The 56,315-nt window shown below is 65.2% G+C and carries 51 protein-coding genes, 1 tRNA gene and 1 pseudogene (1 of these 53 running past the window's edge); 26 read left to right on the top strand and 27 right to left on the bottom strand.

Going from position 1 to position 56,315, the window contains the following annotated elements:
• Positions 1–1,402, bottom strand: the 5' portion of a protein-coding gene (dnaE, locus tag RM190_RS04440; RefSeq protein ID WP_311758199.1) for a DNA polymerase III subunit alpha. Its footprint begins 2,069 nt before the window's first position; only the first 1,402 of its 3,471 coding nucleotides appear in the window; the start codon lies at positions 1,400–1,402; its stop codon lies off the left edge, out of view.
• Positions 1,403–1,496: 94 nt separating this feature from the next.
• Here dnaE and RM190_RS04435 point away from each other — a divergent pair, with 94 nt between their 5' ends.
• From RM190_RS04435 to RM190_RS04420, 4 genes are read left to right on the top strand one after another with little or no spacing between them, the layout of a single operon-like run.
• Positions 1,497–3,014: an ABC transporter ATP-binding protein gene (locus tag RM190_RS04435; protein WP_311758198.1), complete on the top strand. Its 1,518-nt coding sequence runs from the start codon at positions 1,497–1,499 to the stop codon at positions 3,012–3,014.
• The gene (locus RM190_RS04430) at positions 3,001–4,071 is read left to right on the top strand and encodes an ABC transporter permease (RefSeq protein ID WP_311758197.1); all 1,071 of its coding nucleotides are present in this window, start codon (positions 3,001–3,003) and stop codon (positions 4,069–4,071) included. The genes RM190_RS04435 and RM190_RS04430 overlap by 14 nt, the downstream gene beginning before the upstream one ends.
• Positions 4,068–4,955 carry an ABC transporter permease gene (locus RM190_RS04425; protein ID WP_311758196.1) on the top strand — a complete coding sequence of 296 codons (888 nt, stop codon included), beginning with the start codon at positions 4,068–4,070 and terminating at the stop codon, positions 4,953–4,955. The genes RM190_RS04430 and RM190_RS04425 overlap by 4 nt, the downstream gene beginning before the upstream one ends.
• Positions 4,956–4,983: 28 nt before the next feature.
• Positions 4,984–6,060, top strand: a complete 1,077-nt coding sequence (locus tag RM190_RS04420) for a BMP family ABC transporter substrate-binding protein (RefSeq protein ID WP_311758195.1) — start codon at positions 4,984–4,986, stop codon at positions 6,058–6,060.
• A gap of 60 nt (positions 6,061–6,120) precedes the next feature.
• Here the strand turns inward: RM190_RS04420 and dps are convergent, their stop codons facing one another.
• The 5 genes from dps to RM190_RS04395 form a co-directional block, all read right to left on the bottom strand.
• On the bottom strand, positions 6,121–6,594 hold the full coding sequence (gene dps, locus RM190_RS04415) for a DNA starvation/stationary phase protection protein Dps (protein ID WP_311758194.1): 474 nt from the start codon (positions 6,592–6,594) through the stop codon (positions 6,121–6,123).
• Positions 6,595–6,744: 150 nt separating this feature from the next.
• Complete coding sequence (locus tag RM190_RS04410; protein ID WP_028720942.1) at positions 6,745–6,978, bottom strand: acyl carrier protein; 234 nt, start codon at positions 6,976–6,978, stop codon at positions 6,745–6,747.
• A 136-nt stretch (positions 6,979–7,114) separates the two neighbouring features.
• The gene (fabG, locus tag RM190_RS04405) at positions 7,115–7,852 is read right to left on the bottom strand and encodes a 3-oxoacyl-ACP reductase FabG (RefSeq protein WP_311758193.1); all 738 of its coding nucleotides are present in this window, start codon (positions 7,850–7,852) and stop codon (positions 7,115–7,117) included.
• Between the two features lie 75 nt (positions 7,853–7,927).
• Complete coding sequence (gene fabD, locus RM190_RS04400; RefSeq protein WP_311758192.1) at positions 7,928–8,854, bottom strand: ACP S-malonyltransferase; 927 nt, start codon at positions 8,852–8,854, stop codon at positions 7,928–7,930.
• Between the two features lie 70 nt (positions 8,855–8,924).
• Entirely contained in the window at positions 8,925–10,265 is a 1,341-nt protein-coding gene (locus tag RM190_RS04395; RefSeq protein ID WP_311758191.1) for an ATP-binding protein, read from the bottom strand.
• A 69-nt stretch (positions 10,266–10,334) separates the two neighbouring features.
• Between RM190_RS04395 and RM190_RS04390 the strand changes: the two genes are divergently transcribed.
• The gene (locus RM190_RS04390; RefSeq protein ID WP_311758190.1) at positions 10,335–11,201 is read left to right on the top strand and encodes an MBL fold metallo-hydrolase; all 867 of its coding nucleotides are present in this window, start codon (positions 10,335–10,337) and stop codon (positions 11,199–11,201) included.
• Between the two features lie 103 nt (positions 11,202–11,304).
• Positions 11,305–11,379 (top strand) — tRNA-Asn (locus RM190_RS04385).
• A gap of 104 nt (positions 11,380–11,483) precedes the next feature.
• On the opposite strand, the gene RM190_RS04380 is transcribed toward RM190_RS04385, so the two are convergent.
• Both RM190_RS04380 and hpbA read right to left on the bottom strand, forming a co-directional pair.
• On the bottom strand, positions 11,484–12,068 hold the full coding sequence (locus tag RM190_RS04380; RefSeq protein ID WP_311758189.1) for a dimethylsulfonioproprionate lyase family protein: 585 nt from the start codon (positions 12,066–12,068) through the stop codon (positions 11,484–11,486).
• Between the two features lie 57 nt (positions 12,069–12,125).
• Complete coding sequence (gene hpbA / locus RM190_RS04375; RefSeq protein ID WP_311758188.1) at positions 12,126–14,162, bottom strand: N-methyl-L-proline N-demethylase HpbA; 2,037 nt, start codon at positions 14,160–14,162, stop codon at positions 12,126–12,128.
• 146 nt (positions 14,163–14,308) lie between these two features.
• Between hpbA and RM190_RS04370 the strand changes: the two genes are divergently transcribed.
• From RM190_RS04370 to RM190_RS04345, 6 genes are all read left to right on the top strand, one after another.
• A complete protein-coding gene (locus tag RM190_RS04370) occupies positions 14,309–14,941 on the top strand; it encodes a TetR/AcrR family transcriptional regulator (RefSeq protein WP_311758187.1) in 633 nt (210 codons plus the stop codon).
• Between the two features lie 270 nt (positions 14,942–15,211).
• Positions 15,212–16,000, top strand: a complete 789-nt coding sequence (locus tag RM190_RS04365; RefSeq protein WP_311758186.1) for a pyrroline-5-carboxylate reductase family protein — start codon at positions 15,212–15,214, stop codon at positions 15,998–16,000.
• 76 nt (positions 16,001–16,076) lie between these two features.
• Positions 16,077–17,075 (top strand): ABC transporter substrate-binding protein, encoded by a 999-nt coding sequence (locus tag RM190_RS04360; RefSeq protein ID WP_311758185.1) that lies wholly within the window; start codon positions 16,077–16,079, stop codon positions 17,073–17,075.
• A 74-nt stretch (positions 17,076–17,149) separates the two neighbouring features.
• Complete coding sequence (locus RM190_RS04355; protein WP_311758184.1) at positions 17,150–18,037, top strand: ABC transporter permease; 888 nt, start codon at positions 17,150–17,152, stop codon at positions 18,035–18,037.
• Complete coding sequence (locus RM190_RS04350) at positions 18,030–19,055, top strand: quaternary amine ABC transporter ATP-binding protein (RefSeq protein ID WP_311758183.1); 1,026 nt, start codon at positions 18,030–18,032, stop codon at positions 19,053–19,055. Before RM190_RS04355 ends, RM190_RS04350 begins: the two co-directional genes overlap by 8 nt.
• Before the next feature lies 1 nt (position 19,056).
• Positions 19,057–20,583, top strand: a complete 1,527-nt coding sequence (locus RM190_RS04345; RefSeq protein ID WP_311758182.1) for an FAD-dependent oxidoreductase — start codon at positions 19,057–19,059, stop codon at positions 20,581–20,583.
• Between the two features lie 78 nt (positions 20,584–20,661).
• Here the strand turns inward: RM190_RS04345 and putA are convergent, their stop codons facing one another.
• The gene (gene putA / locus RM190_RS04340) at positions 20,662–24,060 is read right to left on the bottom strand and encodes a bifunctional proline dehydrogenase/L-glutamate gamma-semialdehyde dehydrogenase PutA (protein ID WP_311758181.1); all 3,399 of its coding nucleotides are present in this window, start codon (positions 24,058–24,060) and stop codon (positions 20,662–20,664) included.
• Positions 24,061–24,168: 108 nt separating this feature from the next.
• On the opposite strand from putA, the gene RM190_RS04335 reads away from it, so the two are divergent.
• Positions 24,169–24,633, top strand: coding sequence for an Lrp/AsnC family transcriptional regulator (locus RM190_RS04335; RefSeq protein WP_311758180.1), 465 nt, complete (start codon positions 24,169–24,171; stop codon positions 24,631–24,633).
• Positions 24,634–24,638: 5 nt separating this feature from the next.
• Here the strand turns inward: RM190_RS04335 and RM190_RS04330 are convergent, their stop codons facing one another.
• Complete coding sequence (locus RM190_RS04330; RefSeq protein WP_311758179.1) at positions 24,639–25,589, bottom strand: ornithine cyclodeaminase family protein; 951 nt, start codon at positions 25,587–25,589, stop codon at positions 24,639–24,641.
• Positions 25,590–25,840: 251 nt separating this feature from the next.
• Between RM190_RS04330 and aspT (RM190_RS04325) the strand changes: the two genes are divergently transcribed.
• The 3 genes from aspT (RM190_RS04325) to aspT (RM190_RS04315) are packed head-to-tail and all read left to right on the top strand — an operon-like array spanning position 25,841 to position 30,828.
• Positions 25,841–27,520 (top strand): aspartate-alanine antiporter, encoded by a 1,680-nt coding sequence (gene aspT / locus RM190_RS04325; RefSeq protein WP_311758178.1) that lies wholly within the window; start codon positions 25,841–25,843, stop codon positions 27,518–27,520.
• Positions 27,521–27,541: 21 nt separating this feature from the next.
• Complete coding sequence (locus RM190_RS04320; RefSeq protein ID WP_311758177.1) at positions 27,542–29,128, top strand: bifunctional aspartate transaminase/aspartate 4-decarboxylase; 1,587 nt, start codon at positions 27,542–27,544, stop codon at positions 29,126–29,128.
• 41 nt (positions 29,129–29,169) lie between these two features.
• Complete coding sequence (gene aspT / locus RM190_RS04315) at positions 29,170–30,828, top strand: aspartate-alanine antiporter (RefSeq protein WP_311758176.1); 1,659 nt, start codon at positions 29,170–29,172, stop codon at positions 30,826–30,828.
• Positions 30,829–30,883: 55 nt separating this feature from the next.
• Here aspT (RM190_RS04315) and RM190_RS04310 read toward each other — a convergent pair whose 3' ends face one another.
• Together RM190_RS04310 and RM190_RS04305 are read right to left on the bottom strand one after the other, a co-directional pair.
• Entirely contained in the window at positions 30,884–32,104 is a 1,221-nt protein-coding gene (locus tag RM190_RS04310; protein WP_311758175.1) for an acyl-CoA dehydrogenase, read from the bottom strand.
• Between the two features lie 43 nt (positions 32,105–32,147).
• Positions 32,148–33,296 (bottom strand): CaiB/BaiF CoA transferase family protein, encoded by a 1,149-nt coding sequence (locus RM190_RS04305; protein ID WP_311758174.1) that lies wholly within the window; start codon positions 33,294–33,296, stop codon positions 32,148–32,150.
• A gap of 93 nt (positions 33,297–33,389) precedes the next feature.
• Between RM190_RS04305 and RM190_RS04300 the strand changes: the two genes are divergently transcribed.
• From RM190_RS04300 to minE, 4 genes are all read left to right on the top strand, one after another.
• Complete coding sequence (locus RM190_RS04300) at positions 33,390–34,304, top strand: LysR family transcriptional regulator (protein WP_311758173.1); 915 nt, start codon at positions 33,390–33,392, stop codon at positions 34,302–34,304.
• A 255-nt stretch (positions 34,305–34,559) separates the two neighbouring features.
• Positions 34,560–35,315: a septum site-determining protein MinC gene (gene minC / locus RM190_RS04295; RefSeq protein ID WP_311758172.1), complete on the top strand. Its 756-nt coding sequence runs from the start codon at positions 34,560–34,562 to the stop codon at positions 35,313–35,315.
• 24 nt (positions 35,316–35,339) lie between these two features.
• A complete protein-coding gene (gene minD / locus RM190_RS04290) occupies positions 35,340–36,158 on the top strand; it encodes a septum site-determining protein MinD (RefSeq protein ID WP_311758171.1) in 819 nt (272 codons plus the stop codon).
• 2 nt (positions 36,159–36,160) lie between these two features.
• Positions 36,161–36,436 (top strand): cell division topological specificity factor MinE, encoded by a 276-nt coding sequence (gene minE / locus RM190_RS04285; RefSeq protein ID WP_311758170.1) that lies wholly within the window; start codon positions 36,161–36,163, stop codon positions 36,434–36,436.
• 235 nt (positions 36,437–36,671) lie between these two features.
• On the opposite strand, the gene RM190_RS04280 is transcribed toward minE, so the two are convergent.
• Positions 36,672–37,967: an MFS transporter gene (locus tag RM190_RS04280; protein WP_311758169.1), complete on the bottom strand. Its 1,296-nt coding sequence runs from the start codon at positions 37,965–37,967 to the stop codon at positions 36,672–36,674.
• Between the two features lie 300 nt (positions 37,968–38,267).
• Between RM190_RS04280 and RM190_RS04275 the strand changes: the two genes are divergently transcribed.
• Positions 38,268–39,536: an Hsp70 family protein gene (locus tag RM190_RS04275; RefSeq protein ID WP_311758168.1), complete on the top strand. Its 1,269-nt coding sequence runs from the start codon at positions 38,268–38,270 to the stop codon at positions 39,534–39,536.
• A gap of 149 nt (positions 39,537–39,685) precedes the next feature.
• Complete coding sequence (locus tag RM190_RS04270; protein WP_311758167.1) at positions 39,686–40,876, top strand: AI-2E family transporter; 1,191 nt, start codon at positions 39,686–39,688, stop codon at positions 40,874–40,876.
• 96 nt (positions 40,877–40,972) lie between these two features.
• On the opposite strand, the gene hflC is transcribed toward RM190_RS04270, so the two are convergent.
• The 4 genes from hflC to rpiA all read right to left on the bottom strand — a co-directional run bounded on the left by hflC (position 40,973) and on the right by rpiA (position 45,499).
• Positions 40,973–42,076, bottom strand: coding sequence for a protease modulator HflC (hflC, locus tag RM190_RS04265; RefSeq protein ID WP_311758166.1), 1,104 nt, complete (start codon positions 42,074–42,076; stop codon positions 40,973–40,975).
• Positions 42,076–43,308 (bottom strand): FtsH protease activity modulator HflK, encoded by a 1,233-nt coding sequence (gene hflK / locus RM190_RS04260; RefSeq protein ID WP_311758165.1) that lies wholly within the window; start codon positions 43,306–43,308, stop codon positions 42,076–42,078. Before hflK ends, hflC begins: the two co-directional genes overlap by 1 nt.
• A gap of 68 nt (positions 43,309–43,376) precedes the next feature.
• Complete coding sequence (gene gorA, locus RM190_RS04255; RefSeq protein WP_311758164.1) at positions 43,377–44,777, bottom strand: glutathione-disulfide reductase; 1,401 nt, start codon at positions 44,775–44,777, stop codon at positions 43,377–43,379.
• Entirely contained in the window at positions 44,774–45,499 is a 726-nt protein-coding gene (rpiA, locus tag RM190_RS04250) for a ribose-5-phosphate isomerase RpiA (protein WP_311758163.1), read from the bottom strand. Before rpiA ends, gorA begins: the two co-directional genes overlap by 4 nt.
• 183 nt (positions 45,500–45,682) lie before the next feature.
• Here rpiA and RM190_RS04245 point away from each other — a divergent pair, with 183 nt between their 5' ends.
• Genes RM190_RS04245 through RM190_RS04235 form a run of 3 tightly spaced genes read left to right on the top strand, consistent with a single transcriptional unit; the run spans position 45,683 to position 47,789 of the window.
• Entirely contained in the window at positions 45,683–46,825 is a 1,143-nt protein-coding gene (locus tag RM190_RS04245; RefSeq protein ID WP_311758162.1) for a bifunctional 2-C-methyl-D-erythritol 4-phosphate cytidylyltransferase/2-C-methyl-D-erythritol 2,4-cyclodiphosphate synthase, read from the top strand.
• 2 nt (positions 46,826–46,827) lie between these two features.
• The gene (locus RM190_RS04240) at positions 46,828–47,325 is read left to right on the top strand and encodes a phosphatidylglycerophosphatase A family protein (protein WP_311758161.1); all 498 of its coding nucleotides are present in this window, start codon (positions 46,828–46,830) and stop codon (positions 47,323–47,325) included.
• Complete coding sequence (locus tag RM190_RS04235; RefSeq protein WP_311758160.1) at positions 47,322–47,789, top strand: CinA family protein; 468 nt, start codon at positions 47,322–47,324, stop codon at positions 47,787–47,789. Before RM190_RS04240 ends, RM190_RS04235 begins: the two co-directional genes overlap by 4 nt.
• On the opposite strand, the gene RM190_RS04230 is transcribed toward RM190_RS04235, so the two are convergent.
• The 10 genes from RM190_RS04230 to RM190_RS04185 form a co-directional block, all read right to left on the bottom strand.
• Positions 47,786–48,829 carry a threonine aldolase family protein gene (locus RM190_RS04230; protein ID WP_311758159.1) on the bottom strand — a complete coding sequence of 348 codons (1,044 nt, stop codon included), beginning with the start codon at positions 48,827–48,829 and terminating at the stop codon, positions 47,786–47,788. The two genes, RM190_RS04235 and RM190_RS04230, sit on opposite strands and share 4 nt — an antisense overlap.
• Positions 48,826–49,266: a YcgN family cysteine cluster protein gene (locus RM190_RS04225; protein WP_311758158.1), complete on the bottom strand. Its 441-nt coding sequence runs from the start codon at positions 49,264–49,266 to the stop codon at positions 48,826–48,828. The genes RM190_RS04230 and RM190_RS04225 overlap by 4 nt, the downstream gene beginning before the upstream one ends.
• A complete protein-coding gene (locus RM190_RS04220) occupies positions 49,266–50,195 on the bottom strand; it encodes a bifunctional riboflavin kinase/FAD synthetase (protein WP_311758157.1) in 930 nt (309 codons plus the stop codon). The genes RM190_RS04225 and RM190_RS04220 overlap by 1 nt, the downstream gene beginning before the upstream one ends.
• 32 nt (positions 50,196–50,227) lie before the next feature.
• On the bottom strand, positions 50,228–50,671 hold the full coding sequence (locus RM190_RS04215) for a MaoC family dehydratase (protein ID WP_311758156.1): 444 nt from the start codon (positions 50,669–50,671) through the stop codon (positions 50,228–50,230).
• Positions 50,672–50,775: 104 nt separating this feature from the next.
• Positions 50,776–51,645, bottom strand: coding sequence for a TIGR01459 family HAD-type hydrolase (locus tag RM190_RS04210; RefSeq protein WP_311758155.1), 870 nt, complete (start codon positions 51,643–51,645; stop codon positions 50,776–50,778).
• 14 nt (positions 51,646–51,659) lie between these two features.
• The gene (locus tag RM190_RS04205; RefSeq protein WP_311758154.1) at positions 51,660–52,580 is read right to left on the bottom strand and encodes a manganese-dependent inorganic pyrophosphatase; all 921 of its coding nucleotides are present in this window, start codon (positions 52,578–52,580) and stop codon (positions 51,660–51,662) included.
• Between the two features lie 63 nt (positions 52,581–52,643).
• Positions 52,644–53,288: a DUF1345 domain-containing protein gene (locus tag RM190_RS04200; protein WP_311758153.1), complete on the bottom strand. Its 645-nt coding sequence runs from the start codon at positions 53,286–53,288 to the stop codon at positions 52,644–52,646.
• Entirely contained in the window at positions 53,288–53,623 is a 336-nt protein-coding gene (locus RM190_RS04195) for a nuclear transport factor 2 family protein (RefSeq protein ID WP_311758152.1), read from the bottom strand. Before RM190_RS04195 ends, RM190_RS04200 begins: the two co-directional genes overlap by 1 nt.
• Positions 53,613–54,656, bottom strand: a complete 1,044-nt coding sequence (locus RM190_RS04190) for a TraB/GumN family protein (protein ID WP_311758151.1) — start codon at positions 54,654–54,656, stop codon at positions 53,613–53,615. The genes RM190_RS04195 and RM190_RS04190 overlap by 11 nt, the downstream gene beginning before the upstream one ends.
• Before the next feature lie 87 nt (positions 54,657–54,743).
• On the bottom strand, positions 54,744–56,045 hold the full coding sequence (locus RM190_RS04185) for a glycosyltransferase family 4 protein (RefSeq protein ID WP_311758150.1): 1,302 nt from the start codon (positions 56,043–56,045) through the stop codon (positions 54,744–54,746).
• 189 nt (positions 56,046–56,234) lie between these two features.
• Here RM190_RS04185 and RM190_RS04180 point away from each other — a divergent pair.
• Positions 56,235–56,315 (top strand): annotated as a pseudogene (locus RM190_RS04180) (co-chaperone GroES); the annotation flags it as partial.

Genomic DNA, 56,315 nt, shown 5'->3' with positions numbered 1-56,315 from the left:
CGGAAACCGGCTTAACCCCCTCGACCGGGATCATCTTCGACAGGCGGTCCACCTGGCCGAAGGGCAGTTGCAGCACGCGCCCGACATCGCGGACAGCCGCCTTGGACAGCAGTGCGCCGAAGGTGATGATCTGGCCGACCTTGTCGCGGCCGTATTTTTCCTGGACGTAGCGGATGACCTCTTCCCGCCGGTCCATGCAGAAGTCGATGTCGAAGTCCGGCATCGACACCCGCTCGGGGTTCAGGAAGCGTTCGAAAAGCAGGCTGTAACGCAGGGGATCAAGGTCGGTGATGGTCAGCGCATAGGCCACCAGAGAACCCGCACCCGAACCCCGCCCCGGCCCGACCGGAATGCCCCGATCCTTGGCCCATTTGATGAAGTCCGCAACGATCAGGAAATAGCCGGGAAAGCCCATCTGCTCGATGATGCCCAGCTCAAAGCGCAGCCGCTCTTCATATTCCTCGACGGGGACCGCATGGGGAATGATCGCAAGGCGCGCGCGCAGACCGTCCCAGGCCTGACGGCGCAATTCCTCGACCTCGTCCTCGGCGAAGCGGGGCAGGATGGGCTTGTGCTTCTTGACGGCAAAGGCGCAGCGGCGGGCAATCTCGACCGTGTTCTCGATCGCCTCGGGCAGATCGGCGAACAGGGTCGCCATCTCGGCCGGGGACTTGAAGTAATGGTCCGGCGTCAAGCGGCGGCGCGGCGCAGTCTGATCGACATAGGCCCGGTCGGAAATGCAGATCAGCGCATCATGCGCGGCGAACAGGTCGGGTTTCGGGAAATAGACGTCATTCGTCGCGACCAGCGGCAGGTCGAGATCATAGGCAAGATCGATCATGCCCCCTTCCGAGGCCAGTTCCTCGGGCATGGGGGCGCCGTTGCCGTCCTTGTGGCGCTGAAGTTCGACATAAAGCCGGGTCGGAAATGCAGTCCCGAGCTGCTGCAGCAGGGCGCGCGCCTCTGGCATACGCCCCTGTCCCACCAATTGCCCCAGCGGCCCGTTCGCGCCGCCGGTCAGGCAGATCAGCCCCTCGGCATGGGCCGCCAGCTCTTCGGGCAGAATATGGGGCAGAGAACTGCCCTCACGCAGGTAAAGACAGCTGGAAAGCGCCATCAGGTTGAGCCAGCCTGCCTCATTTTGCGCCAGTAGCACGATGGGACCGGTCGTTTCGGCCTGCAGCGTCATCTGGCAACCGACAATCGGCTGAATCCCGGCGTCCTGCGCCTTGATCGAGAACTCCAGCCCGGCGAACAGCGCGTTCGTATCGGTCAGGGCGACCGCGGGCATTCCGTTTTGTGCTGCAAGATCAGCAAGTTTCTTGACCGGCACGGCTCCTTCCAGCAACGAATGTTCGGAATGCGTGCGCAGGTGGATGAATCGGGGCGAATTTTCCGGCATGGCGCCAATCTAGGCCCGACCTGTCCATCTGTGCAATTGCCCGATGGCGGAAAACCGCTAATGCTTGCCTGAAAAGTGAGAAGAGGCGCGGGACGTGACGAATATTTTCCAGGCTGAGGGCCTGGGCAAGACCTATCCGGGCGTCCGCGCCAATGACGACGTCTCGTTCACCGTCGACGCCGGTGAAATTCACGCCCTGCTGGGCGAGAACGGCGCGGGCAAGTCGACGCTGGTCAAGATGATCTATGGCCTTGTCCGCCCGGACGATGGGCAGATGACGTTCATGGGTACGCCCCACATGCCCGCCGATCCCCGCGCCGCGCGGGCGGCGGGGGTCGCGATGGTGTTCCAGCACTTCTCGCTTTTCGATGCACTGACCGTGGCCGAGAATATCGCGCTGGGGATGGAGAACCCGCCCCCTCGGCCCGAACTCGCGCGCCGCATCCTCGACCTGTCGCAAAGCTATGGCCTGCCGCTGGATCCGGCGCGGCGCATCGCATCGCTTTCGGCAGGGGAACGCCAGCGGGTCGAGATCCTGCGCTGCCTGCTGCAAAACCCGCGCCTGCTGATCATGGACGAACCGACCAGCGTCCTTACGCCGCAAGAGGCCGAGATCCTGTTTGCCACGCTGCGCCAGCTTGCGCGGGCCGGGACCGCGATCCTGTATATCAGCCACAAGCTGGACGAGATCCGCACCCATTGCGACCGGGCGACCATCCTCCGCCAGGGCAAGGTCGTCGGCACCGTCGATCCCCGCGCCCATTCGGCCCGCCAGCTTGCCGCAATGATGGTCGGTGCCGAGATGCGGGTCATCGACCGGACGGGCCGTAAACCCGGCGCGCGAATTCTGACGGTTAACGCGCTTGCGACCCATCCGGCGGGTGAAGGTGTCACCTTGAAAAATCTGGCCCTTGCGCTGCATTCCGGCGAAATCCTGGGCATCGGCGGCGTCGCCGGAAATGGACAGGAGGAGCTGCTTTTGGCCCTGTCCGGCGAAATCCCAAGCGCGCCCGGCACCGTGCTGCTGGAGGGCACCGACCTGTCCGCCGCGGGTCCCGAAACGCGACGCCGCGCCGGACTTCTGGCCGCGCCCGAGGATCGCCTTGGCCACGCCGCCGTGCCCGAGTTCAGCCTGATCGAGAACACGCTGCTGACCTCGGCCTCGCGGCAGGGCCTTGCCCGGCATGGGATCATCGATCACACGGCCGCGCGCGCCTTTGCCGAGCGTGTGATCTCGGCCTTCGACGTCCGCACGCCCGGCCCGGGAACTGCGGCAGGCGCGCTGTCGGGCGGCAACCTGCAGAAGTTCGTGATCGGCCGCGAAGTCCTGGGAAGGCCGCGTGTGCTGGTCGTGAACCAGCCCACCTGGGGGGTCGACGCAGGGGCCGCCGCCGCGATCCGGCAGGCGCTTCTGGACCTTGCCGCCAGTGGCGCGGGGATCATCGTCATAAGTCAGGATCTTGATGAATTGCTGGAATTGTCCGACCGCTTCTGCGCGCTGAACCAGGGGCGGCTTTCCGCGCCCCGCCCGACCGAGGGCCTGACGATCGACGAGATCGGCCTGATGCTGGGCGGCGCCCACGGGATGGAGGTCGGCCATGTTCCGGCTTGAACCCCGCGCCAGCGTCTCGACCGGCTGGCAGGTCGCGACGCCCGTCCTTGCCGTGATCGCGACGATGCTGGTGGGCGGCTTGTTGTTCGCAGCACTGGGGTTCGATCCCGTCGCCGCGATCCGCACCATCTTCTGGGACCCGCTTTTCGGCCCGGCCGCAGGCTATTCCCGGCCACAGCTTCTGATCAAGGCCGGTCCGCTGATCCTGATCGCGGCAGGGCTGGCGCTGGGATTCCGCGCGGGCATCTGGAACATCGGGGCCGAGGGGCAGTACATCATCGGCGGCATCTGCGGGGCGTCGGTGGCGCTAGCCGCCTATCCTCTGGACGCTGTCTGGATCTTTCCCGCGATGATTTTGGCCGGTGCACTTGGCGGCTGGGCCTGGGGGATGATCCCCGCGATGCTGCGCAACTGGTTCGGCGCGTCCGAGATCCTCGTCTCGCTGATGCTGGTCTATGTCGCGCAAAAGGTCGCGGCCTGGGCGGCTTTTGGCCCGTTGAAGAACCCCGAGGGGTTCAACTTTCCCGGTTCGCGCAACCTGCAGCAATATCCCCCCGCCTCGAACCCCGAACTGATCGCGAATACCGGTCTGCATTGGGGCGTCATTGCCGCGGTGCTGGCCCTGCTGGTCATCTGGCTGGTCATGTCGCGCCACATGCTGGGCTTTCACATCCGCACCGCGGGGGCCGCCCCGCGCGCCGCCCGCTTCGCCGGGGTCCGCCCCGAGCGGCTGGTCGCGCTGTGTCTTGGTCTTTCGGGGGCGATGGCAGGTCTTGCCGGCCTGTTCGAGGCCGCGGGCCCCGCCGGCCAGATCACCGAGAACTTCGGCTCTGGCTACGGCTTCACCGCGATCATCGTCGCGTTCCTGGGACGGCTGCACCCGCTGGGTATTCTGCTGGCGGGCCTGTTGCTGGCGCTGACCTATATCGGGGGCGAGCTGGCGCAGATGATGCTGCAACTGCCCGCCGCGACCGTGCAGGTGTTCCAGGGAATGCTGCTGTTCTTCCTGCTCGGCTTCGACCTGCTGACCCGCTACCGCATCCGGAGGAGCACATGATCGATCCGGTCACGGTATTCGTCCTGCTTCTTGGCGCCGCCACTCCCATCCTGTTCGCCGCCCTGGGGGAACTGGTGGTCGAACGCGCCGGCGTCCTGAACCTGGGGGTCGAGGGCATGATGATCGGCGGTGCGCTGGCGGGCTTTGCCATCGCCCATGCGACGGGCAGCCCCGCGCTTGGCTTTGCCGCGGCGGCAGTGGCGGGAATGGCCCTGTCGATGATCTTCGCGCTGCTGACCCAGTTCCTGTTGTCGAACCAGGTCGCGACCGGGCTTGCCCTGACCCTGTTCGGCCTTGGCCTGACGGCAATGTTCGGCAAGCCCTATGAAGGGGTCAAGGCACCCGCGATGATGGCGGGACCACTGGGCCTGAACCTGATGATCTGGCTGGGGATCGCGCTTGTCCCCGCGATCTGGTGGTTCCTTGCGCGGTCGCGCGCGGGCCTGATCCTGCGCGCCGTGGGGGAAAATCACGACGCCGCCCACGGGCTTGGCTATCCCGTCCGTAAGGTCCGCATCGCCGCCCTTGCCTTCGGCGGCGCGATGGCGGGGCTGGGCGGGGCCTACATCTCGATCGCGACCGTCCTGCAATGGACCGAGGGCATGACCGCAGGCGCAGGCTGGATCGCACTGGCGATCGTCGTCTTCGCGCAATGGAACCCATGGGGCGCGTTGGCGGGGGCCTGGCTGTTCGGCGGCGTCACCGTCCTGCAGTTGCGCCTTCAGGCGGCGGGGGTGGCGGTGCCGGTCCAGTTGCTCAGCATGGCGCCCTATCTCGCCACGATCATCGTGCTGGTGCTGATCTCGGCCCGGCAGAAATTCGGCCGCTCGGCCGGCGGTGCCGCGCCCGGCTCATTGGGCAGGCCCTTCCACACGCTGCGCTAGGGCGGCGGTTTCCAACAGGAGAGAGTACATGAAACGCAGAACCCTTCTTGGCAGCGCCGCCGCGTTGATGGCGGCATCGGCCCTGCCCGCCTTTGCACAGGACGAAAAGCTGAAGATCGGCTTCATCTATGTCGGCCCGGTCGGCGATGGCGGCTGGACCTTCCAGCACGATCTGGCCCGGCAGGCGGTGGAAAAGGAATATGGCGACAAGGTGGAAACCACCTTCATCGAAAGCGTGCCCGAAGGCGCGGATGCCGAACGCGCGCTGACCCAGCTGGCACTGGCGGGCAACAAGCTGATCTTCGCAACCAGCTTCGGCTTCATGGATGCGACCGTGAACGTCGCCAAGAAATTCCCCGACATCAAGTTCGAGCACGCGACCGGCTACAAACGCGCCGACAACCTGTCGACCTATGACGCGCGCTTCTATGAAGGGCGCGCGGTTATCGGCACCATCGCGGGCCGCATGACCAAGTCGAACAAGATCGGCTATATCGGCTCCTTCCCGATCCCCGAGGTCGTGCAGGGCATCAACTCGGCCTTCATCCACGCCCGCAAGGTGAACCCCGATGTCGAGATGAAGGTGGTCTGGGTCTATAGCTGGTTCGACCCCGCGAAAGAGGCCGATGCCGCCGCTGCCCTGATCGCCGAGGGAGTGGATGTGTTCATGCAGCACACCGACTCGACCGCGCCACTTGCCAAGGCACAAGAAGCGGGCGCGCTCGGCTTTGGCCAGGCCTCCGACATGTCGGCCTTTGCGCCGAAGCCGCGGATTTCGTCGATCGTGGACAACTGGGCACCCTATTACATCAAGCGCGTGGGTCAGGTGCTGGACGGCAGCTGGCAGTCGCAGGGCGTGTGGCTGGGCATCGGCGACGGCGAGGTCGTGATCGGCGAGATCACCGACGCCGTCCCCGCCGAGGTCAAGGCCGAGGCCGAAGCCTTGAAGGCCAGCATCGCCTCGGGCGAGCATCACCCCTTCACCGGCCCCCTGAAAAAGCAGGATGGCAGCGACTGGCTGGCCGACGGACAGAAGGCCACGGACGAAGAGCTTTCGGGCATGAACTTCTACGTCGAGGGCATCACCGCCCCGATGCCGAAGTAAGCCATCGCCGAAACGAAAAACCGGGGCCACAGGCCCCGGTTCACGCAGCGCGAAGGCCGCCTATTCCAGGTGGCTTTCCATGAACCACAGATCCTTGTCGGCCGTGCGCGACGCGCCGGTGAACAGGTCTGCCGTATCGGCATCGCCCGCCTCGTCGGTCGTATCGATGGCGGCACGGACCTTGGCGCCATAGTCCCGCATACGTTCACAGACCGCCTTGATGTGATCCTCGGCCTTCGTCAGATCGGTCGGGTATTCCTTCAGCGAACTGGCCTTGGCCACCTTCTCGACCGTGCCCACGGCCACGCCGTCCAACTGCTGCACGCGTTCGGCCATCTCGTCGACATGGACCTGGAGGTTGGAAAAGACGGTGTCGAAAAGTTCGTGCACCGCGATGAAGTTGCGGCCCTTCACGTTCCAATGCGCCTGCTTGATCGCCGCCGAAAGGGCGACGGCATCGGCAAGCCGGGCATTCAGCTCGGCGATCGCGGTCTTGCGGGCATTGTCGGTAAGGCCTTGAAGATTGACGGCCATGACGGTTCCTCTTGCTATCGGGTCCGCCCTGTCAACACGGCGCGCGCGCGCCCGGTTCCATCTCGCAAGCCTGATTGAAACAAAACGAAAAAGGCGGTGCTTTCCCCGTGGAAAGCACCGCCTTCGATCCGCCAGAAAGCGATGGTCTGATCAGACCGCGCCCTGGATGAATTTCACGGCATCGCCGAAGGTCTGGATGGTCTCGGCGGCGTCGTCCGGAATCTCGATCCCGAATTCTTCCTCGAAGGCCATGACCAGTTCGACGGTATCCAGAGAATCGGCGCCCAGATCGTCGATGAAGGAGGCGCTCTCGGTCACCTTGTCCTCGTCAACGCCAAGATGCTCGACGACAATTTTCTTCACGCGATCAGCAATATCGCTCATGTCTCTTCCTCATTTTCGCGGGCATCCGCCCAAAATGTGACGGCTTGCGCCGACGACAGCCCAGGGCGGTTCCCCTGCGGCCTTATTCGCGGGATATAGCACGCGAACGTGATCTTGCAACCGGATAAACCGTAGATCACAGCATCGCCATCCCCCCGTTAACATGCAGGGTGGCTCCGGTGACATAGCCTGCCTCGCCGCTGGCAAGATACAGGACCGCTGCGGCGATTTCCTGTGCATTCCCCATGCGCCCGGCCGGGATCTGCCCAAGGATACGCCCCTTCTGCTCGTCGTTCAGCTTGTCGGTCATCGCGGTTTCGATAAAGCCCGGTGCCACGCAATTCACCGTGATCCCGCGGGACGCGACCTCATAGGCAAGGCTTTTCGACATGCCGACCAGCCCGGCCTTGGCGGCAGCATAGTTGCCCTGCCCCGGATTGCCTGTGGCCCCGACGACCGAGGTGATGTTCACGATCCGGCCCCAGCGCGCCTTCATCATGCCGCGCAGCACGCCCCGGCACAGCCGGAAGCTCGAGGTCAGGTTCACGTCCAGCACCTGCGCCCATTCCTCGTCGGACATGCGCATGAACAGGTTGTCGCGGGTGATCCCGGCATTGTTCACCAGGATATCGACGCTGCCCATTGCGGCGGCGGCGGATTTCGGCAGCGCCTCGACCGCCTCGGCATCGCCAAGATTGGCGGTGACCACATGGGCGCGCTCACCCAGCTTCGCAGCCAACTCCTGCAGCGGCGCTTCGCGCGTGCCCGACAGCGCAACGGTCGCGCCCGCCTTGTGCAATGCCTCGGCGATCGCACCGCCGATCCCACCCGATGCGCCCGTGATCAGGGCATTCTTGCCGGTCAGATCAAACATCCCAAGCCTCTTCACTGTTTTCGAAATACCCCGGGGGAATCCCGCAGGGATGGGGGCAGAGCCCCCGTTCTGGCTTCAGCCCTTCAGCGCGGCAATATCGGCAGGCGTGCCGATGTTGCGCGTCACCGCATCCTTCGCGATCCGCTTGATCATGCCCGACAGCGCCTTGCCCGAGCCGATCTCCCAGAACTCGGTGACGCTGGCCCCGGCCATGAAGGCAACGGACTCGCGCCAGCGGACCGATCCGGTGACCTGCTCGACCAGCAACTGACGGATCATCGCCGGGTCGGTGACTGGCGCGGCGCGCACGTTGGCGACGACCGGCACGGCGGGGGCCGTAATCTCGACGCGGGCCAAAGCCTCGGCCATCACGGCGGCCGCGGGTTCCATCAGCGCCGAATGGAAGGGGGCCGAGACCGGCAGCATAAGCGCTCGCTTCGCGCCCCGCTCCTTCGCAATCGCCGCCGCGCGTTCGACGGCGGCCTTGTTCCCGGAAATGACCACCTGGGCCGGATCGTTGTCATTGGCGGCCTGGCACACCTCGTCCCCGGCGGCTTCGCGCGCGATCTGATCGACGGCCGAGAAATCCAGCCCCAGGATCGCGGCCATCGCGCCCTGCCCGACCGGCACCGCATCCTGCATCGCGCGGCCCCGCAGGCGCAGCAGCCGGGCGGTATCGGCAAGTGACAGCGCCCCGGCCGCGCAAAGCGCCGAATACTCGCCCAGCGAATGGCCCGCGACAAAGGCCGCATCCTGGATCCCGTAGCCCTCGGCCTCAAGCGCGCGGAAAGCCGCGACCGAGGTTGCCATCAGCGCGGGCTGGGCATTCTGCGTCAGCGTCAGCGTCTCGATATCGCCGTTCCAGACCAGATCGGACAGTTTCTCGCCCAGCGCCTCGTCGACCTCGGCAAACACCTCGCGCGCGGCGGGATAGGCCTCGGCCAGCTCGCGCCCCATGCCGACGACCTGGGCGCCCTGGCCGGGAAATACGAATGCCCGCATCCTGCAGTCCTTCCGTTGTTATTTCCGAACAGCCTTAACGGCTGGCGGACCCGACGGCAACTGCGCTGCATCAGCGTGGAATGACGATTTCGGCCCGCAAACCGCCCAGCCTGGTGCCGTTGACCAAACGCAATTGCCCGCCATGCGCGCGCGCAATATCGGCCGCGATCGACAGGCCCAGCCCGACGCCCTGCCCCTGGTTCTGGTTGCGCGCGGGGTCCAGGCGCGTGAAGGGTTTCAGCGCCTCCTCACGTCGCTCGGCAGGGATGCCCGGCCCGTCATCCTCGACCGAGACGCGGAAATAGCTTGGTCCCAACGCCGCCTCGACCTCGACCTGGTCGCCATAGCGGACGGCGTTCCCGATCAGGTTCTCGACCGCACGGCGCAGGCTGTCCTGCCGAAAGGTCGCCTGCCCGGCCTGATCGCCCTGCATTTCGCCCAGCTGCACCTCCTGCCCGCCGCGCTGTGCATCCGCGACGATGTTTCGCACGAATTCCAGGGCCGGAACCGGGGCCGGTGGCGCATCCTGTGCCGCGTCGCGCGCATGGACCAGAAAGGTATCGATCATCCGGCCCATCGCGGTCACGTCGCCCTCCAGGGCGGCAATCTCCTCGGGTTCGGGCGGCAGGTCCGGCGACAGCATCGAGATGCCCAGCCGCAGCCGCGTCAATGGCGTGCGCAGGTCATGGCTGACCCCGGACAGCATCAGCTTGCGCTGTTCGTTCTGCCGTTCGATCCGCGAGCGCATTTCCAGGAATGCGGTGCCGGCGCTCCGGATCTCGGTCGCGCCGACCGGACGATAAGGGATGATCCGTCCCTTGCCATATTCCTCGGCCGCGCGCGCCAGACGACGGATCGGGCGCAACTGGTTGCGCAGGAAGATCGTGGCGATGGCCGTCATCAGAAGCGAAGTTCCGACCATCAGCACCAGCAACTGGTGCGGGTTCGAGGCGCTGACACGCTCTCGCGGGAAGACGAGTTGATAGGGACCAAACTTGCTGTCCAGCGTCACCCGCACCTCGCGCCGGTTGCTCAGGTCGACGCCGCGGACCTGCGCCACGCGGGAATTCAGTTCGCTGATGACAACGCGGCCGGACAGATCATAGAAGACCCGCCAGTCCCGCGCCGGTTCGGTCGCGGGCAGGATCAGCTGCAGTTCCAGCGGCCCCGCCTCGCGCTGCGCCGACTGGCGCGCGGCGTCGATATCGGGCGCCTCGTCGATCCGGCGTGCGATCAGGGCAAGCTCGCGCGTCATCCCGACGGTCATCTGCCGCGTGACGTCCTCGAAGTGTCGCTGCAGGAACATCACCGTGACGACGACGGTCACTGCCACCACCGGCAGGAACAGGATCAGCGCGGCGCGGCCGTAAAGCCCGCGCGGCATCACCTTCTTCAGCCATTCGAATTCCATTCCGCCACCTTCCGACAGGATCTGCGCCGGACCTTTGCCTGCCGCCCGGACGCGGGCTAGGTTAGCGCCATGACACATGCCTCGAAAGCCCTGCGGGTCATCACCGCTGCAAATCCCTCGCCCCTGACGGGACCGGGAACCAATACTTTCCTGCTGGGCCGCGACCGGATCGCGGTGATCGACCCCGGCCCCGACCTGCCCGAACATCGCGCGGCGATTCGGGAGGCGGCGGCAGGTGGCAGGATCACCCATATCTTCGTCACCCATGCCCATCTGGATCATTCCGGCGGTGCCGCGGCGCTGGCGCACGACACCGGCGCCCCAATCCTGGGCTTCGGCCCGCCCGAGGCCGGGCGCTCGCCCCTGATGCAGCGCCTGGCGCTGGAAGGCGGGCTGAACGGGGGCGAGGGGCTGGACCGCAGCTTCCAGCCCGACATCCTGCTGCGCGACGGCGACTCGGTCGAGGAGCGGGAATGGACGCTGACCGCGCTGCACACCCCCGGCCATTTCGCGGGCCATCTCAGTTTCCGCTGGGACGACGTGATCTTTTGCGGGGATGTCGTGATGGGCTGGTCCTCGACCTTGATCTCACCGCCGGACGGCGATCTTGGCGACTACTTCCGTTCGCTGTCGCGCCTGGGTGCCGAAAGCCCGGCTCGGCTTCTGCCTGCGCATGGCGACCCGATCGAGGCGCCTGCAACGCGACTGGCGGAACTTGCCACCCATCGGCGCGAGCGCACGGCCCAGATTCTTGCGGCGCTGCGGGACGCACCGGCGGATGCGGCAGCGCTTGCGGCGCGAATCTATGACATTCCCCCGCAACTGCTGCCTGCCGCGACCCGCAACGTGCTGGCACACCTGATCGCGATGGCCGAACTTGGCGTCGTCACACCCGCCGCCGCGCTGTCCGCGACCACCGTATTCAGCACCTCCTGACAGGTATTTGCCATTTATTTTCATCAACTTGTAAAGTTTTCAGAAAAAAGTGCGACACCCCTCTGGACGACCCCGAAAGCCGCGGCTATACACCGCCCCGTGTTCCGGCGTAGCTCAGCGGTAGAGCAGTTGACTGTTAATCAATTGGTCGTAGGTTCGATCCCTACCGCCGGAGCCAAAATCAAAGAAAGCCTTTGATGATGGCAAGAAAATGGCACCCACTCGGGTGCCATTTCTCGTTTCCGGGAACGGCTCCCGCCCGCCCCTGCAACATCTCCGCCTTCAGACTCTCAGCGCCCACAGGGCGAACAGCGGCTCATCCTCGGACCTCATCGCGTGGACGGCGTTCGGCGGCACGAAGAAGCTGCCGCCAAGACCGGGCTGGAACCAGTCGCGACCCGGCTTGCGGAAACTGCCCGGCGACAGGACCAGATAGGTCTCCTCGGGCGCGTGCTGGTGGTCGGGATAGCGGGTCTGCGGGGCCAGCAGGCTCAGCCCGATCCACATGTCCCGGCGCTCCTCGATCCCGCCCGGACCCAGCAGCATGGCATTGGCGTGACTGGACTGGAAATTGGCGCTGGCTGTCGCGTCCCCGGTCCTTTTCCGCCAGCAAAGCAGCGGCGAAAGCGCGCGGATCGCCTGCAGCAGATCCGCCAGATCCTCGTATTCCGGCCGTCGATCCAGCGCCGAATCCAGCCATTCGCCCACGACTGGCAGGGTGGCCGGGGCCGCACCGCTGTCGCCGGGGGCGGTCACAGCTTCGGCGATGCGTTGAAGCGAGGCCGGCGAACCGCCGTCATGTGCCCGCGCCTGCATCGCGGGCAAGGCGATATCGATAAACTCCTGCAAGGCCTGCGGTCGCGTCATGTCTTTCCCCTCCCTTGGAATCGATGGGTGCGCGACCATGCCGCGCGCCCGTTTCGGTTACAGATCCTTGACCAGTCGCAATGCGTCATAGATCGCCGCATGGGTATTCCGCGCCGCGACCGCATCGCCGATACGGAACAGGCGGAACCTGCCCTCGGGGTTCTTGCGGACCTCCTGCATCCCGCCGGTGCTCAGCGCTTCGTAATCAACCTCGCCCAGGTTCGAGGACAGCGGCTTCAGGTCGAAATACAGATCGTCCAGCGGACGCGTACCATGGTTGACGATGACCTGATCGACCAGCCGTTCGCGGGTCATGTCGCCGTAGTCGCTGCCCAGCACGGCGCGCAGCTGATTGCCATCGCGCGTCACCGATTTCAGCCGCCAGGTCACGGTAAAGGTGACGTCGCGCCGCTGCAGGCTGCGCATATAGGGCACCAGGTTCATCGCCATTACTTCGGGCGAGAAGCTGCGATCCGGCGTCACGATCTCGACCTTGGCGCCGGTCGCCGCGATTGCATCAGCCGCCTGCAGCGCGGCGTGATCGCCCGCGTCGTCGAAGATCAGGACGTTCTGTCCCGGCTTCACATCCCCCGCGAGGATGTCCCAGGCGGACGAGACAAGCTCGTCCCCCGCCTCCAGCACTTCGGTATGGGGCAGGCCCCCGGTTGCGATGATGACCTCGTCCGGGTTCGTCGCAAGGACGTCCGCCTCATCCGCGAAGGTGTTGAAGTTGAAGGTCACGCCATGCTTTTCGCACATCGCCTGCCGCCACGCGATGATCGAGATCATCTCGCGCCGACGCTCCTGCAGGGCGGTCAGGCGGATCTGGCCGCCGGGTCGGTCGGCGGCCTCGAAAACGGTGACGGCATGGCCGCGCTCGGCGGCGACGCGGGCCGCCTCCATGCCGCCGGGACCTGCGCCGACGATCGTGATGCGCTTTTTCGCCCCGGCCGCCGGAATGGTCTGGGGCATCGTCTGTTCTCGGCCCGTGGCGGCATTGTGCAGGCAGAAGGCCATGCCGCCCTGATAGATGCGGTCAAGGCAATAGTTCGCACCGACACAGGGGCGGATGTCATCCTCGCGCCCGTCGACGATCTTGCGGACCAGATGCGGGTCGGCCATGTGGGCGCGGGTCATCCCCACCATGTCCAGCAGCCCCGCCGCGATGGCATGGCGCGCGGTCGGTACATCGGGGATCTTGGCGGCGTGGAAGGTCGGGAAATTCGTGGCCTTGCGGATCGCCCCCGCGAATTCCAGGTGCGGTGCGTTCCGCATCCCCTGCACCGGGATCAGGTCGGTCAGCCCGGCATCGGTGTCGATATGGCCTTTCACCACGTTCAGGAAATCGACCATGCCGCTGTCGCGCAACCGGCGAGATATCTCGATCCCGTCCTGCGGGGTGATTCCGCCCGGCAGATCCTCGTCCCCGGTATAGCGGACGCCGACGATGAAATCGTCGCCGCAGCGCTTGCGGATCTCGCGCAGGATATCGAAGGTGAAGCGCAGGCGATTGTCCAGGTTGCCGCCATAGGGGCCGTCCAGATCGTTGGTCAGCGGCGACCAGAACTGGTCCATGAGGTGGCCATAGGCCTGAAGCTCGATCCCGTCGAGGCCCGCAGCCTTCATCCGCTCGGCGGCGTCGGCGTAATCCTCGATGATGCGGGCAATGTCCCAGTCTTCCATCTTTTTCGGAAAGGACCGGTGCGCAGCTTCGCGTTCATGCCCCGGCGAGACGACAGGCAGCCAGTCGGCCTTGTCCCAGCGGGTCCGGCGGCCCAGATGGGTCAGCTGGATCATTACCGCGGCCCCGTGATCGTGGCATTCGTCGGCCAACTTCTTCATCCAGCCGACGACCTCGTCCTTCCAGGCCAGGATGTTGTTGAAGACCGGCGGACTGTCCCGCGCGACCGAGGCCGAACCCGCCGTCATCGTCAGCGCCACCCCCGCCTTTGCGCGTTCGACGTGATAGGCGCGGTAGCGATCCTTCGGCATCCCGTCCTCGGGATAGGCCGGTTCATGGCTGGTGATCATGATCCGGTTGCGAAGCGTCAGGTGCTTCAACTGAAACGGCTGAAGAAGGGGATCGTTCGACATGGCTTTGCCTGCGGATGAGGTTGTTGCTGTCCCGAAAATCCGAAAACTGTTCACTCATGTCAATTCAAAAATCATCAATGAACACCCTGCGCCCAAAATTGAACATTTGGCTTGCCGCACCCTGTCCGACAGCCTATCAACGGCCTATGGAACGCACGGGCGCATCAGAAACGGGTTGGCGCGGGTCGCGCGAAGGCTGGCTGGAAGCGGGCTATCAGGCCCTGATCGAAAACGGCATCGACGCGGTGAAGATCCTGCCGCTGGCCAAGGGGCTCAACCTGTCGCGTACCAGCTTCTACTGGTTCTTCGAAGATCGCGAGGCGCTGCTTTCGGCACTGCTGGAGGGGTGGGAGCAGAAGACCACGAAGCCGCTGGTCGATGCGACGACGCATTACGCCGAAAGTCGGGCCGAGGCGATGTTGAACCTGATGACCTGCTTCCTGTCGCCGGATGCCTTTGATTCCCGTCTTGAATTTGCGGTCCGCAGTTGGGCCTTGCAGGACGAAAAAGTCGCTGCCCGCGTGAAAGAGGCGGATGAACTGCGGCTGGCGGCGCTGACTCGCCTGATGGAAAGCTGGGACGTTCCCCCGATGGAGGCGGATATCCGCGCCCGCACCATCTATCTGGTGCAGATCGGCTATATCTCGACCCAGACCAACGAGGACACCGAGACGCGGCTTGCCCGCATCCCGATGTATGTCCGCATCTATGCCGACCAGGAACCCGAGCCACGGGAAATCGCGCGATTCAACGCCCGTTTTCGTCGGCCGAACGCCTGATCCTGCCCCACCGGGCACCCGCAGGCGCCGGGTCACATGCATATTTTGTCTACGCATTGGCGCGCCCATTATTACGGCGCCCCCGCCTTGCGGAGCCCTAAGCGCTTGAAATTCGATCTGTTCAGTCAAGTCCGCTGCAAGTTCCACAGTGCATGTGAAATGCGCGCACATGAACCATAGTATGACAGTCATGAACATTTTGTTGCCAGCTGCGGGATGAGTCTGCTAGCCAAGTTGCAATGACGCCGGTTACGGACGAGGATCGACGACATGCGAGTGGGGATCATTGGCGCTACGGGGTGGCTGGGATCGGCCTTGGGGGGACACCTGCTGACGCGGGGTGTTGTCCCTGCCAGCGATCTTGTCCTTCTGAACCGCAGCGGTCCGCGCGCCGATTATCACGGCCACCGCGTCGAATGGGCCTCCAACGCGGACGCACTTTCGGCGGCGGCCGATGTGATCGTCGTATCTGTCCGCCCCGAAGACTGGGCGAGCCTGAAACTTCAAGCCGAAGGCAAGCTTGTCATCTCGTTCATGGCGGGGGTCGGCTCGGGCGTGCTGTCGAAATGCGGTGGCCGGATCGTGCGGGCCATGCCCAATGCAGCGGCCGAGATCGGGGCCTCCTATTCCCCCTTCTGGGCCGATGTCGGCACAACCCCGCAGGACCGTGCGACCGCCGCGCGACTGCTTTCGGCCATTGGCACCACCGATGAGCTGCCGGACGAAGCGCAGATCGACCTGATGACGGCCCTGCCCGGATCTGGCGCAGCCTATCCCGCGCTGATGGCCATGGCGATGGCGCGCTTCATGCAGGAGCGCGGTGTGCCCGCGGAAATCGCATGGCGCGCGACCGAGGCCGCGGTCTGCGGCGGCGCGGCCATGCTATCAGGGCGCATAGATCAGGCGGAAACGCTTGTAGAAGCCTATCGCGACTATCGCGGCACCACCGCCGCCGGAATTGATGCAGCCGAGGCGGAGGGCTTTTCGCTGGCCATCTCGCGCGCTCTCGAAGCAGCCACCGAAAAGGCGCGCCAGATGGGCGCGGCTTTCCAGACCTAGCCATACCGGGAATGCAGCGAGCTTCGCGGCGGTTCGCATGCATCGACATCAAATAGCCGCAACAGGGAAAACCATAATGAACAAACTTGCACTCGCCCTTGCAGCCGGTCTTCCCGCTGCGGCCTTCGCAGGCGCCGCCAGCGCCGATTGCGGTTCCTTCACCATCGCAAGCATGAACTGGCAAAGCGCCGAGGTGCTGGCCAACCTGGACCAGTTCATCCTGAACGAAGGCTATGGTTGCGATGCCGAGATTACGACCAGCGACACCGTCCCCGCGATCACTTCGCTGGTGGAAAAGGGCCAGCCCGAGGTGGTGCCGGAATCCTGGGTCGACCTGATGCCCGAAGTCGTGGCCGGGGGCCTGAAGGACGGCAAGATCGTCGAACTGTCGCGCTCGCTGTCCGATGGCGGCCAGCAGGGCTGGTTCATCCCCCGCTACATGCTGGACGAGCACCCGAACCTGAACAAGATCGAGGAAATCCTCGCCCATCCCGAACTTTTCCCCGCCCCCGAGGATGCCTCCAAGGGCGCGGTCTATAACGGTCCGCAGGGCTGGGGCGGCACCGTCGTCACCACCCAGCTTGCGAAAGCCTTCGATATCGAGGGCAAGGGCTTCACGCTGGTCGATACCGGCTCGGCCGCAGGCCTCGACGGCTCGATGGCGAAGGCCTACGAGCAGAAGGCGCCGTGGCTGGGCTTCTACTGGTCGCCCACTTCGATGCTGGGCAAGTACGATATGGTGCCGGTCGATTTCGGAATGCCGAACGACATGGCAGAGTGGAAGCGCTGCACCTCGGTCTCGGAATGCGCCGATCCCAAGCAGAACGCCTTCCCGCGTGACAACGTCTTCACGCTGGTGTCGAAAAGCTTCGCCGAAAAGACCGATCCGGCTGTCATCGACTATCTCTCGAAGCGCAGCTGGACCAACGACACCGTCAACACGCTGATGGCGTGGATGACCGACAATCAGGCCACTGGCGAGGATGGCGCGCGCGAGTTCCTGAAGACCCACGAGGACCTTTGGACCGCATGGGTCACGCCGGAAGCGGCCGAAAAGATCAAGTCCGCCCTCTGAAGCCGAAGAGGGGCGGCGTTCTGCCGCCCTGCCCTTCGCCCTGTCGGTAGCTACTGCCCAATGACGAGGTCGCGATGACTTGGTTCAACAAGTTTCCACAGCTGGATGACGGTTTTCTCCGTGATCTGAAGAAAGTCATCGACGATGGCTTCCGGTCCTTCACCCGCGCCTATGGCGATGCCATCGAAGGCCTGTTCGAACCGCTGCGCCATTTCCTGGTCTGGTCCGAGAACCTTCTGACCAATACGCCCTGGCCCATCATCCTGCTGGCCGTCGCGGCTCTTGCCTGGGGTGCCAGCCGCAGCATCCGCATCGTCATCGCCAGCATCGTGACCCTGTGCCTGATCGGCGCGTTCGGGATGTGGGACGATACGATGAAGACGATCTCGATGATCCTGACCTCGACCCTGCTGGCCATCGCGGTCGGGTTGCCAATCGGCATCCTGATGTCGCGGTCGGACCGGGTGCAGTCGGTGGTCAACCCGGTTCTGGACATCATGCAGACGATGCCGTCCTTCGTCTATCTGATCCCGGTCGTGATGCTGCTTGGGATCGGCAAGGTGCCCGGCCTGATCGCGGTGGTGATCTATGCCATCCCCCCAATGATCCGCCTGACCAACCTTGGCATCCGGCAGGTCGACCGCGAGGTGCTGGAGGCGGCGGATGCCTTTGGTTCCTCTCGCTGGCAAAGGCTGGTCAAGGCGGAACTGCCTCTGGCCCTGCCGACCATCATGGCGGGGATCAACCAGACGATCATGATGGCGCTGGCCATGGTCGTCATCGCATCGATGATCGGGGTGCAGGGTTTGGGCCAGCCGGTGCTGAAGGCGATCTCGAACCAGTATTTCACGCTTGGCCTGTTCAACGGTCTGGCCATCGTCGGCATCGCGATCCTGTTCGATCGCATCAGCCAGGCCTGGGGCCACCGGCTGCAGAAACATCGCGGAGGCGGCCATGTCTGAACCCATCGGGATCGAGATCAGAAACCTCTACAAGATCTTCGGGGCGCGTGGCGCCGAGTTCATCGACGCCATCAATGGCGGCATGACCAAGCAGGAACTGAACGACAACCATCGCCACGTCCTGGGCCTGCGCGACATCAACATCACAATTCCCGCGGGCGCGATCCAGGTCGTGATGGGCCTGTCCGGCTCGGGCAAGTCGACGCTGATCCGCCATATCAACCGGCTGATCGATCCCACCGCCGGACAGATCCTGGTCGAAGGGCAAGATGTCGTGCAGATGTCCCCCGAGGCGCTGCGCAGCTTCCGACGTCACAGGACCGCGATGGTGTTCCAGAAGTTCGGATTGCTGCCGCACCGCACCGTGATCGAGAACGTGGGCTATGGGCTTGAGGTGCAGGGCGTCGATTCCGCCCAACGCAACAAGACCTCGATGCGCTGGATCGAACGTGTCGGCCTGTCCGGATACGAGGCGAAATATCCCAGCCAGCTTTCGGGCGGCATGCAGCAGCGCGTCGGACTGGCCCGCGCGCTGGCGAATGACGCGCCGATCCTGCTGATGGACGAGGCCTACTCCGCGCTGGATCCGCTGATCCGCTATGACATGCAGACCGTTTTGCTGGACCTGCAGAAAGAGGTGCGCAAGACCATCGTCTTCATCACCCATGACCTTGACGAGGCGCTGCGCATCGGCGACCGGATCGCGCTTCTGCGCGACGGCTCGGTCATCCAGCAGGGCACGGGGCAGGACATCGTGCTGAACCCCGCCGACGACTATGTCGCGAATTTCGTCCAGCATGTCGATCGCGGCAAGGTCGTGCAGGTCGCCTCGGTAATGGAGCCCTTGGCCCCGGACGCGGGCGGGGTGCCGATGATCCGTTCGGACATCACCCTGACCGAGGCGCTGCGCGACATGATGGGCCGGGGCGTTCAGTGCCTTGGGGTCGAGGATGGCAGCGGACGGCCCGTGGGGCAATTGTCCCTGCAACGCGCGATCTCGGTCTCGGCAGGGGCCTGAGATGGCGCGGCCGCCCCTTGCGGATCTGGATGGCAGCCATTTCGAGGTCGTCATCATCGGCGCCGGCGCCGTCGGCTGTGCCACCGCCCGCGAACTGGCCGAGCGCGGCTATCGCACGCTGCTGGTCGATCGCGGGGACATCGGCGCGGGCACCTCGGCCCGTTCCAGCCGGATGCTTTATTCGGGCGTCGGCTATCTCGCCCCGCGTTATCCGCTGTGGCAGATGGTGCTGCACCCGCGCGACATGCTGGAACGCCTGCGCTATACGCGGCAGGTGATGCGGTGCCGGGCCGAACTGGTCCGGCTGATGCCGGGGCACCTGACGCGGCATTCCTTCCATTATCCGTTCCGGCGCGGAGATCGCTATCCGGCATGGCTGGTCGGCATCGGCTTCCGCTTGGCCGACGCCTTGGGCGAATGGGAATTCCCGCTCTCCTACCGCCGCAAGAACCGGGCCGATGCCGCCGGCCTCAGCCCGCTTGCAGCCGAACTTGGCGGTTCCCTGACCGGGGTCGGCCATTTCGAAGAATACATGTATGCCTGGCCCGAGCGGATCTGCGTCGATACCGCGCTGGATGCGGAACGTCGGGGCGCGATCATCCGCACCTATACCGCGGTGACCGGGCTTCAACGGACCGCCGACCGGTGGCAGGTGACACTGGAGGAACGCGAACCCCATGCGACGGGGATTGCAAACCTTACCGCCGATCTGGTCGTGAATGCGGCCGGTCCCTGGATCGACATGGTTCCGGGTGCAGGCCGCGGCCCCCGCGTCCTTGGCGTCAAGGGCGTCAACGTCATGGTCCGCCTGCCCGAAGGGTTCCGCGGGCTGGGGCTTGAGGCTTTTTCCAGCAAGGGTGAGCCCTTCTATGTCTTTCCCTGGCGCGACCTTCACTTCATGGGTCCCACAGAGACCGTCGTCTCGGCAGATCCGGACGAGATCAGGGTCGAGGATGCCGAGATCGACTATATCCTGGCCGAGGCGAACCAGCTGTTCCCGCGCCTGCGCCTGGACCGTTGCGATGTGCTGCACGCGTGGTGCGGGGTGCGCCCGACCTCGACCCTGGACGGCAGATCGCCTGTTCTGCCGGTCCGCGTCGTCGCAGATCCGGCTACGCCACAGCTGCTTGCCGTGACGGGTTCCACGATCATGCTTCACCGCCACGCCGCTCGCATGGTGGCCCGCGCGGTCGAAGAACGGCTTGGCATACGCGCCGACGGCCCCCACGGCCCCATCGTGAAGCCAGAGCCGCCGCAGACGGCCGAAGGGCTGACGGCGCTGGTGCACCGGGAACATGTCATCCGGCTGGGCGACCTGATCCGGCGACGGCTGCCCGACGGGCTTGGTCCCGACCTTGGGCTGGACCGGGCCGAGGAATTGTCCCATGCCCTTGCCGCGGCCAAAGACTGGACCGAGGACCGCCGGCACGCGGAGTTGCGCGACTTCCACGATGAGGTGGCAAGGATCAACCCCGCCCCCACAGGGGGTGGCTTCAGGCACGCGGCGGAGTCCGGTCAACCGGGCTGACCCTTACCGGCGAACCGGCCACCTGTCCAAGCCCGCCCTTCGGCATTTAAGGAGACCCTTGCGGATCTCCTTTCGTTTTCAGCCCGCCAGCAGCGCGGCGTTTCCGCCAGCCGCCGTCGTATCGACGCAAAGGTGGCGTTCATGCGCGACATGGGCCAGATCGGGCATGGCCGTGACCAGCTGGACGATCTCGCCCTCGCGTTCGGCCAGCGCCGCGGCATAGGCCCGGCCCTGCATCTCGTCCCCCCACCACAGCACGGCCGAAAGCTGCGGCAAGCGGCCCAGCGCCTCGGGCGAAAGATCGCCATCCGCGGCGACCGCCAGCCCGCCCAGCCGCTGGACCGCCGTGACTTGCGCCGCGACCGCGGCCCGGCCCGGACCAAGGCACAGAACCGGCGCACGAGTATGCGAGGACAGGCGGTTCAATTCCCCTGTCGGACCGGGCATCAGGCGCTCCTCGATCTTCTTCGGGGTCGCGCTCGACAGAGCGGCGCGCAACCGCGCCTCGTCGGCCGGGCCCTTCCATTCCATCCCGATGGCCGAAGGCTCGCCCGGCGCGAAGAAACGCGGGACATAGCGCGGGCCGCCCGCCTTCGGCCCGGTGCCCGACAACCCCTCGCCCCCAAAGGGCTGGCTGCCGACAACCGCGCCGATCTGGTTGCGGTTGACATAGATGTTGCCGACATGGATCGCGTCGGTAACCTCCTGCACGCGGCTGTCGATGCGGGTGTGAAGTCCAAAGGTCAGCCCGAAGCCGCGCGCATTGATGTCGGAGATCACTTTGCCCAATTCGTCGCCCTTGAAGGTCGCGACATGCAGGACCGGGCCAAAGATCTCGCGTTCCAGATCGGCGATGCCGCGGACCTTCAGCAGGGTCGGCGGGATGAACCAGCCCTGCGCCGGCGCGTCAAGCTTGTGGATCACGCGCTTGCCGTTGGCGGCAATGTAATCGGCAATGTCCTTCTGTGCCTTCGGATCGATCACCGGGCCGACATCCGTCTGCAAAGCCCACGGATCGCCCAAGACCAGCTCGTCCATCGCGCCCTTGATCATCTCGATCAGGTGCGGGGCGATATCCTCCTGCACGTAAAGGCAGCGCAGCGCCGAACAGCGCTGACCGGCCGACCGGAACGAGGATGCCACGACATCGCGGACCGCCTGTTCCGGCAACGCGGTGGAATCGACGATCATGGCGTTCAGCCCGCCGGTCTCGGCGATCAGCGGAGTTCCGGGGTGCAGATGCTCGGCCATGGTGCGCGAGATCGTCTGCGCCGTCGCGGTCGAGCCGGTAAAGACCACACCCGCGATCCGCGGGTCCGAGGTCAGCGCGGTCCCGACCACGCTGCCACGACCGGGCAGCAGTTGCAGCGCGGTGTTCGGAACGCCCGCCTGATGCAGCAGCTGGACGCCCAGCATCGCGATGACGGGCGTCGCCTCGGCCGGTTTCGCGATGACGGCGTTCCCCGCCATCAGCGCCGCGGCGATCTGGCCGGTGAAGATCGCCAGCGGAAAGTTCCACGGGCTGATCGCGCCGACAACGCCGCGCGGGGCCTGCGGGCTCGCCTCGCCCTCGGCGGCGTAATAGCGCAGGAAATCCACCGCCTCGCGCAGTTCGGCCACGGCATCGCCCAGCGACTTGCCCGCCTCGCGTCCAAGCACAGCGAAGATGCGACCGAAATCCGCCTCGTAAAGATCGGCGGCGCGGCGCAGGATGCGGGCACGTTCGGCGGCCGGAACATCCCAGGTGCGGGCGTCATCGATGGCGCGCGCGGCGGTCTCTGCGTCGACCATCATCACCTGCGCAATCGCCGCGCCCGTCGCCGGGTTCAGGACATCCTGCATCGCCCCGGTCGGCGGCGAGACGGTCTGCGGCATCGCATCGGGAATCGGCAAGTCGCGCGCGGCGCGGATCCGGGCCAGCGTCTCTTCATCGTTCAGGTCGAACCCGACCGAGTTCCGCCGCTCGTCTCCGTAAAGCGCGGCGGGGGCCAGCAGGGAACGCGGGGCATGCGCCGTCGCCAGCGCCTCGAACGGGTCGCGCGCGACCTCTTCGGGGGATACGCTTTCGTTGACGATCTGGTGGACGAAGGACGAGTTCGCCCCGTTCTCCAGCAGGCGGCGGACCAGATAGGCCAACAGGTCCCGATGCGCCCCGACCGGGGCATAGATCCGGCAGCGGCCCTTGGTTTCGTTCAGCACGATGTCATGCAGCCGCTCGCCCATGCCATGCAGGCGCTGGAATTCGAAGCGGATGCCGCCGACCATCTCAAGGACGGCAGCCACGGTCTGGGCGTTATGCGTCGCGAATTGCGGATAGATGCGGTCGGCATAGCCGATCAGCTTCTTCGCGTTGGAAATATAGCTGACATCGGTGGCGACCTTGCTGGTGAACAGCGGGAAGCCCTCGAACCCCTCGACCTGCGCGCGCTTGATCTCGGTATCCCAATAGGCGCCCTTGACCAGTCGAACCATGATCCTGCGGTCAAGCCGCGTCGCGGTCTGGTAAAGCCAGTCGATCACCTGCCCGGCGCGCTTGCCATAGGCCTGCACGACAACGCCGAAGCCATCCCACCCGGCCAGCGAGGGATCGGACAGCACAGCCTCAATCACCTTCAGCGACAGGACCAGCCGGTCCTGTTCCTCGGCGTCGATGTTCATGCCCATGCCACCGGCCTTGGCTTGCTGCGCCAGCTTCAGCACCACCGGCACCAGTTCGGCCATGACGCGCTCTTCCTGCGCGACCTCATAGCGCGGATGCAGCGCCGACAGCTTGATCGAGATGCCTGGATTGGCCTCGACCGAGCCCTTGTCGCAGGCCTTGGCAATGGCCGCGATCGCGTCGGAATAGGCGCGGTCATAGCGCACCGCGTCTGCGCCGGTCATCGCCGCCTCGCCCAGCATGTCATAGCTGTAGGTAAAACCCTGCGACTCGCGCTTGCGGGCGCGGTCCAGCGCACCTTCGATGGTCTGGCCCAGAACGAACTGGCGGCCCATCTCTTTCATGGCGCGGCCGACGGCAGAGCGGATCACCGGCTCGCCCAGGCGGCGCACCATGCGGCGCAGCGTCCCGGCCTGATCGTCGTCTAGCACCTTGCCGGTCAGCATGAGCGCCCAGGTCGAGGCGTTGACCAGCGACGAGCTGGCCTCGCCCAGATGCTTGCCCCAGTCCGAGGGCGCGATCTTGTCCTCGATCAGCGCGTCGATGGTCTGGCGGTCGGGCACGCGCAGCATCGCTTCGGCTAGGCACATCAGCGCCACGCCTTCGCGCGTGGACAGCCCGTATTCCGCCAGGAAATGCTCCATCATCGTCGGCTTGGCCTCGACCCGGATGCGGCGGACAAGATCGGCGGCGCGCGTGGTGATCGCGGCGCGCGTGTCGGCATCCAGCCCGGCCTGCTGCACAAGCCCGGTCAGAAGCGCCGCTTCATCCGCGAATTTCGCGTCGGTTGAAAACACTGTGGGGCTGACATGCGCCATGCCGATCTCCTTATTCGATGCGGGAGAGATAGCAGAAAGGTTCTGGTCCATGTGTCTGAATGCATGTTAATCCATAGTCCGAAGGAACAAAATCGGGGCGGAAAACGGATGGAAGAGAAACTTGATGCCATCGACCGCAAGATCTTGGCCGAACTGACCGAGAACGCCCGCATTCCGGTTGCCGAACTGGCGCGCAAGGTGGGGTTGTCCAAGACCCCCGTGGCGCTGCGCATCCGCCATCTTGAGGAGATCGGCTTGATCACCGGCTATCGCGCGATCCTGTCGCCGATGAAGCTGGGCCTGACCAACGTGACCTATCTTGAGGTCAGCATGAACGACACGCGCGAACACGCGCTTCAGCAGTTCAACGCCGCCGTCCGCGCCATTCCCGAAGTCGAGGAATGCTACATGATCGCGGGCGGTTGCGATTACCTGCTGAAGGTCCGTTCGCGCGACATGAACCATTTCCGCCAGATCCTTGCCGACAAGATCTCGTCCCTGCCCCATATCAGCAATACCTCCAGCCACGTCTCGATGGAGGCGGTGGTGGAACAGAACTTCAATCTGGGCTGAAGGGTTCAGCCCGCCATCATCCGGGCGATGTAAACGGCGATCATCAGGTCCAGATGCGCGCCGCCGCCGTTCTTGAAGACCGTGATCTCGTCATCCGTGACGCGCTTGCGGGCGTCCGGGCGCACGAGGTCGTAAAGATCGCCCAGCACGTCCCCCGGTGTGATCGCACCCGAGGCGATCGGCAGCATCAACTCTCCGATATGGCCAATGGTGGTGGCGCGGCTGTCGACGAACAGCGCCGCGCGGGCCATCAGCGCATCATCGGCCTCGCGCATGTCGGCCTTGAACGCGCCGATCAGGTCGACATGGGTACCGGGTCGCAGCCAGTCGCCAAGAATGACCGGCTCGCGCGCCATCGTCGCGGTCGAGACGATATCCGCCCGACCGACCGCATCGGGCAGGTCGGTGACGACGGCAAGTTCGGCCCCGATCCCGGCCAGACCCGCGACCAGCGCCTGCGCCTGTTCGGGACGCCGCGCCCAGACCGACACGCGCTCGATCCCCGCCAGAACCGTGGTATAGGCCCGGATCAGGCTGGCCGCGACCGTGCCCGCACCGACGACCAGCAGATGGCGGCTGTCCGGGCGGGCCAACAGGCTGGCGCCCAGCACCGAATCCGCCGCCGTCTTGACGCCTGTCACCAGCGCACTGTCGATGACTGCGGCAAGCGCGCCGTCGTCGGGATCAAAGACCAGCATCGCCCCCTGCACCGTCGGAAGGCCACGCGCGGCATTGGCGTCAAAGACGGTGAACGACTTCGCGCCATAGCCCAGCCCCTCGATATAGGCCGAGCGGCTCATCATCGTGCCATGCGCGGGCCCAAGGAACACGTCGCGGATCTGCGCAGGAGGCAGGAGATGACCCGCCCGCAATGCCTCGACCGCGCCACCCCAGTCGATGCGGCCCACTGCATCCGAGGACGAGATTACCACCGGGCGTCGGATCGCATCGGTCATCGCAGCTGTCTTTCGTGTTGGGTGGCCGGAATATCTGTGACGTCCCGAACTTGGTTCGGCCAGCGAAATTCGCATGGGCCTTGTCATCAATTCGCCACGAAGATGGGGCCATTTCGAATTGACCGCCCAAAGCAAGGGCAAATTCCAATTATGGATCAAAAACGGATATTTGCGCCTCGGGTTTCAAATCCCGTTGACTGAAATTGTCAATCGGGCAAAGCTCGCCCCATCCGATACATCCCGAGGTTGTCATGACGTGGATTTCGTCCATCCTCTCGCAGTCGCCGGAAATCGCATTGTTCCTTTCGCTGGCCGGGGGCTATTGGATCGGCTCGTTCCGGTTCGGTAAATTCCAGCTTGGCGGCGTCGCGGGTTCGCTTCTTGTCGCCGTTCTGATCAGTCTTTTCGGCGTCCATATCGACAACGGCGTCAAATCGCTTCTGTTCGCGCTGTTCATCTATGCGGTCGGCTATGAAAGCGGGCCGCAATTCTTTCGCTCGCTGGGCCGGCAAAGCCTGCGGGAAATCGCCCTGGCCGCTTTCCTTGCGATCAGCGGGCTTCTGACCGTCATCGTGCTGGCGCGCATGTTCGGGCTGGACAAGGGCCTTGCGGCGGGGGTCGCCGCTGGCGGCCTGACGCAATCCGCGATCATCGGCACGGCAAGCTCGGCCATCTCGAAGCTCGGCCTTGCCGCGGAAGAGGTGCAGCGCCTGCAGGGCAATGTCGCTGTGGGCTATGCCGTGACCTATATCTTCGGCTCGTTCGGGGCGATCATCGTCTGTGTCAACATCCTGCCCTGGCTGATGAAGCGCGGCATCCGCGATGACGCCATGAAGGCCGAAGCTGCGCTGCTGGCGGGTGCGCAGGTCTATGGACCGGGCGAATCGCCCGCCCTGCCGGAACTGGTCGGCCGCGTCTATCGGCTGGGCAGCGGCGCGCTGGGATCGGTCCTTGATCTGGAAAACAGCGCCGGACATCGCCTGACGGTCGAACGCGTCAAGCGCAATGGCGCGTTGATCGGGGTTGAGCCCTCGCTGGTCCTGCAACCGGGCGATGTCGTGCTGATCGTCGGCCGCCGGGAGGAGGTCGTGGGACGCAGCTTTGGCGAAGAAGTCCTGCCCGACGCCGACATGGAACTGGTGATGATCACGCGCGAAGTCGCAGTCACCAATCCCGATTTCATCGGCAAGACGATGGGCGTCATCCGCTCCAGCGTGGGCGATGCGCTGCGCCACGGGATCTATGTCCTGTCGGTCAGCCGCGCGGGCGTGCCGGTCAAGATGACCGACGCGACGGTTGTCCAGGCGGGCGATCTGGTCACCGTGCGCGGCACGTCCGAGGATGTGCAGCGGATCGCACGCGCCACCGGCACCTCGATCCTGCCCAGCGACAAGACGGACTGGATATTCCACGGCATCGGCATCTCGGTCGGCCTGCTGATCGGGCTGGCCGTGCTGCGGATCGGGTCCATCCCGCTGACGCTGGGCAGCGGGGGCGGCGCGCTGCTGTCAGGCCTGGTCTTCGGCTGGCTCAGGACGCGAAATTATGCTCATGGCAACATGCCCATCGCGGCCTCGACATTGCTGCGCGACCTTGGTCTTGCGGGCTTCGTCGCGGTCGTCGGACTGCAATCGGGCCTGCAGGCGATCACCACGATCCGCGACAGCGGCATCCAGCTGTTCATGATCGGCGTCGTCGTCACCCTGCTGCCGATGATCCTGACCATGCTGTTCGGTCGCTACGTCCTGAAATACGACAATACCGCGGTCTTTGCCGGCGCCCTTTCCGGATCGCGCAGCGCCAACCCCGCCTTTGGCGAGGTGCTGGACAAGGCCGGCAACTCGGTTCCGACCACGCCCTTCGCAATCACCTATGCATTGGCAAACGTTTTCCTGACGCTTCTTGGGCCACTTGTCGTGGCCTTCACCTGACATTGAAGACTGGAGGTCGCGATGGCGACGGACTACAGCAAATATGCCAAGTTGAGCCCATTTGAACTCAAGGACGAATTGATCAAGCTGGCCTCGGGCAAGGCGAACCGGACCATGCTGAACGCCGGCCGGGGAAACCCGAATTTCCTGGCCACCCTCCCGCGCCGGGCCTTTTTCCAGCTTGGGCTGTTCGCCACGACCGAGGCGGAACTGTCTTATTCCTACATGAGCGTGGCGGTCGGCGGGATGCCCAAGATCGATGGGATCGAAGGCCGGTTCGAACGCTTCACCGCCGACAATCGCGACAAACCGGGCGTCGTTTTCCTGGCCCGCGCCCTTTCCTATGTCCGCGATCAGCTTGGGCTTCCGGCCTCGGAATTCCTGCATGAAATGGTCGAGGGCGTGCTTGGGATCAATTATCCCGTCCCGCCGCGCATGCTGAGCATCAGCGAAGAAATCGTTCGCCACTATATCCTCAAGGAAATGGTGGGCGGCCCGATTTCGTCGGATGCGGTCCGCCTTTTCGCGGTCGAAGGGGGAACGGCCGCGATGGCCTATCTTTTCCATTCGCTGCAGATGAACGGTTTGGTGAAAAAGGGCGACAAATGCGCCATCGGCACGCCGGTATTCACCCCCTATCTGGAAATTCCCGAGCTTGCGGAATTCGGGCTGGAGCAGGTGGCCATTCACGCCGACCCCGAAAACGACTGGCAATATCCCGCGTCCGAGCTTGAGAAGCTGAAGGATCCGGCGATCAAGATCTTCTTCGTCGTCAATCCCAGCAATCCGCCCTCGGTCAAGATCAACGACGCCGGGCTGGAGCAGATCGCCAGCATCGTCAAGGATCACCGCCCCGACCTGATGATCCTGACCGACGATGTCTATGGCACCTTTGCCGACGACTTCCGTTCGCTGTTCTCGGTCTGCCCGCAGAACACGATCCTTGTCTATTCCTTCTCGAAATATTTCGGCGCAACCGGCTGGCGGCTGGGCGTGATCGCCACCCATGACGACAACGTCATGGACCGCGCGCTGGCGGACCTGCCCGAGAAGACCAAGGTCGAACTGGATGCGCGCTATGCCTCGCTGACGCCGGACATTCGCGGCCTGTCCTTCATCGACCGCGTCGTGGCCGACAGCCGCGTCGTCGCGCTGAACCACACGGCCGGGCTTTCGACGCCCCAGCAGGTGCAGATGGTCCTGTTCTCGCTTTTCGCGCTGATGGACGAAGCGGACAGCTACAAGGCCGAGTTGAAGAAGCTGATCCGCCGGCGCGAGGCGACCCTTTACCGCGAACTGGGCCTGCCGGTCGAGCACGAGGCGAACTCGGTCGACTATTACACGCTGCTCGATCTGCAGGGGATTTCGCGCAAGCTTTACGGCGACGACTTCGCCGAATGGATGTCGGAAAGGGCCAGCGCGGGCGACATGCTGTTCCGCATCGCAGACGAAACCGGAATCGTGATGCTGCCCGGCAAAGGCTTCGGGTCCGACCGTGCGTCGGGACGCATCTCGCTCGCGAACCTGAACGAGTACGAATATGCGGCGATCGGGCGGCTGCTGCGCAAGATGGCCGATGAACTACATGACGAGTACAAGAAACGCTGAAACCAAATGGTTCCTGAACCCCTTGCTTCGATAGGTCCGGCATGTCCCTTTTGACCGACCCCGTCGTTGCGCTCTTTGTCTCGCTGGCCGTGGGTCACCTGATCGGCCGCCTGCGTATCGGTCCCGTGGCGCTTGGCGGCGTCTGCGGGACCCTTTTCGTCGCGCTGGCACTTGGCCAGCTTGGCGTGCGCGTCCCTGACGAGCTGAAGAACGCAGCCTTTGCGCTGTTCATCTATGCGCTCGGCTTTACGGCCGGGCCGCAATTCTTCGCCAATATCCGGGGGGGCGCGCGCTTTGCCGTGTTTCCCGTCATCGAGGTGTCGGTATCGCTGACGCTGACCCTGCTGGCGGTCATGTGGCTCAAGCTGGATGCGGGGACCGCAGCCGGGCTTTTCGCAGGTTCTGCCACGGAATCCGCCGTCCTTGGTACCGCGTCCGAGGCGATCGCGAAACTTGGCCTTGCGCCCGAGATCAACACCCAGCTTCAGGCCAACATCGCCACCGCCTACAGCCTGACCTATCTGTTCGGGTTGATCTCGATCGTGCTGTTCGTGACCCAGATCGCCCCCGTCATCGCCCGCAAGAACCTGCGCAAAGAGGCCGAGTTGCTGGCCGACAAGCTGGGCGCGGGGGAAGAAGGGGTCTATGAGCTGCCGGTCGTCGTCCAGCGCGCCTTCGAGGTCGGGCAACTGGCCGGTCATTCCGTCCGAGAATTCGAAGAGACGCGCCACTGGACCGTTGTGATCGAAGGGGTGCTGCGCAATGGCGGCATCATCCCCGTCGATCTGGATTCTGTCCTGGTCGAGGGGGACATCCTGCTGCTGCGCGGTCGCCGGAATACGATTCTTGCAGCCGGCAAGGTGCTGGGCAAGGAGGTTCCGGTCCCGCAGAATTCAGGGCTCGCGCTGATCTCGCATGACATCGTCCTGACCCGCGACGAAGCGGTCGGGCACGAGGCGCGCGACCTTCGCCAACTGGTCTCGGCCGAGCAGCAGCGCGGCATCTTCATCACCCAGATCCGCCGCATGGGCCATGCCGTGCCGCCCCTGCCAAAGACGATCCTGCAAGAAGGCGACGTGATCACCCTTTACGGCCCCGAGGAAGACGTGATGCGTGCCGCCGACGAACTCGGCTCTCCGCTTCCACCCGAGGACAGCACCGACTTCGCAGTCCTTGGCCTTGGCATCGTCATCGGGCTCATCATCGGGCATCTCAGCCTGCGGGTCGGGGCGGTGGACCTGACGCTGGGGCTGGGCGGGGGCGCGCTGCTTTCCGGGCTGGTCTTCGGCTGGCTGAACATGCGCTTTCCCCGGCACGGCGCCCTGCCCGGCGCGGCGGCGCATTTCGCCAAGGATTTCGGCCTTGCCACCTTCATCGCGGCCATCGGCCTTAGCGCCGGGCCGGATGCGATCGCGCTTATCAAGGAATACGGGCTGCTGTTCCCGGTCCTGGGCATCGTGCTGTCACTGGCACCGGCCTTCATCTCGCTGATGGTTGGCCTGTGGCTGATGAAGCTGCCCCTGCCGATCCTGCTGGGCGCGATTGCCGGGCAGCATTGCAGCACGCCCGCGGTCAGCTCGCTTGTCAGCCAGGCGGGGAACGGGACGCCGGTCATCGGCTATACCGTGACCTATGCCATCGCGAACGTGCTGCTGCCGTTGATGGGGCCGATCGTGGTGGCGCTGGCGCGGATGGTCTGACGGGAAGCCATCGACAGACAGCGGCGGGCGCAGTCAATGCGCCCGCCGCCTGCATTCAGAAGAACGCCTGCAGGCCGGTGATCGCGCGGCCCAGGATCAGCGCGTGAACGTCATGCGTCCCTTCATAGGTGTTCACCGTCTCCAGGTTCGCGGCATGGCGCATCACCTGGTATTCTTCCTGGATGCCGTTCCCGCCATGCATGTCCCGGGCGATGCGCGCGATTTCCAGCGCCTTGCCGCAATTGTTGCGCTTGACGATCGAGATCATCTCGGGCGCAGCCTGCGCCTCGTCCAGAAGCCGCCCGACCCGCAGGCTGGCCTGCAACCCCAGCGCGATATCGGTCATCATATTGGCAAGCTTCAGCTGGAAAAGCTGCGTATTGGCAAGGGGCCGCCCGAACTGCTGGCGGTCAAGGCCATATTGCCGCGCCGCATGCATGCAGAATTCGGCCGCGCCAAGCGCGCCCCAGCTGATGCCATAGCGCGCGCGGTTCAGACAGCCGAACGGACCTTTCAGCCCCTCGACTCCGGGCAGAAGCGCATCCTCGGGGACTTCCACCCCCTCCATCACGATTTCGCCGGTGATCGAGGCGCGCAGGGACAGCTTGCCTCCGATCTTGGGCGCACTCAGCCCCTTCATGCCCTTTTCCAGCACAAAGCCACGGATCTTGCCGCCATGCGCCTCGGATTTCGCCCAGACGACGAAGACATCGGCGATGGGCGCGTTCGAGATCCACATCTTCGATCCCGACAGCACGTAGCCCCCGGTGGTCTTCTTCGCGACGGTCTTCATTCCCGCGGGGTCCGACCCGGCATCAGGCTCGGTCAGGCCGAAGCAGCCGATCCATTCGCCCGAGGCAAGCTTCGGCAGGTATTTCCGGCGCTGCTCATCCGAGCCGTAGGCGTGGATCGGATACATCACCAACGATGACTGCACTGACATCATGCTGCGATAGCCGCTGTCGACGCGCTCGACCTCGCGCGCGACAAGGCCATAGGCGACATACGAGCCGCCCAGCCCGCCGAATTCCTCGGGGACAGTGACACCCAGCAGGCCCATCTGGCCCATCTCGCGAAAGATCTCGGGGTCGGTGATCTCGTCGCGATAGGCGGAGATGACGCGAGGTTGCAGACGATCCTGCGCATAGGCACGGGCGGCGTCCCGCAGCATCCGCTCTTCCTCGGTCAGTTGCAGTTCCATGCGGAACGGATCTTCCCAGTCGAAGCGGCCCAGATCCGGGGCATCCTTCGGTTTCTGCCTGCTCGGTTCGGACATGGCATTAGGCTCCTTGGCTGCAAATGTGGTTATCGGTCCGGGGTCAGTCCGCGTCAAAGGACCATTTTCCCGAACCCAGCGCCGGGGCGGCCTTGTCGGTGACCATCCGGCTGCGGGAAAAGACGATGGGGGTGCGCAAGCCGGCAATCCCCTCGGGCGCGATACGCAGCCCGCGATGCTGGATCTGCGGTTCGGCCAAAGCCTGCGAGACGCTGTTGATCGGTCCGGCCGGGACCCCCACCCGCTCAAGCGCGGCCAGAAGCTCGTCCCGCGCGCGCCGCCCGGTTGCCTCGGCCAGCATCGGGGTCAGGCTGTCCCGGTGCGCGACGCGTTCAGGGTTGGTCGCATATTCGGGCCGCGTCGCCAGCTCTGCCATCCCCAGCACCTCGCTGAGCGCGGCGAACTGGCGGTCGTTGCCGCAAGCGATGATCAGATGACCATCCCGCGCGGGAAAGACCTGATAGGGCACGATATTCGGATGCGCATTTCCCAACCGCCGCGGTTCGGTCCCGCCCAGAAGATGGTTCGTCGCCTGATTGGCAAGGACCGCGACACCGCTGTCCAGCAACGACAGGTCCAGATGCTGGCCCAGCCCCGTGCGGGCGCGTTCGGCCAGCGCTGCCTGCACCGCGATCACGCCGTAAAGCCCGGTGAAGATGTCGATCCAGGCGACCCCGATCTTCTGCGGCTCCCCCTCGGGGTCTCCGGTCAGGTCCATGATGCCGCTCATTCCCTGGATCAGGAAGTCATAGCCCGGCTGCGCCGCCCGCGGCCCGGTTTGCCCGAAGCCGGTGATCGAGGCATAGACCAGCCCCGGATTGCGGGCCGCGAGGCTGTCATAATCCAGCCCGAAACGTTTCAGCCCGCCCAGCTTGAAGTTCTCGATCACGACATCGGCCTGATCGATCAGGTCTTTCAACCGGTCAAGATCATCGGCATTCCCAAAGTCGCAGATGACCGAGGTCTTGCCCCGGTTCGCGGCGTGAAAATAGGCGGCGACCGTCTCGGTCCCGCCATCCGGGCGCGGGCGCTGGATGAAGGGCGGTCCCCAGCGGCGGGTGTCATCCCCCTCGGGTGCCTCGACCTTGATGACCGTCGCCCCCAGATCGGCCAGCGTCTGGCCGATCCATGGACCGGCCAGAATGCGCGCCAGCTCGACCACCTTCAGATCTTTCAGCGGTGCGTCCGTCATGTCCTGCCTGTTCCATCGCCCTGAGGTCATGCACTAGATCATTGTCCGAGGAACCGGAAACTCATATTTTCTGCAAGATCATGCATTGGATGAATGAACTTGCGACCACGCCGCTATCTTCCGTCGATACAGCAACTCCTTGCCTTCGAGGCCGTGATGCGCAGCGGCTCCAGCACTGCCGCCGCCGAAGAGCTGGGCCTGACCCAAAGCACCGTCAGCAGGCTGGTGCAAAGCCTTGAGGAACAGTTGGGCAGCCCGCTGTTTCACCGGCGCCGCAAGCGGCTCTGGCCCTCGGAACTGGCCACCGGCTATGTGGCCGAAGTCACGCGGGCGCTGAACATCATCCAGCATGCCAGCATGCAGATCGCGGTCAACCCTGCCGGTGGCACGCTGTCGCTGGCGATCCTGCCGACCTTCGGTACGCGTTGGCTGGCACCCCGGCTCAAGGACTTTCTGTCCTGCCATCCCGGCATCTCTCTGAACGTGTCGACGCGCGTGCCCCGGTTCAGCTTCGGGACCGAGCCGTTCGACGCCGTCATCTACTATGGCCACGCGGACTGGCCCGATGCCCATCACCAGAAACTGTTCGACGAAAGCCATATCGCCTGCGTGGCGTCCCGCTTTTTGCAGGGACGCAGGATTTCGGGACTGGACGAGGTCGCAGCGCTGACCCTGCTGCATCTGGAAAACCGCCCGACTGCGTGGGAGGACTGGTTCAGCGCGCAGGGCCACGCCCCCCGGCTGGGCAGCGGCGGCATGATGATGGACCAGTTTTCGATGATCATTCAGGCGGCGATCCAGGGCCTGGGCGTCGCGCTTCTTCCCGAATATCTGGCCGAGGACGAATTGCGCGAAGGCCGCCTGGTTGCCCTGCCCTTTCCCGCGGTGCGTGCGGGTGGCGCCTATATGCTGGCCTGGCCCGACACCCGGCAGATGGGTCGCCCGCTGGCCGCCTTTCGCGAATGGCTTGCGGGACAATGCGATCACGATCGGCCGAACGGGCCGTGATCGGCGGCTTTCGGCTTTCAGCCACAACCAAGGCGCGATTTCGACGGCAGAATGCTCGCTTTTGGAGGCGAAAGCCCACGATTTGCCGCCGACAGGGCGGCATCTCTCCGCCGAATGATGCTGGAACCTGCATGGCCGATGGACGCTGGGGTTTCTGCGTATTATGAATGATTCAAAACATCCGCGCGCAGGAATCAACCTGTGCGTGTAAGAATCCGGGCAGAGTTGAGCGTGCAAATACAGGATTCCAAACACATGCCGACCCAAAAGGTCGCGACGGTGAAGCCGGTGCAGATTCGCGGCCGCTTCTTCACGGCGGTCGCGCTGCATCTTTCGGGTCCGGCGGACCGAGACTTCCTTGCGGCGCTGGATGCCAAGTTGCACCAGACCCCGCTGTTCTTCGAGAATGCGCCCCTGGTCATCGACCTTGAACATGCGCAGGGCCTGGACGGAGAGCGCGAGATGGTGGCCCTGGCCTCCGAGATGCGGTCGCGCCGCCTGTCGGTCTTCGGCATCCAGAACGGCAGCCCCGCGCAGGTGGCAGCCGCTGCCAAGGCCGGGCTGATCGCCCTGCCCGGCGGGCGCAATGTCCCCCTGGACCGCGTGACCCGGACCGAACGTCCCTCGGCGAATGCCGCCGCGGCCGCCACGACCCCCGAGGTCGAGAAAGAGGCGGCGCAGCCGATCACCCGCACGATCACCCAGCCCATCCGGTCGGGCCAGACGGTCTTTGCCGACCGCGGCGACCTGATCGTCCTGGGTCCGGTCAGTTCGGGGGCCGAGATCATCGCGGCGGGCAATATCCATGTCTATGGCCGTCTGCGCGGCAGGGCACTTGCGGGTGTGAACGGCGATACCTCGGCCCGGATCTTCTGCCACAGCCTTGACGCCGAATTGCTGGCCATCGCGGGTCTTTACCGGACCAGCGAGAATCTGGGGGCCGACATCCCCAGGGAACACGTGCAGGTCTGCCTGGAAGGCGAGAAACTGCGCGTCCTGTCCCTCAAGTAACACCTGATCGAAAGGAAGCCTGTCGTGAGCAAGGTCATCGTAGTCACCTCGGGGAAAGGCGGCGTCGGCAAGACCACCTCCTCGGCCGCCATCAGCGCAGGGCTTGCCATGCGCGGCCACAAGACGGTCGTGATCGACTTTGACGTGGGCCTGCGCAACCTCGACATGATCATGGGCTGCGAACGCCGCGTGGTTTTCGACTTCATCAACGTGATCCAGGGCGACGCCAAGCTGAAGCAGGCGCTGATCAAGGATCGCCGGCTTGAGAACCTGTTCGTGCTGCCGACCTCGCAGACCCGCGACAAGGACGCGCTGACCAAGGAAGGCGTCAAGGCCGTCCTGGACGAGCTGCGCGAGGAATTCGAATACATCATCTGCGACAGCCCCGCCGGGATCGAGCGCGGCGCCCATCTGGCGATGTATTACGCCGACGAGGCCGTGGTCGTGACGAACCCGGAAGTGTCCTCGGTCCGTGACAGCGACCGGGTGCTGGGCCTGCTGAACAGCAAGACCTATCACGCGGAAAAGGGCGGTGAGCGGTCGGTCAAGGCACAGCTTCTGCTGACGCGCTTCGACCCGCAGCGTTCGGCCAATGGCGAGATGATGAGCGTCGAGGACGTTCTGGAAATCCTGGCGATCCCGCTGATCGGCATCATCCCGGAAAGCACCACCGTGCTCAAGGCATCGAACCTTGGCATGCCGGTCGTGATGGACGACAAGTCCCCAGCCGCCAAGGCTTATGAGGACGCGGTCGGCCGGCTTGTGGGCGAACAGATCGAACTGCGCGTGAACCCGGCCGAGCGCCGCGGCTTCCTTCAGCGCCTTCTTGGACGGACGGCCTGACCATGTTCGGCTTCTCCTTCCGCCCGCGAAAGAACGGCTCCGCCCAGACCGCCAAGGAACGGCTCCAGATCCTCCTCGCGCATGAACGCGCCGGAGGAACCAGCCCGGACTTCCTACCCACGCTGCAGCGCGAGATCCTTGAGGTCGTGCGCCGGCACATGGAGATCGACGGCGATGCCGTCGACGTCAAGCTGGAGCGCGGCAACGAACTTTCGAGCCTCGAAATCAACATCGAGCTGCCCGGCCCCGAAAAGCTGGCCGACAAGAAGAAGAACTGAAGCCCAAGCGTCAAAGGGCCCCGGTAGCAAGCCGGGGCCCTTTCGCCATCCGTCGCGCGCGCCCCGGTGGGATCGCCCCGTGACGTCCTGCTCGCCCTTATCGACAAACCGACGCTCTGCCGTTTCCGGCAGCGCCCTTGTCCTGCGAGCTTGCGACCCTATGCAAAAAGGCCCCGGCACGATTGCCGGGGCCCTTCGATGTCATGCCTGCGACCCTGACGGACCGCGGTCGGGATCAGACCTCGTCCCGGCCAGATGCTAGGATGCAGAGCAGCGTGATGACCGAGGCGGCCAGCATGTAATAGCCCACGTGGCTGAGCCCATAGGTCTTTTGCAGCCAGGTGGCGGCATAGGGCGCAAGCGAGGCGCCGAAAATGCCGGCGAAGTTGAAGGTGATCGACGAGCCGGTATAGCGCACCTTGGTCGGGAAAGGCGCGGCCAACGCGGCACCGATGACGCCATAGGTCAGGCCCATCAGGAACATGCCAAGCGCGACGAACAGGTAAAGCGGACCTTCACCCCCGCTCATCAGCGGCGCCAGCAGGAACGAGAAGGCCCCGATCAGCACCGTGACCACGATCAGGAAAGGGCGGCGCCCAACGGCATCGGCGACCTTGCCCGCCAGCGGGATCGCGATCCCGAAGATGACCGAACCGAAGATCTGGATCTTCAGCGCGTCCAGGAACGGGATCTGCAGCACCTTGACGTTATAGGACAGCAGCCAGGCCGAGCAGATATAGAACAGCACGAACGTCACCAGCGCGACGAAGGTGCCCAGGAACAGGCTGCGCTTGTGATTGCGGAAGACCTCGACCACCGGCACCGAGACGCGCTGGTCGCGCTTGATGGCTTCGGCGAATTCCGGGGTCTCGGTGATCGACAGCCGCACCCACAGGCCCAGCACAATCAGCAGGATCGAGGCCAGGAACGGCAGGCGCCAGCCCCATGCCAGCAGATCTTCCTGAGACATGAAATGCAGCAGCACCCAGAAGAAGCCCGAAGACAGGAACAGCCCGACGGGCGCGCCAAGCTGCGGGAACATCCCGTACCAGCTGCGCTTGCCTTCGGGCGCGTTCTCGGTCGCCAGCAGGACCGCACCGCCCCATTCGCCGCCAAGGCCAAAGCCCTGACCAAAGCGGCACAGCGCCAGCAGCGCGGGCGCGGCAACGCCGATCTGGGCATAGGAGGGCAGCAGGCCGATGATCACGGTCGAAACGCCCATCGTCAGCAGCGCGGCGACCAGCGTCACCTTGCGCCCGATACGGTCGCCGAAATGGCCGAACACGATCGCGCCGAAGGGTCGCGCGAAGAAGGCGATCGAGAAGGTCGCGAACGAGGCAAGAAGCGCCGTCGTCGCATCCTCGGCCGGGAAGAATAGCGTCGGGAAGACCAGCACCGCGGCCGTGGCATAGACGTAGAAGTCGAAGAATTCGATAGTCGTGCCGATCAGGCTGGCCAGCAGGACGCGTGCTGGAGAGTTGACGGGCTTGGCGCGCGCGGATGGCGTCGCGCCGTATGTCTGGTCTGTCATGTTCTTGTCCGCAATTTCCGGGGGTGCCAGCATCGCACGCGACGCGGCCATCGCGCGCCATAGCGGATCACCGCCGGGATGAAAACACGGCGGCGGTCAGAAAATTGCGTTTGCATAGCCGGATTGCGAAAGGGAATTAGCTCAATCCAGATAGGTCAGCAATTATTCCATATTTTCTCGTTTGTCCAGCCTTCGTTTTGGTGCGGATCCGGGTTTCACAACGGCGATCGGCGCGAAGACCTTGCCGCGCGCGGGGAAAGGCGGTATCAGCCCCGGCTTTCCGACATAAGGGGCCGCGCCATGCAGGACGACATTCTCGCCATCGATTTCGGCACGTCGAACAGCGCCGCCGCCATTGTCGAGGACGGCCACATCCGCCGCATCAGCATCGAGGACGGGGCCGAGACCCTGCCGACCGCCGTGTTCTTTCCAGTCCGGGGCGGCACCATGAAGATCGGCTCGGCCGCAGCCGAAGCCCTGATCGATGGCGAGGAAGGCCGCTACATGCGCGCCCTGAAAAGCGTGCTGGGCACCTCGCTTGTTCACGAAAAACGCCTGATCGGCGGCAAGCGCCGCAGCATCGCGGAAATCATCGCCGAATTCCTGGCCGAGGTGAAATCGCGGGCCGAAAAGGCAACGGGGCGGCGATTTTCGCGCGCGCTGTCCGGGCGGCCGGTCCATTTCCATTCCCGCGACCCCGAACGCGATGCACAGGCCGAGGCGGACCTGCGCGGCTGCTATCTGGCCGCGGGCTTCGAGGATGTGGCGTTCCTGCCCGAACCCGAAGCGGCGGCAATCGCCTCGCACGGGTTGGGCCGCAGCGGGGGGCTGGGACTGATCGTCGATATCGGCGGCGGCACCTCGGACTTCTCTGTGTTCCGCAGCACGGGCAACAGCGTCGATATCCTCGCCAATCACGGGATCCGCCTGGGCGGCACCGATTTCGACCACAGCGTATCGATGACCCACGCCATGCCCACCCTTGGCCATGGTGGCGAATTGCGCCGCGAGATGGGGGACGGCCTGCTGCCGGTCCCGAACGCAATCTTTGCCGAACTGGCGACCTGGGCGCGCATCCCGTTCCTTTATACGCCCGAAACACGGCGCATGGTTCAGGACATGGTCAAACTGGCAGTTGACCGCGACGCACTGCGCCGGCTTTCCACCGTTCTGGACGAAGAACTGGGTCACGAACTGGCATTCGCGGTCGAGCATGGAAAAATCGCCGCCAATGGCGGTGACGGCCAGGCCCGAATCGCGATGGGCTTCATCGAACCGGGCCTGTCGCGTCCGGTCACGCCGCAAACGCTGGACGCCGCTCTGTCCCAGTATCGCGCCGACCTGCTGACCGCGGCGGCCGAGACGCTGGAGATGTCGGGCGTCGCGGCCCCGGCGATCGACAGCGTGATCCTGGTCGGCGGTTCCAGCCTGCTGGGTCTGGTCACGCAGATGTCATCCGAGCTTTGCCCGACCGCCCAGCTGATGCGGTCCGAGGCATTCACCGCCGTCGTCGACGGACTTGCGCTGGCGACAGCACATATGGGCGCATCCAGCACGGTCAGCGCCTGAACAACGCCTTTTCGCGGTATCGTCATCGCCATGTCACGCCCTTCCCGAACCCTAAGCGAAGCGCCCGACTGCGCGCGGGCGCGGGTAATCCGGGCTTGAAGCCCTGGGCGATCTGTTATGATGTAAAACGGCGTATCCGGACGAGATAAATGAGCACAGCCGAGGCAGCCGACAGAAATTCAACCAAGGCCCGCATCCCTTCGGGGACAACGCGGGCAACCGGGCTTCGACCACATCGACAGCCGCTTCTGACGAATATCTCGGCGGCGCGATGGCTGTTGCTGGCGATCGTCCTGGCCTCGATCTATTTCTTCCACGGGTTCCTGGTTCCAGTCCTGGCCGCAACGGTCATTGCGCTGGCAAGCTGGCCTCTGCGCAACAAGGGCGTGCACCAGCTGGGCTCGGGCCGCACGATGACCGCGGCAGTGATGGTCCTGGTGCTGGTCTGCTTCCTTGTCATCCCCATTGCGATGGCGCTGGTCTATGCCTTCCGCGAATTGCGGGACTGGATCAGCTGGGCCATCCTCGTCAACGCGGCGGGCGCGCCGACACCGCACTGGATGATCGAACTGCCGCAGATCGGCCCCTGGCTGGACGAGAACTGGCGCACCTATATCGGGCACCCCGGCGGGATCAGCGAGATCGTTCAGGCGATCTCGGGTTCGAATATCGGCACGATCTATCGCGGCGCGGTGACGGCGGGATCCCTGGCCTTCAACCTGGCGCTGACGCTGCTGTTCATGCTGATCACCCTGTTCGTGCTGTATCGCGACGGCGACAGACTGGTGGCGCAGCTTGACCGCGTCGGCGCGCGCATCCTGCCCGAGCGCTGGGACCGCCTGTCCCGCGTCGTTCCGGCCACGATCAGTTCGACCGTCACCGGCATGACCCTGATCGCCATTGGCGAAGGGCTGGTGCTGGGCATCGCCTATTGGATCGCGGGCGTCCCCTCTCCGGTCACGTTCGGGGTGATCACGGGGTTCATGGCGCTGATTCCGGGTGGCGCGCCGCTGTGCTTCACGCTGGTCTCGATCTATCTGTCGGCCAGCGGCAATCCGGTGGCGGGGCTGGCCCTGTTCATCTGGGGCACCTGCGAACTTTTCGTCGTCGACAAGACCATCCGCCCGCTTCTGGTGGGCGGGCCGGTCAAGCTGCCGTTCCTGCCGACCTTCTTCGGCCTGATCGGCGGGGTGAAGACCATGGGCATCGTCGGGCTGTTCGTCGGCCCGGTGCTGATGGCGCTGCTGGTCTCGATCTGGCGCGAATGGCAGCGCGAGATTTCCGAGGACGAGCTTAGGCTGGCAAACCAACCCGTAGCTGAGACCGAAGCCACCCGCTGACCGGCGCCACGCCTGACCGCAGGCAGGACGACACTGGACATACGAAAAAGGGGCGAAGCCGATGCTTCGCCCCTTTTCCATTGTCTCTGGCCCCATTCAGTTGGCTGGCGGGGTCGCCGGCACAACGCTTTCGGGTTGGGGCGGGCTGGCCAGGGATTCCGGCATCGGGGTCAGCTTGACGCCCGCGTTCTCGCCCAAGGGCTGGCCCTCGCGGTTGGTTTCGTCCGGCGCCACAGGCTCTTCCTCGGGCGCGGCGATTTCGACCGAGGGGATGGCGGTGACGACCGACAGCGCGGCGGTGCTGGCACCCGGCACAGGGTTCGCGCGATCCGCGCCGTCATTGCGCAGATAGTCGAAGAACTGCCCCTCGGGCTGGATCACAAGCGAGCTGTTCTCGCCCTTCAACGCGCGCTCATACGACGTCATCGAGCGGGTGAAGGCGAAGAACTCGGGATCGCGGCCAAAGGCTTCCGCATAGATCGCGTTCCGGCGGGCATCGGCCTCACCACGGACGATCTCGGCCTTCTTGCGCGCCTCCGAGGTCAGCTCGACCACGGTCCGGTCGGCAGCGGCGCGGACGCGCTGCGCCGCTTCACCACCACGAGCGATCTCGTCCGCAGCTTCGCGCTCACGCTCGGCACGCATCCGGGCATAGGTCGCGGTCAGGTTCTGCTCGGGCAGGTCGGTGCGGGTCAGGCGGACGTCGATGACGCGCACGCCCAGATCCTTGGCGTTTTCGCGCGCAAGATCGCGGATCTGGTTCATCAGCGGCGTGCGGTCGTCGGACAGCACCGTGGTCGAGGGCACCGAACCCAGCACCTGACGGATGGCGTTGGTCACGATATCGGCCAGACGCTGCTGGGCGAACTGGATGCCGCCTGCAGCGGTGGCGCGGCGGAACTGCACGACATCGGTTATCTGCCAGCGCGCAAAGGCGTCGACGACCAGCCGGCGGTCATCCAGGGGCGTCACCTCCATCGGGGGCGTCGGGATGCCCAGGATCCGCGCGTCATAGCGCACGATGTTGTCGATGAAGGGCACCTTCAGGCCCATGCCTGGGTTTTCCCGCACGTCGACCACCTCGCCGAAGCGCATGACAAGGGCCTTTTCGCGCACATCGACGATATAGATCGAAGCCGAGGCGATCAGGACCACGACCGCGACAAAGGGCAGGACCAGAATGGAAAGCGCTCGCTGCATTACTGGTTCCCCCCGGTGGCGGTGCCGGCGCTGCCGGTGGTGGTGGTCGTGGAATTCGTGGTCGGGCGGGGACGCAGCTGGTCAAGCGGCAGATAGGGCACGACGCCCTGTCCGGCATTTCCGTCCAGGATGATCTTGTTGGCCTGGCCCAGAACTTTCTCCATCGTTTCCATGTACATGCGGCGACGCGTCACGTCGGGCGCCTTGATGTATTCGTCATAGACCGAGTTGAAGCGCGCGGCTTCACCCTGGGCAGTGTTCACGGCTTCGGCGCGATAGGCTTCGGACCGTTCGATCACGGCGGCGGCTTCGCCGCGCGCGCTGGCAAGGACGCGGTTCGCATAGGCATCCGCTTCCTTCTCCAGCCGGTCGCGTTCCTGCTGGGCGGCCTGCACTTCGCGGAAGCTGTCGATGACCTCGCGCGGCGGGTCGGCGCGGTCAAGGTTGACCCGGACCACGTTGATCCCGGCCTCATAGGCGTCCAGCGTGTTCTGCACCGAAAGCTTCAGGTCCTCGCCGATGGTGCCGCGGTCGCGGTTCAGGATCGGCGCCAGTTCCGAACGCGCGACGATGTCGCGCATCGCCGATTCAGCGACGGCGCGAATGGTGTCGTCCGGATCGGCCAGGTTGAACAGGTATTTCTCGGGGTCCGAGATGTTCCAGACCACCTGATAGGCCATGTCGACGATATTCTGGTCGCGGGTCAGCATCAGACCGCTGTCCATCGGTCCGGCGCGGCCGGTCCCGATCTCGGTCGTGCGTTCGGCTGAAACCGGAACGACCTCGGCCTTGACGACCGGCCAGGGGGCAAAGTTGAGGCCCTCTTCACCGGTGGCGAAGGGACGGCCGAACAGCAGCTCGACCGAGCGTTCCTCGGGGTTGACGGTGTAGAAGGACATGAATGCCCAGACCGCGACCGCGCCAAGGGCAACAAGGCCCCAGCTCCCCCGGCTCATGGACAGTTGCGGTCCGGAACGGCGCGGACCGCCGCCGCGGGGGCCGCCACCGCCACCCTGCCCGCCCTTGCCGCCCATCAGGACGCGCAGCCGGTCCTGGCCCTTGCGGACCAACTCCTCGATCTCGGGCATCTGCTGGTCGCCGCGACGGGGGCCGCGCGGCTCCTCGTCCCGGTTGCCGCCGGCATTGCCCCAGGGGCGCTGGCCCCCTTTGGGAGGCTCGTTGCCCCCCTTGCCGTCATCTCCTCCGCTGCCCCATGGGCCTTGTCCCGCCATGCGTCTCTTGCCTCGTCTGATACTCTTGCGACTGTTTCAGGTTCAAACTGGTGCCGGACGGCAAATAATCAAGCCGAACCAACGGTTTTGTCAGCATGTGCGCCGCCGATATGCCGCACCGGACGCCGCATCGTGACCATTTCCTCGGCCAGGGTGGGGTGAACGGCGATGGCGGCGTCGAAATCGGCCTTGCTGGCGCCCATTCCCATCGGGATCGCGACCAGCTGGATCATCTCGCCCGCCTCGGGTCCGAAGATGTGGCAACCGACGACCTTGTCCGTCTCGGCATCGACCAGCAGCTTCATCACCGCCCGCGCATCCGATCCGGCAAAGATCGACCGCATCGGCCGGAAGCTGGCCAGATAAACCTTGTGCGGACCGGCTGCCGCGGCCTCTTCCTCGGTCAAGCCGATGGTCGCGACCTCGTGCGGGCGGACATAGACGGCCGAGCCAACCAGCCGGTGATCGACCTTGCGCGGATTGGCCCCGAAGACGGTGTCGGCGAAGCTGTGGCCTTCGCGGATCGCAACCGGGGTCAGGTTCACGCGGTCGGTCACGTCGCCCACGGCAAAGACCGAAGGGACCGAGCTTTGCGACCATTCATCGACCAGCACCTCGCCCTTGCGGCCAAGCTTGACGCCCGCCTCGGCAAGTCCAAGGCCCTTGGTGTTCGGCACGCGACCGGTCGCGAACATGACCGCGTCATAGATCTCGGCACTGCCATCGGGCCACAGGACGCGGATCTTGTCGCCGTCCTTTTCCAGCGCCGCAGGAGTGGTTTCCAGCTTCAGCTCGACCCCGATCACGCGCAACTGTTCGGTCGCGTGGCGGCGCAGTTCCTCGTCAAAGCCGCGCAGCACGGCGTCGCCGCGATAGGTCAGCACGGTTTCGGCCCCCAGCCCGGCCAGAATCGTCGCGAATTCGCAGGCGATGAAACCGCCGCCGACCACCAGCACCCGGCCTGGCAGGCTTTCCATCAGGAAAAGGTCGTCCGAGATCATCCCCAGCTCCTCGCCGGGAATGCCGGGGCGCTGCGGGTGGCCGCCCGTCGCGACCAGCACATGCTTGGCGGTGACACGGGTGCCATCGGCCAGCTCGACCGTATGCGCGTCGTGCAGGCGGGCGCGCTGCTTGTGGATTTCGACATCGGCGGCGACCAGCCCGCCGGTATAGGCCCCCTCAAGCCGGGTCAGTTCGGCGTCCAGCTTGTGGCGGAACATCACCCAGTCGAAGGGCCCGGCGCTGGCGGTGGTCCAGCCATAGCCGCGCGCCTCGGTCGCCAGCGCCTCGGCCTGCGAGGCAAAGACCATCAGCTTTTTCGGAACGCAGCCACGGATGACGCAGGTGCCGCCCATGCGGCTTTCCTCGGCCAGACCGACGCGGGCGCCGTATTCGCTGGCCGCAATCCGCGCGGCGCGGACCCCGCCCGAACCCCCGCCGATCACGAACAGATCATAATCGAAAGTCATTCCAGATCCTCACGCCGCAACTCGACGACCGAGCCATCGGGACAACCGATGATGGCAAGGCTGCAGATATTCAGGAAAAGCCCGTGTTCAACCACCCCCGCGATCGAGGACAGTCCGCGGGCCAGCGCGCGGGCATCATGGATCTGCTCCAGCGCGAGGTCGAGGATCAGGTTGCTTTCGTCGGTCAGGACGGGCTTGCCATCCCTTTCGCGCAGGATCGCCGGGCGTTCGGCCATGCCCAGCTCCTCCAGCACGCGCTCGATATGGGTGCGGGTCGACTGCCAGCCAAAGGGGATCACCTCGACCGGCAGCTTGAACTTGCCAAGGCAGTCCACGACCTTGCCCTGATCGGCGACGACCACCATCCGGTCCGAGGCGGTGGCGACGATCTTTTCGCGCAGATGCGCGGCACCGCCGCCCTTGATCAGGTTCAGGTCGGGATCGACCTCGTCCGCGCCGTCGATGGTCAGGTCAAGCCAGCCCAGATCGTCCAGCTCCATCACCACCAGCCCCAGTTCGCGGGCCTGGTCCGCCGTCGCCTTCGAGGTCGAGGCGCAGCGCAGGTCCATCCCCTCGGCGTGGACGCGCTCGGCCAGGCGGTCAACGAAGACCTTGGCGGTGGAGCCGGTGCCAAGGCCAAGCTTCATGCCGTTCTCGACCAGTTGTACGGCGGCGCGGGCGGCGGCGTCCTTGGAAAGATCGATGGTTGCGGGGTCGGTCATGGCGGCAGCTCCGAAGGCGGGAATTCTGTTGCAGGGATTGGCCCATGCGGGCAGTCGCGATCCTTATACGCAGAAGCCCGCCTGCGGGCCAACTGCCGCGCGCCGAAAAAACACCCGAAGGGCCGCTCGCCTGCGACGTGGGCGCGATTGCCTCGGGGCGCGGGCTCGCCTAATCATGCCGGCATGAAGATACCTGACACATATGCCGTGGTCATCACGGCCGCGGGCCGGGGCACGCGCGCGGGCGGTGATGTCGCCAAGCAATGGCGCGACCTTGCCGGGGAAAGCGTCATCCTGCGCAGCATCGCGGCTTTCGCGGAATTCCCCCGCATCGTCGTCACCCTGCCGCCCGATGACATGGCCCGCGGCGTCGCCGAACTGGCCGGTCCCGTCGTGCTGGTCGCCGGGGGCGAGACGCGCAGCGCCAGCATCCGTGCCGCGCTTGAGACGCTGGACGGAAGCGGCGTCACCCATGTGCTGATCCATGACGGCGCACGCCCGCTGGTCCCGCCCCATGTGATCGAGGGCGTCGTCGCCGCGCTGGAGGCTGGGGCCGAGGCTGCGGCACCCGCCCTGCCCGTGACCGACGCGCTGTGGCGGGCCGAGGGCGGACATGTCACTGGCACCGCCAGCCGCGAGGGGTTGCTGCGCGCGCAGACCCCCCAAGGTTTCCGTCTGGCCAGCATTCTTGCCGCGCATCGCGCATTTCCCGAAGGCGGGGCGGACGATGTCGAACTGGCGCTGCGCGCCGGCTTGGCCGTGACCGCCACCGCCGGGGACGAAGACAATCTGAAATTGACCTGGCCGCAGGATTTCCGGCGCGCCGAACGCATTCTGGGGGCCGCTATGGACATTCGCCTGGGCAACGGTTTCGACGTGCATGCCTTTACCGAAGGGGACCATGTCTGGCTTTGCGGGGTCAGGATCCCGCATGACAAGGCCCTGCTGGGTCATTCCGACGCCGATGTCGGGATGCACGCACTGACCGACGCAATCTATGGCGCGCTGGCGCAGGGGGATATCGGCCGCCACTTCCCGCCCTCGGACCCGCAATGGAAGGGGGCGGAAAGCCACATTTTCCTGCGCCACGCGGGCGAGCTTGCGCGCGAGATGGGCTATACCATTTCGAACGCCGACGTGACGCTGATCTGTGAACAGCCGAAGGTCGGCCCCCATGCCGGCGCGATGCAGCTGCGTCTGTCCGAGATCCTCGGGATCACGCCCGACCGTGTCAGCGTCAAGGCGACGACCTCGGAACGGCTAGGCTTTACCGGGCGCGGCGAAGGCATCGCCTCGATCGCGACGGCCACGCTGGTCAAGGGGTGAACATGGAACGCCAGATCGCGACATTCTTCGGCGTGGGCCTGCTGCGCCCCGCACCCGGCACATGGGGATCGGCGGCGGCGGTCGCGTTGGCCGTCCTTGCCTGCGAGTTGGGTGCATCGCTGCTGGTTCCCGTGGGTGTCGTCCTGGCGACGCTGCTGGGCTTCTGGGCGGTTCCCCGCGTGACCGCCGCCAGCGCGGACAAGGATCCGTCCGAAATCGTCATCGACGAGGTAGCCGGGCAATGGCTGGCCATGTGCTTCACCGTCATCCCGCTGTGGCGGCACGGCGTGTCGATCCTGGACGCGTGGCCGGGCTTCGTCGCGCCGTTCCTGCTGTTCCGGCTGTTCGATATCTGGAAGCCGTGGCTGGTCGGGCGCGCCGATCGCAGGGGGGACGCCGCGGGCGTGATGCTGGACGACCTGTGGGCGGGCTTGTTCGCGGGCGTCGTATCGGTGATCCTTGCCGGGCTGTATCACGGGCTGCTGGAGCCGATGCTGTGACCGCCGCCGAAGTCCTGGACCTGGCCCGCGCGCGCGGGGTGATGATCGCGACCGCCGAAAGCTGCACCGGCGGGCTGATCTCGGGGCGGCTGACCGACATCGCCGGTTCATCGGACGTGGTCGAGCGCGGCTTCGTCACTTATTCCAACGCGGCCAAGATCGAGATGCTGGGTATCCGCCCCGAGACGCTTGAGGCGCATGGCGCTGTCAGCGAAGAAATCGCCGCCGAGATGGCGCAAGGGGCCTTGGCGCGGTCCCAAGCGGGGCTTGCCGTTTCGGTCACTGGCATCGCCGGGCCCGGCGGGTCCGAACACAAGCCCGAAGGTCGCGTCTGCTTCGGTATTGCCGATGCCTGGGGCGTCCGGACCGAGACCATCGAATTCGGCGCCATCGGCCGTGCCGAAGTGCGTGCCGCGACCGTCGATCACGCGCTGCGACTGCTGACGGCTGCGCTGCGGGGCTAGGCCCCGCGCAGCAGGTCGATCAGGCGACCCACATCGTCCTCATGCGTGGCCCAGCTTGTGACCAGACGCACGGTGACCGGCTCTCCGGCTGCGGGGGGGCGATCCTGCCACAGGTGATAGGCAGCGCCATGCGCCCGCGCACGGTCATGGGCCGCGGCAGGAATCCGGGCAAAGACCTCGTTCGCCTGAACCGAAACCATGAGCGTGCCCCCGGCCTGTTCGATCCCCTGCCCCAGGCGGCTGGCCATCGCGTTCGCGTGGCGCGCCAGATCCAGCCACAACCCGTCCTGGGCCAGCGCCAGCATTTGCGCTGCCAGATAACGCTGCTTGGAATAGACCTGCCCGGCCTGCTTGCGACGGTAGTCGAACCCCTTCGCATCGGCCGGGTCGAAAAAGACGACCGCCTCGGCGGCAAGCGCGCCGTTCTTGGTGCCGCCGAAGCACAGCGCATCGACGCCGGCGCGCAGGGTCAAGTCTGCGGCGTCGCATCCCAGACCGGCAACCGCATTGGCGAAGCGTGCGCCGTCCATGTGCAATTTCAGCCCGGCGTCATGCGCGATCCCGGCCAATGCCGCGACCTCGTCCGGGGCATAGCAGGTCCCCCATTCGGTCGCGTTGGTGATCGAGACCATCGCGTTCTGTCCGTCGTTCAGGCTGCCCGCGGCGCCAAAGCGGATCGCCTCGGCCAGGGTGTCGGGGGTGAACTTGCCGTTTTCGCCCGCCAACGGCACCAGCTTCGCGCCGTGGCTGTAAAACTCCGGCGCGGCGCATTCGTCGCGATGGATATGGGCGCTGTCGTGGCAATAGATCCGGCCATAGCTGGGCGAAAGCTGCGCACAGACCAGCGCGTTCGCTCCGGTCCCGGTCGCGACAAAGCGGATGACCGCATCGGGCGCATCCAGAAGCTCGCGATAGGCGGCCTCGGCGCGCGCGGTCACGGGGTCCGCGCCATAGGACCCCATCGCGCCATCGTTGCAGTCGGACAATGCCTTAAGGACTTTCGGGTGAACGCCATGCACATTGTCCGATGCGAAATTCATGCCAGATCCTCGATGATGTAATCGTCCCAATCGTCCTCGGTCACGGTCAGCTCACTGACCGTGCGGTCGCGAATGCTGATCCCGGCCTGATGGACGGATTCGCGGTCGCCCGAAATCAGGTAATGCCAAGGATAAAGCGGCTTCCCCTCGGACCGCAGGCGATAGGCGCAGGTTGCGGGCAGCCACCATGCGATCTCTTTCAGCTTCTTCGGCGTCAGGACGATGCAATCGGGCACGAACTTGTGCCTTTCGGCATAGTTCGAACATTGGCAGCTATGCCCGTCCAGAAGCTTGCAGGCGACGCGCGTAAAGGCCAGCTCGCCCGTATCCTCATACTCGATCTTGTTCAGGCAGCATTTGCCGCAGCCGTCGCACAGCGCCTCCCATTCGTCGGGCTTCAGGCGGTTCAGCGGCAATTCCCAGAAACGCTCTCTCATCAGCGCACCGCCAGAATCTCGCGCGCGCGGGCGCTGTCCTGATCCATCTGCGCGATCAGGGCCTCAAGGCTGTCGAACTTCATCTCCGGGCGCAGGAACTCGACCAGGGCAACGGACAGGTGTTCGCCGTAAAGGTTGGCCTTGAAGTCGAAGATATGGCTTTCAAGATTGGGGCGGTTCTCGCCGAACATCGGCCGCACGCCCAGATTGGCAACCCCGGCATAGCTGCCGCGTTCGGGACCGGTCAGCACGTCGACCTGAACCGCATAGATGCCGAAACGGGGCAAATGCAGGCCGCTGACCGCCATGTTCGCGGTCGGATAGCCAAGGTCGCGCCCGCGCTTGTCGCCATGCAGCACCTCGCCATCGATACGATGCCAATGGCCCAGCATCCGTTCCGCGTCGCGGGTCCGTCCTTCGGTCAGCGCAGTGCGGATCGCGGTCGAGCTGTATTCGTCCTGCCCGTCACCGATCAGCGGCGCGATGGTGACGCCAAAGCCCATCTCGCGCCCCAGTTGCGTCAGCGTCTGCGCATTGCCGGACCGCTTGCGCCCAAAGCAGAAATCCGCGCCAACCGTGACATGGCTGACCCCCAGACCGTCGACCAGCACCTCGCGCGCGAAATCCTCGGGGGCAAGGCCCGCCAGCACGGTGTCGAAGGGAAGCTCGTAAAGATGCTCGACCCCCAGCCGGGCCAGCCGGTTCGCGCGCGATTCCGCGTTCATCAGGCGAAATGGGGCAGAATCGGGCTGAAAGACCTCGCGCGGGTGCGGCTCAAAGGTGATGACTCCAAGTGGCGCATCGGCGGCGGCGCGCGCGGCATCGATCACCGAACGGTGTCCAAGATGCACGCCGTCGAAGTTTCCCATGGCGACGGTTGCACCACGGGCCGCAAGCGGCAGCCCCTTCCAGTCGTGATGGATGCGCAATCAGGCCCCCGATGGGCCAGCAGATGGCCCGGTCAGTCGAATTTCCGGCTTGGCGCCAGAACCAGCGCCTCGCCCTTCAGCACGACCGTATCGCCGACGAGGCACCGGGTTGCAAGGGTGACGCGCCGCCGCGCATGTTCGATCGCCTCGACTGTCACTTCGGCGCGCACCATGTCGCCGGGCCGGACGGGAGCCATGAATTTCAGCGTCTGCCCCAGATAGACGGTGCCATGACCGGGCAATTGTTCACCAATCACGGCCGAGATCAGGCCCGCAGTCAGCATCCCATGCGCGATCCGCCCCTCGAAGATGGTGTCGCGTGCATAGGTTTCGTCCAGATGCACGGGGTTGTGGTCGGTCGAGACCTGAGCGAACAGCTCGATATCCTCGTCGGTCACCACCTTCAGCAGGTACCGCGACATCCCGATCTCAAGATCCTCGATGACGATTGTGCCACGGGGTTGATTGTCCAGCATCATCCACGCCTCCGCCTCTCCGTTCCGCTGCATAGCAGCATCGCGGTTGACGCGCAAGGATATTACGTCAGGATAGGAAATTCGTCGCAGATGTTACCGGGGCGTCAGCGCAACCGACCCATGCTGTAGCGCGGGCCAGCCCCGCGCTGGTTCAACCAGTCCAGCAACAGCGGATGTTCCGGGTTCTCGACATCCACCCCGAACTGGTCGAAGGCCAGACCGCCGGTGATGAAGATCGCATCGATCCCCTCGCCCGCCGCGCCAAGGATGTCGGTCGCAATCCCGTCGCCCACCGCAAGAATGCGCGCATCCGCTTCCAGCCCCAGCTTGCGGCGCGCAAGGTCATAGATCGGGGGATGGGGCTTGCCGAAGTAAAGCGAGGTGCCGCCCATCTGCTCATAATATTCGGCAAGGGCACCGGCGCAGTAAAGCCGCGTCTCGCCAAGGTCGACGATCACGTCCGGGTTGGCACAAAGCAGTTTCAGCCCGCGCTGCTTCGCGATCATCAAACGGGCGTGATAGTCCTCGGGCGTCTCGGTGGTGTCGTCGAAAAGACCGGTGCAGACGATGCCCTCGGCCTCGTCCAGCGGGACGCGGCGGATCGGTTCGGCGCCCTGCCATTCGGGGGGGATGTCGGCGAAGAAGCCTTCGTCCTTTTCCATCGCAATGGCCCAGACCTTGTGACCGACCGCGCCCGCGAACATCGCATCCTGCGCCGCATCGCCCGAACTGACGATCAGATCCCAGGCGTCGCGCGGCACGTTCATGCGATCAAGCTGCGCCTCGACATATTTCCACGGGCGCGGCGCGTTGGTCAGCAGGACGACACGCCCGCCCCTTGCGCGGAATCCCTGAAGTGCTGCGACGGCGGCCGGATAGGCCGCCACGCCATTGTGCAGGCAGCCCCACAGGTCGCAGAACAGCACGTCGTAATCGGCCGAAATATCGGCCAGCGAATTGATGATCTGCGTCATGAGGGCCTGCCTGATTAGATCGAGAGGGCGGGAATGATCTGCTTCTTGCGCGACATGATGCCGGGCAGAACTACCGTGTCGCCCGAAACGGTGGCGTTGAAGCTTTTCTCGGCCACGGTTTTCACGAAGTCGTTCGGGATCAGCAGCGTCGCCTCTTCCTTCAGGATGTCGACGACGAACAGCAGCACCTCGTCGGCACCATCGGCAGCGGCGACGGCGGGCATGGCGGCCATCAGCGCGGCCTTGCGGTCCAGCACGACCTTGGGCGAAGTGGTCTCAAGGACCGAGACGCGCAACTGCTTGCCGCCCAGCTCGTATTCCTTGCTGTCCATGCGCAGCAGCGCCTCTTCCGAGAAGGCCGAGACATCGGATTTCGCGGCGAACATCTCGGCCGCGAATTGCGGGATAGAGATGCCCAGATCCTTGGCCAGCTTTTCGGCCACGAAGCGGTCATGCGGGGTCGTGGTCGGGCTGCGGAATTCCAGCGTGTCCGACAGGATGCAGGTCAGCATCGCACCCTTGATCGCGCGGGGGGCGCGCGCCAGATCCTCGTCGCCGATCAGGTCGTGCATGATCGTCGCGGTGCAGGCCAGCGGACGGATGGTGATGTTGATCGGCAGGCGCGTCTTGATGCCGCCGGCCAGCAGGTGGTGGTCGATGATCTCGATCACCTCGGCCTCGTTGATCGAGGCGGGCAGCTCGGCCGGGTTGTTGGTGTCGACGATCACGCATTTCTCGCCCGGCACCAGGTCGGAAATGATCTGGGGCTTGGCGATGTCCCATTTCGACAGCATCCAGGCGGCTTCGGTGTTCGGCTCGCCTTGCAGCACGGCGACCGCGGGCTCCTTGCGGACCTCGGACAGGTACCACGCCCAGATGACGGGAGAGCCGGTCGAGTCGGTATCGGGTGCCTTGTGGCCGAGAACCTTGATCATGGAAGCTACCTTCACGAGAGCGGAAAAAGTCGCGGGCCTTATAGGGCTTGGCGGCAGGGATGTCTATTGACTGAGCGACAGGCCGGCATTCACCGCCAGCGCCAGAAGCACCGTATTGTGGAAGAAGGAAAAGGCGGAATGCGCCAGCGTGATGCGCCGCATCCGGCTGTCCAGCGTGGTGACATCCGCAGTCTGTGCCGCCATGCCCAGCGTGAAGCTGTAGTAAAGGAAATCCCAGATCCCGGCATCCTCGCCCGCGCCAAGTCCCGGAAAGCCAAGCCCCCGCGTCTCGGCCCCATGGCGGTCGCGTGCATACCAAAGGCTGGCATAGTGAAAGGCCATGACGGTGTGGATCATCGCCCAGCCCAGCGGGACCAGCACCAGCGCCAGCGCGGGCCGCAGCGCCAGCCCGGCATGGGGAGCGCGCAAAGTCAGCATGATCGCATAAAGGCTGATCGCGACCGAGATCATGGCGAGGGGGACGATGATCCTCATGCCCTCGTCATCGGCATCGGCGGTGCGGCGCAGCATCTCGGCATCCAGCCGGCGCATCAGCAGGGCGGTCAGCACCAGATAGCTGAGGCAGAAGATGACCGAGAACAGCAGCAGCCGGTCCACCGCCTGCAACCCGTGCGCGGCAAGACCGATGACCAGCCCCAGCAGAAAGCTCAGCAGGAAACGCCGATGCCGCCGCAGGTCGTGAAGCATCAGACGGGTGTCTGCTGGTGCTGCAGGATCCGCCAGTCGCCATCGCGCCGGATCCAGGTCGTCGTGCAAAGCGCGCGATACGCATCGGCCCCCGAACGGCGCGCCGTCGCGCGATAGGCAAGGACGCAGACCTCGTTCGTCTCGACGACGGCGCGGTCGGTCATGCTGATTTCCTGCCAGCGCGGAACCGCACCAAGCCGCTCGACCACCTTGCGCCGGCTGAGGATGCCGGTCGGCGCGAAGGCCATGACGCAGGTTTCGTCAAGCTTGCGGACCGCCTCGGCCACTCCGGCCAGCCAGAAGTCCCGTTCCTCGCGCCAAAGCTCATCCGCCATTCGCCAGCCCTCCCTGCGGCTTGATCTGAGTAATGGTCCAGCCCGACTTGCCCAGCAGCGACAGGACGCCCCCCTCGCCTGCAAGGTGCAACGCGCCAAAACCCGCGACGATCCCCTTGCCCTGACGTGCCGCCTGCGCTGCGGCCTTTTCCAGCGGCCCGATCCAGTGGCGGTTGCGCTGATCCATCAGCGTCCGCTGCGCGAATTCGACCTGCCGGTCGACCTCGGCCCTCGACAGGCCCGAATTGCGATAGGCATCGAAGCGGCCGAACTCCCAGATCAGCCAGCTGTCACCGGCGAAATAGGCGTCGGTCAGCGTCACGGCGTAATCGTCGGCATATTCCGCAGCGGGCATGGCGGCTCGGATCATGTCGATCTCTTCCCCGGGCGACATGCCGTCGAACAGCGAGAATACGGTGTCCCACGGCTCAAGCGCCTTGACCGGAACGCCGGATTTCTCGGCCCGCTGGACCAGAAGATGATCAAGGCCCCCGGTCTCGCCGGACTGGCGCACCTGCTTCAGCATGCAGGGCGAGATGCTGAGCAGGACCGAGACATACCAGGGCCGCATCCGGCTGGTCACGACGGCGGGAATGCCCCGGACCTCCATCGCCTTCCACAGCGCCTCCCAATCGTCTTCGGACATGCGTTCGGGCAGCGTTGGGCCGGTCGCGTCCATGATCAGCGCGGGATCGCTGCGCATCGCATCGGCCAGCCGCGCCTCCTCCTTCGGGCCGGCCTCGACCAGCAGCGCGCCCGCGGTATCAAGATCTGGCCCGAATTGCGCCAGCGTCAGATCGTGGCGGGGATCGTCGAAATGATAGGTTCCGATCAGCGTGATCCGCTGGTCGCCCTTGACCGCCTGCCAGAACAGCCCGTGGTGATAGGGCACCCTCTCGGCCGCGGCGCGCAATTCGGCCTGCGATTTCGAGGGCAGCGCCTCAAGCAGGTTGCGCCCGACGCATTCCGCCGCGGCCGGCAGGGCAAGCCCTGCGGCGATCAGAAGGGCGGGAAGCAGGCGGGACAGGCGCATGGCAGGATTCCTTGAATTATCGCGGAAGCATGGCACGGGCGTCGCAGCCTTGCCAGCCCGCAGCGCGCCCCTGCCCGGGTCAGCGGCCTAACCCGGTGGCGGCAATTCCTGCGGCGGGGACTTGCCGTCCAGGACCGCGCGCCAGATCCGTTCGACCTGCCCGGCCTTTGCCGCCCAGGTGAAACGCTCGGCAATCTGGGTCCGCGCCGCGCGAGCCTGCGCCGGCAGGACCGAGGGATCGGCGGCAATCGCCTGCAACCTGTCGCGCAGCGCGGCGACGATCCGGGGCCTTTGGCCAAGGGGCACGCGATAGCCCGTCGCATCCGAGACAAGCTCGCCCGGCCCGGCGTAATCGACGACGACCGGCACAACCCCCAAGGCCATCGCCTCAAGCACCACTCCGCCGCCGAATTCGCGCACCGAGGGAAAGACCAGAAGCTGCGCCTGCGCGGCCACGTCCTGCACCGCGCCATGTTCAAGCCAGCCGTGGAAATTCACCCGCTCGCCGACGCCTTCGCGCTGGACCAGCGCATGCAGGTCCGCCGCCTGCGGGCCGTCGCCGATGATGTCGAGCGTCATGCTGCCAGCGCGAAGCAGCGGCAACGCCGCCTCGATCGCCATGTCCGCCCCCTTGTAGGGGACAAGCCGCCCGATGAAGCATCCGCGCAGGGGAAGCGTGCCGGGCTGGGGCGCGATCCGCGTGAAGCGGGCCGGGTCCACGGCATTTTCGGGCAACCAGACGGTCTTTTCCCGGAACCGCGCGGGGATCTCGCTGCGCGTATGGGCAGAGCCGCAGATGATCGCACTGGCCGCGGCCAGCGTCGATGTACGCCCCGGCAGCGCCTTGTAGGCGCCCCGGACATAGGACAGCCATTCCCGTTCGCGCCGTCTTTCGGCATCGAACCCCTTCGGCCAGGGCACCCCGCCGTTCAGCGGCCCAAGGACAAACGGCACCCGTGCCGCCTTGCATCTGGGCGCGATGCTGCTTGAGGCGGTGGGCGTCAGGGGCGTGACGCGATGCACGATGTCATATTCACCCGCCCGGATCGCGGCGCCAAAGCGACGCCACACCAAACGCTCGAAATAGCCATAGCCCAGGGTCGTGACCGCCGTCTTCATCGTCCAGCCCACGCCCTTGCCCATGCTGAGACGCTCGGCCAGTTTCCACAGCGGTGCGGCCAGTTTCTCGCTGTCGATGGCGGTGAAATCGCGCCCCTCGACCAACCCGGCACGCAGAAAGGCGTCACGGTTGCGGATCTGGGTCACGATATGGACATCCGCCACCTCGCGCAGGGCACTGGCCAGCGACCAGCCCACCAGTGGAACCGATACCCATTCGGGATTGGCCGCCTCGGCCAGTACAAGCGCCCTGATCCGCCGTTCCAACATCCGCTCCTGCCCGTCCGGTCCCCGAGGCGTAGCCGTCCGCGGGATTTTGCGTCAAGCATCTTCGGCGCGGATTTTCGCCATCATCTCCGTTGACAGGGCCGGGGGGCAATCTTAGATGGGCTGCACTGGCACTCACCAAGATCGAGTGCCAACAATAAAAACAGCAACCTGTAACACCGGAGTGTTCACATGGCTTTCAAACCGCTGCACGACCGCGTTCTGGTCCGTCGCGTCCAGTCGGACGAGAAGACCAAGGGCGGCCTGATCATC

Origin of the sequence: Paracoccus broussonetiae (assembly GCF_031854425.1) — a bacterium.
GTDB lineage: Bacteria > Pseudomonadota > Alphaproteobacteria > Rhodobacterales > Rhodobacteraceae > Paracoccus > Paracoccus broussonetiae.
Note: the sequence above shows the minus strand (reverse complement) of the source record. Positions and strands in the feature narration are given on the sequence as shown.

Excerpts from the sequence above, each read along its gene's own strand:
- RM190_RS04430 (WP_311758197.1), top strand. The coding sequence starts at position 3,001 with ATGTTCCGGCTTGAACCCCGCGCCAGCGTCTCGACCGGCTGGCAGGTC.
- RM190_RS04425 (WP_311758196.1), top strand. The coding sequence starts at position 4,068 with ATGATCGATCCGGTCACGGTATTCGTCCTGCTTCTTGGCGCCGCCACT.
- RM190_RS04420 (WP_311758195.1), top strand. The coding sequence starts at position 4,984 with ATGAAACGCAGAACCCTTCTTGGCAGCGCCGCCGCGTTGATGGCGGCA.
- dps (WP_311758194.1), bottom strand. The coding sequence starts at position 6,594 with ATGGCCGTCAATCTTCAAGGCCTTACCGACAATGCCCGCAAGACCGCG.
- RM190_RS04410 (WP_028720942.1), bottom strand. The coding sequence starts at position 6,978 with ATGAGCGATATTGCTGATCGCGTGAAGAAAATTGTCGTCGAGCATCTT.
- fabG (WP_311758193.1), bottom strand. The coding sequence starts at position 7,852 with ATGTTTGATCTGACCGGCAAGAATGCCCTGATCACGGGCGCATCGGGT.
- fabD (WP_311758192.1), bottom strand. The coding sequence starts at position 8,854 with ATGCGGGCATTCGTATTTCCCGGCCAGGGCGCCCAGGTCGTCGGCATG.
- RM190_RS04395 (WP_311758191.1), bottom strand. The coding sequence starts at position 10,265 with ATGGAATTCGAATGGCTGAAGAAGGTGATGCCGCGCGGGCTTTACGGC.
- RM190_RS04390 (WP_311758190.1), top strand. The coding sequence starts at position 10,335 with ATGACACATGCCTCGAAAGCCCTGCGGGTCATCACCGCTGCAAATCCC.
- RM190_RS04380 (WP_311758189.1), bottom strand. The coding sequence starts at position 12,068 with ATGACGCGACCGCAGGCCTTGCAGGAGTTTATCGATATCGCCTTGCCC.
- hpbA (WP_311758188.1), bottom strand. The coding sequence starts at position 14,162 with ATGTCGAACGATCCCCTTCTTCAGCCGTTTCAGTTGAAGCACCTGACG.
- RM190_RS04370 (WP_311758187.1), top strand. The coding sequence starts at position 14,309 with ATGGAACGCACGGGCGCATCAGAAACGGGTTGGCGCGGGTCGCGCGAA.
- RM190_RS04365 (WP_311758186.1), top strand. The coding sequence starts at position 15,212 with ATGCGAGTGGGGATCATTGGCGCTACGGGGTGGCTGGGATCGGCCTTG.
- RM190_RS04360 (WP_311758185.1), top strand. The coding sequence starts at position 16,077 with ATGAACAAACTTGCACTCGCCCTTGCAGCCGGTCTTCCCGCTGCGGCC.
- RM190_RS04355 (WP_311758184.1), top strand. The coding sequence starts at position 17,150 with ATGACTTGGTTCAACAAGTTTCCACAGCTGGATGACGGTTTTCTCCGT.
- RM190_RS04350 (WP_311758183.1), top strand. The coding sequence starts at position 18,030 with ATGTCTGAACCCATCGGGATCGAGATCAGAAACCTCTACAAGATCTTC.
- RM190_RS04345 (WP_311758182.1), top strand. The coding sequence starts at position 19,057 with ATGGCGCGGCCGCCCCTTGCGGATCTGGATGGCAGCCATTTCGAGGTC.
- putA (WP_311758181.1), bottom strand. The coding sequence starts at position 24,060 with ATGGCGCATGTCAGCCCCACAGTGTTTTCAACCGACGCGAAATTCGCG.
- RM190_RS04335 (WP_311758180.1), top strand. The coding sequence starts at position 24,169 with ATGGAAGAGAAACTTGATGCCATCGACCGCAAGATCTTGGCCGAACTG.
- RM190_RS04330 (WP_311758179.1), bottom strand. The coding sequence starts at position 25,589 with ATGACCGATGCGATCCGACGCCCGGTGGTAATCTCGTCCTCGGATGCA.
- aspT (WP_311758178.1), top strand. The coding sequence starts at position 25,841 with ATGACGTGGATTTCGTCCATCCTCTCGCAGTCGCCGGAAATCGCATTG.
- RM190_RS04320 (WP_311758177.1), top strand. The coding sequence starts at position 27,542 with ATGGCGACGGACTACAGCAAATATGCCAAGTTGAGCCCATTTGAACTC.
- aspT (WP_311758176.1), top strand. The coding sequence starts at position 29,170 with ATGTCCCTTTTGACCGACCCCGTCGTTGCGCTCTTTGTCTCGCTGGCC.
- RM190_RS04310 (WP_311758175.1), bottom strand. The coding sequence starts at position 32,104 with ATGTCCGAACCGAGCAGGCAGAAACCGAAGGATGCCCCGGATCTGGGC.
- RM190_RS04305 (WP_311758174.1), bottom strand. The coding sequence starts at position 33,296 with ATGACGGACGCACCGCTGAAAGATCTGAAGGTGGTCGAGCTGGCGCGC.
- RM190_RS04300 (WP_311758173.1), top strand. The coding sequence starts at position 33,390 with ATGAACTTGCGACCACGCCGCTATCTTCCGTCGATACAGCAACTCCTT.
- minC (WP_311758172.1), top strand. The coding sequence starts at position 34,560 with ATGCCGACCCAAAAGGTCGCGACGGTGAAGCCGGTGCAGATTCGCGGC.
- minE (WP_311758170.1), top strand. The coding sequence starts at position 36,161 with ATGTTCGGCTTCTCCTTCCGCCCGCGAAAGAACGGCTCCGCCCAGACC.
- RM190_RS04280 (WP_311758169.1), bottom strand. The coding sequence starts at position 37,967 with ATGACAGACCAGACATACGGCGCGACGCCATCCGCGCGCGCCAAGCCC.
- RM190_RS04275 (WP_311758168.1), top strand. The coding sequence starts at position 38,268 with ATGCAGGACGACATTCTCGCCATCGATTTCGGCACGTCGAACAGCGCC.
- RM190_RS04270 (WP_311758167.1), top strand. The coding sequence starts at position 39,686 with ATGAGCACAGCCGAGGCAGCCGACAGAAATTCAACCAAGGCCCGCATC.
- hflC (WP_311758166.1), bottom strand. The coding sequence starts at position 42,076 with ATGCAGCGAGCGCTTTCCATTCTGGTCCTGCCCTTTGTCGCGGTCGTG.
- hflK (WP_311758165.1), bottom strand. The coding sequence starts at position 43,308 with ATGGCGGGACAAGGCCCATGGGGCAGCGGAGGAGATGACGGCAAGGGG.
- gorA (WP_311758164.1), bottom strand. The coding sequence starts at position 44,777 with ATGACTTTCGATTATGATCTGTTCGTGATCGGCGGGGGTTCGGGCGGG.
- rpiA (WP_311758163.1), bottom strand. The coding sequence starts at position 45,499 with ATGACCGACCCCGCAACCATCGATCTTTCCAAGGACGCCGCCGCCCGC.
- RM190_RS04245 (WP_311758162.1), top strand. The coding sequence starts at position 45,683 with ATGAAGATACCTGACACATATGCCGTGGTCATCACGGCCGCGGGCCGG.
- RM190_RS04240 (WP_311758161.1), top strand. The coding sequence starts at position 46,828 with ATGGAACGCCAGATCGCGACATTCTTCGGCGTGGGCCTGCTGCGCCCC.
- RM190_RS04230 (WP_311758159.1), bottom strand. The coding sequence starts at position 48,829 with ATGAATTTCGCATCGGACAATGTGCATGGCGTTCACCCGAAAGTCCTT.
- RM190_RS04225 (WP_311758158.1), bottom strand. The coding sequence starts at position 49,266 with ATGAGAGAGCGTTTCTGGGAATTGCCGCTGAACCGCCTGAAGCCCGAC.
- RM190_RS04215 (WP_311758156.1), bottom strand. The coding sequence starts at position 50,671 with ATGCTGGACAATCAACCCCGTGGCACAATCGTCATCGAGGATCTTGAG.
- RM190_RS04210 (WP_311758155.1), bottom strand. The coding sequence starts at position 51,645 with ATGACGCAGATCATCAATTCGCTGGCCGATATTTCGGCCGATTACGAC.
- RM190_RS04205 (WP_311758154.1), bottom strand. The coding sequence starts at position 52,580 with ATGATCAAGGTTCTCGGCCACAAGGCACCCGATACCGACTCGACCGGC.
- RM190_RS04200 (WP_311758153.1), bottom strand. The coding sequence starts at position 53,288 with ATGCTTCACGACCTGCGGCGGCATCGGCGTTTCCTGCTGAGCTTTCTG.
- RM190_RS04195 (WP_311758152.1), bottom strand. The coding sequence starts at position 53,623 with ATGGCGGATGAGCTTTGGCGCGAGGAACGGGACTTCTGGCTGGCCGGA.
- RM190_RS04190 (WP_311758151.1), bottom strand. The coding sequence starts at position 54,656 with ATGCGCCTGTCCCGCCTGCTTCCCGCCCTTCTGATCGCCGCAGGGCTT.
- RM190_RS04185 (WP_311758150.1), bottom strand. The coding sequence starts at position 56,045 with ATGTTGGAACGGCGGATCAGGGCGCTTGTACTGGCCGAGGCGGCCAAT.